At 59.9% G+C, this 57,671-nt stretch carries 44 protein-coding genes and 9 pseudogenes (1 of these 53 cut by a window edge); 18 read left to right on the top strand and 35 right to left on the bottom strand.

Annotation, left to right across the window (positions count from 1 at the left end; genetic code table 11):
• From BB934_RS16265 to BB934_RS16240, 6 genes are all read right to left on the bottom strand, one after another.
• Positions 1-206: the 5' end (the start) of a ribonuclease activity regulator RraA gene (locus tag BB934_RS16265; protein ID WP_173909460.1), read on the bottom strand. 514 nt of this gene lie to the left of the window's left edge; the window shows 206 of its 720 coding nt (coding positions 1-206); it begins with the start codon at positions 204-206; the stop codon falls past the left edge of the window.
• A gap of 154 nt (positions 207-360) precedes the next feature.
• The gene (locus BB934_RS16260) at positions 361-1,023 is read right to left on the bottom strand and encodes a LuxR C-terminal-related transcriptional regulator (RefSeq protein ID WP_157934203.1); all 663 of its coding nucleotides are present in this window, start codon (positions 1,021-1,023) and stop codon (positions 361-363) included.
• Positions 1,024-1,114: 91 nt separating this feature from the next.
• Positions 1,115-1,450, bottom strand: coding sequence for a DUF1236 domain-containing protein (locus tag BB934_RS16255; protein WP_157934202.1), 336 nt, complete (start codon positions 1,448-1,450; stop codon positions 1,115-1,117).
• Positions 1,451-1,571: 121 nt separating this feature from the next.
• Complete coding sequence (locus BB934_RS16250; RefSeq protein ID WP_099510569.1) at positions 1,572-2,318, bottom strand: anti-sigma factor; 747 nt, start codon at positions 2,316-2,318, stop codon at positions 1,572-1,574.
• A 23-nt stretch (positions 2,319-2,341) separates the two neighbouring features.
• Positions 2,342-2,833, bottom strand: coding sequence for an RNA polymerase sigma factor (locus BB934_RS16245; RefSeq protein ID WP_099510568.1), 492 nt, complete (start codon positions 2,831-2,833; stop codon positions 2,342-2,344).
• Positions 2,834-3,011: 178 nt separating this feature from the next.
• Entirely contained in the window at positions 3,012-3,419 is a 408-nt protein-coding gene (locus BB934_RS16240; protein WP_099510567.1) for a DUF1236 domain-containing protein, read from the bottom strand.
• 367 nt (positions 3,420-3,786) lie between these two features.
• Between BB934_RS16240 and BB934_RS16235 the strand changes: the two genes are divergently transcribed.
• Complete coding sequence (locus BB934_RS16235; RefSeq protein ID WP_099510566.1) at positions 3,787-5,721, top strand: S8 family serine peptidase; 1,935 nt, start codon at positions 3,787-3,789, stop codon at positions 5,719-5,721.
• A gap of 20 nt (positions 5,722-5,741) precedes the next feature.
• Here BB934_RS16235 and lpdA read toward each other — a convergent pair whose 3' ends face one another.
• The 11 genes and pseudogenes from lpdA to BB934_RS16180 all read right to left on the bottom strand — a co-directional run bounded on the left by lpdA (position 5,742) and on the right by BB934_RS16180 (position 16,071).
• The gene (gene lpdA, locus BB934_RS16230) at positions 5,742-7,139 is read right to left on the bottom strand and encodes a dihydrolipoyl dehydrogenase (RefSeq protein WP_099510565.1); all 1,398 of its coding nucleotides are present in this window, start codon (positions 7,137-7,139) and stop codon (positions 5,742-5,744) included.
• A 3-nt stretch (positions 7,140-7,142) separates the two neighbouring features.
• Positions 7,143-8,468: a dihydrolipoamide acetyltransferase family protein gene (locus BB934_RS16225; RefSeq protein ID WP_099510564.1), complete on the bottom strand. Its 1,326-nt coding sequence runs from the start codon at positions 8,466-8,468 to the stop codon at positions 7,143-7,145.
• Between the two features lies 1 nt (position 8,469).
• Positions 8,470-9,483, bottom strand: a complete 1,014-nt coding sequence (locus BB934_RS16220) for an alpha-ketoacid dehydrogenase subunit beta (protein WP_099510563.1) — start codon at positions 9,481-9,483, stop codon at positions 8,470-8,472.
• A gap of 3 nt (positions 9,484-9,486) precedes the next feature.
• The gene (locus tag BB934_RS16215; protein ID WP_099510562.1) at positions 9,487-10,719 is read right to left on the bottom strand and encodes a 3-methyl-2-oxobutanoate dehydrogenase (2-methylpropanoyl-transferring) subunit alpha; all 1,233 of its coding nucleotides are present in this window, start codon (positions 10,717-10,719) and stop codon (positions 9,487-9,489) included.
• A gap of 129 nt (positions 10,720-10,848) precedes the next feature.
• Positions 10,849-11,139 (bottom strand): hypothetical protein, encoded by a 291-nt coding sequence (locus tag BB934_RS16210; RefSeq protein WP_099510561.1) that lies wholly within the window; start codon positions 11,137-11,139, stop codon positions 10,849-10,851.
• A gap of 81 nt (positions 11,140-11,220) precedes the next feature.
• Positions 11,221-11,604, bottom strand: coding sequence for an SPW repeat protein (locus tag BB934_RS16205; RefSeq protein WP_162299168.1), 384 nt, complete (start codon positions 11,602-11,604; stop codon positions 11,221-11,223).
• A 63-nt stretch (positions 11,605-11,667) separates the two neighbouring features.
• Complete coding sequence (locus BB934_RS16200) at positions 11,668-12,501, bottom strand: universal stress protein (RefSeq protein ID WP_099510559.1); 834 nt, start codon at positions 12,499-12,501, stop codon at positions 11,668-11,670.
• A 140-nt stretch (positions 12,502-12,641) separates the two neighbouring features.
• A complete protein-coding gene (locus tag BB934_RS16195) occupies positions 12,642-13,367 on the bottom strand; it encodes a DUF2270 domain-containing protein (RefSeq protein ID WP_099510558.1) in 726 nt (241 codons plus the stop codon).
• A gap of 186 nt (positions 13,368-13,553) precedes the next feature.
• Positions 13,554-14,426: pseudogene (locus BB934_RS16190) on the bottom strand (MBL fold metallo-hydrolase); the annotation flags it as partial.
• A 121-nt stretch (positions 14,427-14,547) separates the two neighbouring features.
• A complete protein-coding gene (locus tag BB934_RS16185) occupies positions 14,548-15,210 on the bottom strand; it encodes a peroxiredoxin (RefSeq protein ID WP_099510556.1) in 663 nt (220 codons plus the stop codon).
• Positions 15,211-15,354: 144 nt separating this feature from the next.
• Complete coding sequence (locus tag BB934_RS16180) at positions 15,355-16,071, bottom strand: GntR family transcriptional regulator (RefSeq protein ID WP_099510555.1); 717 nt, start codon at positions 16,069-16,071, stop codon at positions 15,355-15,357.
• A gap of 284 nt (positions 16,072-16,355) precedes the next feature.
• On the opposite strand from BB934_RS16180, the pseudogene BB934_RS48700 reads away from it, so the two are divergent.
• The 3 genes and pseudogenes from BB934_RS48700 to BB934_RS16165 all read left to right on the top strand — a co-directional run.
• Positions 16,356-16,547, top strand: a pseudogene (locus tag BB934_RS48700) (TRAP transporter large permease subunit); the annotation flags it as partial.
• Between the two features lie 43 nt (positions 16,548-16,590).
• A complete protein-coding gene (locus BB934_RS16170) occupies positions 16,591-18,108 on the top strand; it encodes a UxaA family hydrolase (RefSeq protein ID WP_099510553.1) in 1,518 nt (505 codons plus the stop codon).
• 722 nt (positions 18,109-18,830) lie between these two features.
• On the top strand, positions 18,831-19,070 hold the full coding sequence (locus BB934_RS16165; protein WP_099510552.1) for a hypothetical protein: 240 nt from the start codon (positions 18,831-18,833) through the stop codon (positions 19,068-19,070).
• A 138-nt stretch (positions 19,071-19,208) separates the two neighbouring features.
• Here BB934_RS16165 and BB934_RS16160 read toward each other — a convergent pair whose 3' ends face one another.
• The 7 genes from BB934_RS16160 to BB934_RS16130 all read right to left on the bottom strand — a co-directional run bounded on the left by BB934_RS16160 (position 19,209) and on the right by BB934_RS16130 (position 27,880).
• A complete protein-coding gene (locus tag BB934_RS16160; protein WP_157934200.1) occupies positions 19,209-20,633 on the bottom strand; it encodes a M10 family metallopeptidase in 1,425 nt (474 codons plus the stop codon).
• Between the two features lie 343 nt (positions 20,634-20,976).
• Positions 20,977-21,858, bottom strand: a complete 882-nt coding sequence (gene rfbA, locus BB934_RS16155; protein ID WP_099510550.1) for a glucose-1-phosphate thymidylyltransferase RfbA — start codon at positions 21,856-21,858, stop codon at positions 20,977-20,979.
• Between the two features lie 27 nt (positions 21,859-21,885).
• Positions 21,886-22,773, bottom strand: a complete 888-nt coding sequence (gene rfbD / locus BB934_RS16150; protein ID WP_099510549.1) for a dTDP-4-dehydrorhamnose reductase — start codon at positions 22,771-22,773, stop codon at positions 21,886-21,888.
• Positions 22,770-23,846: a dTDP-glucose 4,6-dehydratase gene (gene rfbB / locus BB934_RS16145; RefSeq protein ID WP_099510548.1), complete on the bottom strand. Its 1,077-nt coding sequence runs from the start codon at positions 23,844-23,846 to the stop codon at positions 22,770-22,772. The genes rfbD and rfbB overlap by 4 nt, the downstream gene beginning before the upstream one ends.
• A gap of 34 nt (positions 23,847-23,880) precedes the next feature.
• A complete protein-coding gene (gene rfbC, locus BB934_RS16140; RefSeq protein WP_099510547.1) occupies positions 23,881-24,468 on the bottom strand; it encodes a dTDP-4-dehydrorhamnose 3,5-epimerase in 588 nt (195 codons plus the stop codon).
• Between the two features lie 261 nt (positions 24,469-24,729).
• On the bottom strand, positions 24,730-26,130 hold the full coding sequence (locus BB934_RS16135; protein ID WP_157934199.1) for a glycosyltransferase family 4 protein: 1,401 nt from the start codon (positions 26,128-26,130) through the stop codon (positions 24,730-24,732).
• Entirely contained in the window at positions 26,075-27,880 is a 1,806-nt protein-coding gene (locus BB934_RS16130) for a glycosyltransferase (protein WP_099510545.1), read from the bottom strand. Before BB934_RS16130 ends, BB934_RS16135 begins: the two co-directional genes overlap by 56 nt.
• 425 nt (positions 27,881-28,305) lie before the next feature.
• Here BB934_RS16130 and BB934_RS16125 point away from each other — a divergent pair, with 425 nt between their 5' ends.
• A complete protein-coding gene (locus BB934_RS16125) occupies positions 28,306-29,520 on the top strand; it encodes a glycosyltransferase (RefSeq protein WP_099510544.1) in 1,215 nt (404 codons plus the stop codon).
• Positions 29,521-29,579: 59 nt separating this feature from the next.
• Here BB934_RS16125 and BB934_RS16120 read toward each other — a convergent pair whose 3' ends face one another.
• The 4 genes from BB934_RS16120 to BB934_RS16105 form a co-directional block, all read right to left on the bottom strand.
• Complete coding sequence (locus BB934_RS16120) at positions 29,580-30,908, bottom strand: HlyD family type I secretion periplasmic adaptor subunit (protein ID WP_099510543.1); 1,329 nt, start codon at positions 30,906-30,908, stop codon at positions 29,580-29,582.
• The gene (locus tag BB934_RS16115; RefSeq protein WP_099510542.1) at positions 30,905-32,629 is read right to left on the bottom strand and encodes a type I secretion system permease/ATPase; all 1,725 of its coding nucleotides are present in this window, start codon (positions 32,627-32,629) and stop codon (positions 30,905-30,907) included. Before BB934_RS16115 ends, BB934_RS16120 begins: the two co-directional genes overlap by 4 nt.
• 86 nt (positions 32,630-32,715) lie before the next feature.
• Positions 32,716-34,680, bottom strand: coding sequence for a hypothetical protein (locus BB934_RS16110; RefSeq protein WP_157934198.1), 1,965 nt, complete (start codon positions 34,678-34,680; stop codon positions 32,716-32,718).
• A gap of 29 nt (positions 34,681-34,709) precedes the next feature.
• Positions 34,710-35,678, bottom strand: a complete 969-nt coding sequence (locus BB934_RS16105; protein ID WP_099510540.1) for a calcium-binding protein — start codon at positions 35,676-35,678, stop codon at positions 34,710-34,712.
• A 1,024-nt stretch (positions 35,679-36,702) separates the two neighbouring features.
• On the opposite strand from BB934_RS16105, the gene BB934_RS16100 reads away from it, so the two are divergent.
• The 5 genes and pseudogenes from BB934_RS16100 (at position 36,703) to BB934_RS16080 (ending at position 45,431) form a co-directional block, all read left to right on the top strand.
• Positions 36,703-37,167: a hypothetical protein gene (locus tag BB934_RS16100; RefSeq protein WP_099510539.1), complete on the top strand. Its 465-nt coding sequence runs from the start codon at positions 36,703-36,705 to the stop codon at positions 37,165-37,167.
• A gap of 477 nt (positions 37,168-37,644) precedes the next feature.
• The gene (locus BB934_RS16095) at positions 37,645-39,399 is read left to right on the top strand and encodes a glycosyltransferase family 2 protein (RefSeq protein WP_099510538.1); all 1,755 of its coding nucleotides are present in this window, start codon (positions 37,645-37,647) and stop codon (positions 39,397-39,399) included.
• A gap of 1 nt (position 39,400) precedes the next feature.
• Positions 39,401-40,747, top strand: a complete 1,347-nt coding sequence (locus BB934_RS16090; protein ID WP_099510537.1) for a glycosyltransferase — start codon at positions 39,401-39,403, stop codon at positions 40,745-40,747.
• Positions 40,748-40,986: 239 nt separating this feature from the next.
• A complete protein-coding gene (galE, locus tag BB934_RS16085; protein ID WP_099510536.1) occupies positions 40,987-41,982 on the top strand; it encodes a UDP-glucose 4-epimerase GalE in 996 nt (331 codons plus the stop codon).
• A 2,103-nt stretch (positions 41,983-44,085) separates the two neighbouring features.
• Positions 44,086-45,431, top strand: a pseudogene (locus BB934_RS16080) (IS5 family transposase).
• 340 nt (positions 45,432-45,771) lie between these two features.
• Here BB934_RS16080 and BB934_RS16075 read toward each other — a convergent pair.
• Together BB934_RS16075 and BB934_RS16070 are read right to left on the bottom strand one after the other, a co-directional pair.
• Complete coding sequence (locus BB934_RS16075; protein WP_099510535.1) at positions 45,772-46,992, bottom strand: glycosyltransferase family 61 protein; 1,221 nt, start codon at positions 46,990-46,992, stop codon at positions 45,772-45,774.
• Between the two features lie 368 nt (positions 46,993-47,360).
• Positions 47,361-47,603, bottom strand: a pseudogene (locus BB934_RS16070) (transposase); the annotation flags it as partial.
• Positions 47,604-47,822: 219 nt separating this feature from the next.
• On the opposite strand from BB934_RS16070, the gene BB934_RS16065 reads away from it, so the two are divergent.
• Positions 47,823-48,662 carry a polysaccharide pyruvyl transferase family protein gene (locus tag BB934_RS16065; RefSeq protein ID WP_099510533.1) on the top strand — a complete coding sequence of 280 codons (840 nt, stop codon included), beginning with the start codon at positions 47,823-47,825 and terminating at the stop codon, positions 48,660-48,662.
• Positions 48,663-48,698: 36 nt separating this feature from the next.
• Complete coding sequence (locus tag BB934_RS16060) at positions 48,699-49,571, top strand: beta-1,6-N-acetylglucosaminyltransferase (RefSeq protein WP_099510532.1); 873 nt, start codon at positions 48,699-48,701, stop codon at positions 49,569-49,571.
• 49 nt (positions 49,572-49,620) lie between these two features.
• Here BB934_RS16060 and BB934_RS16055 read toward each other — a convergent pair.
• Positions 49,621-50,030, bottom strand: a pseudogene (locus BB934_RS16055) (IS66 family transposase); the annotation flags it as partial.
• 214 nt (positions 50,031-50,244) lie between these two features.
• On the opposite strand from BB934_RS16055, the pseudogene BB934_RS16050 reads away from it, so the two are divergent.
• A pseudogene (locus BB934_RS16050) lies at positions 50,245-50,496 on the top strand (transposase); the annotation flags it as partial.
• Between the two features lie 35 nt (positions 50,497-50,531).
• On the opposite strand, the pseudogene BB934_RS16045 reads toward BB934_RS16050, so the two are convergent.
• A pseudogene (locus BB934_RS16045) lies at positions 50,532-51,745 on the bottom strand (IS256 family transposase).
• Between the two features lie 110 nt (positions 51,746-51,855).
• Positions 51,856-53,250, bottom strand: coding sequence for a flagellin (locus BB934_RS16040; RefSeq protein ID WP_099510531.1), 1,395 nt, complete (start codon positions 53,248-53,250; stop codon positions 51,856-51,858).
• A gap of 826 nt (positions 53,251-54,076) precedes the next feature.
• Here BB934_RS16040 and BB934_RS16035 point away from each other — a divergent pair.
• On the top strand, positions 54,077-54,430 hold the full coding sequence (locus tag BB934_RS16035; protein ID WP_157934196.1) for a hypothetical protein: 354 nt from the start codon (positions 54,077-54,079) through the stop codon (positions 54,428-54,430).
• Here the strand turns inward: BB934_RS16035 and BB934_RS49115 are convergent.
• Both BB934_RS49115 and BB934_RS49110 read right to left on the bottom strand, forming a co-directional pair.
• Complete coding sequence (locus tag BB934_RS49115; RefSeq protein ID WP_237050391.1) at positions 54,427-54,639, bottom strand: hypothetical protein; 213 nt, start codon at positions 54,637-54,639, stop codon at positions 54,427-54,429. The two genes, BB934_RS16035 and BB934_RS49115, sit on opposite strands and share 4 nt — an antisense overlap.
• Positions 54,635-54,775, bottom strand: a pseudogene (locus BB934_RS49110) (hypothetical protein); the annotation flags it as partial. The gene BB934_RS49115 and the pseudogene BB934_RS49110, both read right to left, overlap by 5 nt.
• Between BB934_RS49110 and BB934_RS48405 the strand changes: the two are divergent.
• The 4 genes and pseudogenes from BB934_RS48405 (at position 54,721) to BB934_RS16005 (ending at position 57,451) form a co-directional block, all read left to right on the top strand.
• Positions 54,721-55,266: a DUF6894 family protein gene (locus BB934_RS48405; RefSeq protein WP_162299123.1), complete on the top strand. Its 546-nt coding sequence runs from the start codon at positions 54,721-54,723 to the stop codon at positions 55,264-55,266. The pseudogene BB934_RS49110 and the gene BB934_RS48405 overlap by 55 nt on opposite strands.
• Positions 55,267-56,054: 788 nt before the next feature.
• Positions 56,055-56,426 (top strand): annotated as a pseudogene (locus BB934_RS47125) (PAS domain-containing protein); the annotation flags it as partial.
• A 384-nt stretch (positions 56,427-56,810) separates the two neighbouring features.
• The gene (locus BB934_RS16010) at positions 56,811-57,050 is read left to right on the top strand and encodes a type II toxin-antitoxin system VapB family antitoxin (RefSeq protein ID WP_099510526.1); all 240 of its coding nucleotides are present in this window, start codon (positions 56,811-56,813) and stop codon (positions 57,048-57,050) included.
• Entirely contained in the window at positions 57,047-57,451 is a 405-nt protein-coding gene (locus BB934_RS16005; protein ID WP_099510525.1) for a type II toxin-antitoxin system VapC family toxin, read from the top strand. The genes BB934_RS16010 and BB934_RS16005 overlap by 4 nt, the downstream gene beginning before the upstream one ends.
• The last annotated feature ends 220 nt before the right edge of the window (positions 57,452-57,671 follow it).

Here is a 57,671-nt window from a genome sequence, read left to right as displayed (position 1 = left end):
AACACGGTGATCGGATTGAGATCCTCGCGGGCGGGAATGTAGCGAAGGGTGAATGCCTCGCCCACCATGGTGCTGAGATCGGGATTGAGCGGGCGCACATCCTGAATGAACTGATTGCGCAGACCGCGCTTGTAGAGCGCCGTGCAGAGCGTCGCGGTGCTGACGCTCTTGAGCTTCTCGCGGGTTTCTGGCTTCAGCGTGGTCATCGTTCTCTCCCTGTCCCGGCATGCCCGGCTCAAGGGAGGATCACCATATGATGGCGGCGCTGTCCAGATTGTCGGCCCCGGGTCCGGCGAAATGCGGACGAGGTATCGCTCCCTCTGGACCGGGGTCCGAGGACAGGAAGCCTGACCGCCTGGATCAGGATGCTTCCAGATTCACCGCTGCATATCTCCGTGCCCAGAGCGCCGCCTGCGTGCGGTTGCGGACGCCTGCCTTCTTCAGTATGGCCTTGATATGGACCTTGACGGTGGCCTCGGAGAGATTGAGGTTGCGCGCAATGACCTTGTTGGGCGCTCCTTCTTTCAGGAAGCCGAGGATTTCCGCTTCCCTGTTGGACAATTTCCCTCTTTGCAAATCCAGCATTTCCTCCCGCCCGGTCGCGATCGTAAGAACGATGTCCGAAGGAAGAATGGCTTCGCCCAGCATCACCAGTTCGAACGACGTGACGAGGACATCGTGTGGATACGTGGATAGACAGAAGCCGTCTGCTCCCGCCTTCCAAGCGACGGAGACGAGGGCGGAATCGAAATGGTCAGCGAGCAGAACGATTTTCGCCTTGGGAATGTGCGCCTTCGCCTTCCTGATCAGATCGACCACTCCCTCGGCAAAGCTGTTGCCGTCGATGATGAAAAGGACGGGCGCTCCAGCGGGAACCTCTGGCAGGCCTGTATGATCGTCGATCATCTCGCGATGGACGGCAAAGCCGACATCCGCAAGGATCTTCTCCAGCCCCAGGCGAAGCAGCGGACTTGTGCAGATCGGGAACACGACGACCGGGGCCACTCCCTCATCGTCGGACATCGGCCAGGTTCTGTTCAAGCTGTGCAATGACATGAGTTCCTCTCACTTCCTCCAGTGGAGATCCGGTCTCGACCGGCTGAGCGGGCGGCCCTTATCGAATGACGTAGACGACTTTGCGGGACATCGCGTCGACGACGAAGCGATGGTCGGCTACGACGGCATAGCGGTAAGTCTCATGGTTCGGAATCCGATGCAGTTCGACCGTTTCAGGCAGGCTTTCTCCAACCGACAGACCTCTGCCGACGCGGGCTTCGGATGAGACCTCTCTGTGGTTCAGCCTCGCGGAGAAGTCGGCAGCGATATTTCGAACGGCATCGGGTATGTCGGCCAGAGATGTCGCTGTGTTGGTCGCGTTTGGCGCCGTGGTGGGCATCGCGACGGCGCCGAGAGAGAATACGGCAAAAGCCAGATGACATGCGGCTCTCATTCTCATCCTCTATCACTCGCCAAGTTGAATAGAGAACGGAACGATAGGTCGGTTTATTCCCGCTACCTTAGAAAAATTCTCAAAATTGTAAGGGACCGGAAAGTCCGTCTTTTCTCGGACCCTAGCGGGCCGCTTCGGCCAATGCTTTGGCCTCCGCTTCGTCAACGAGCGGCGTGCCTGCACCGACCGCCTGCAGATAGGCTTCCATCGGATCCTCACCCCCGCTAGGCACATATCCGGCATCAGCGGCAGCGTCGCCTACCAATGCGAAGGTCACGTTCCATCCATTCCGGCGGCAGGCGACGGCTTCGGCTGCTTGGGAGGCAAGAGTGAGCCTGAATTCGCGGCACAGGGCGCCATTCCCGAGACGATAGGACGAGATCACGCGCAGTTGGCCGAATGGCAGGTCCACTTCGTCCCCGGATGCCATTCGGCTCAGTTCGCGATGAGTGGTAGGATCCTCGAGCCGCGCCATGAGATTGTCGGTTCTCTGGCTGCCTTGCCCGCCCGCCCAATAGCCGATACCGGTTGCGACAACGGCGACGGAGGCCGCCAGGGCCATGGGCAGGAACGGGAGCCCGCGGCTGCGAACCCGCCGGGGAACCTCTTGTGCGGCTCGCCGCTCCTTCGCCTCATAGGCCTCGATCTGGGCCGATACGGCGGCCTGCAAGGCCGGTGGCACTTCCGACATCAGCGCTTCGGAAAAAGCCGAGCGCATGAGTCGCCGGCTTTTCTGGAAATCGACGATCCGCCTCGCGGTGCCTGGATCTTCCGCCATCGCCTTTGCAACGGCCGCCGCGATGGGTTCGTCCAATTCACCATCTGCGAAAGCCATCAGGATCTCATCGCTGAGATACAGCTCTGACATGATCACCGCTCCATGCTCAGGCACTAGGCCGCCGCCGTCAGTTCCATCAGCCGCCTGCGGGCGCGCGCAAGGCGGCTCATCACTGTGCCGATGGGAACGTTCAGAATCTCTGCCGCTTCCCGATAGGTGAGGTCTTCACCGCAGACGAGGGCTAGAACCTCCCGCTGATCCTGAGGCAGGCCGTCGATGGCACGCTGGACCTCCAACAGGACCAGCCTGCTGAGGATCGGCCCTTCGCCGGGGTCGCCGATCAGTTGCGTCTGGGTCGTGACATCTTCCGCCATGCCTTCGGCTCTCGCTCGTCTGAGGTGGTCGATCCAGTGGTTGCGGAGGATACGGAACATCCAGGCGTCGAACCGGGTGCCCGGCATCCAACGGTCCGCATTGGCAAGCGCGCGCTCGCACGCCCCCTGAACAAGATCGTCGGCAAGGTGTTGAGAGCGGCAGAGCACCAATGCAAATCGCCTCAGCCGCGGCAGAAGTGCCACCAGTTCCTGTCCTATGGCTGTCGGCATTCCTTCTCCGCATGGCCTGTTGGTAGCATAACGGAAAAGCCGGCCGTTTTATTCCATGCTCGAGAGAATTGCTTTGTGAAGCCTTTATGGGCGCAGCTTCCGCTGCGCCTTCCGATGGCCCAAAAAGATATGGGCGGCCTGGAGGCCGCCCATAAACTCAACCCGGGATCTTTAATCGTTAGCGGATGATCTGCACGATCTTGCGGCTGCCCGGCTCGACCAGAACGGGGGTGTCGTTAACCACCGTATAGCGATAGCCCTTCACCTTGTATTGGGCGGGAACCTCGTGATAGGTCACGCCGGCCTCAGGAAGGGTCGCGCCCACCCGCACCTCTTCACGATAGGTGTAAGACGGCACCTTCTGGGTGGTGACGTACTGGCGGAATTCCGGCTGCTGCTGGTCGGCAATGCCGCCCACGATCGCGCCCGTCACGCCGCCGACGGCGGCCCCGACCGGACCACCGACGATGGCACCTCCCACTGCGCCTGTGGCAGCACCAGCGGCGGCACCACCGGACTGAGCGAAGGCAGCAGCAGGCGCAAGCGCAGCAATGACAACACCGGCAAGAAGGATCTTCTTCGACATAAGCTTACTCCTGAATGAACTGTGGGCTTGTCGCCCCGCAGCAAACAACGCGCAATCACCCGAGTAGTTTCAAAGCAAGTCGCGATATAAAAACGGGGCAATGACAGCCGACTGCGACATGAACGGCAGATGAATATTCATCTTATCGAACGTTCATCTTCACGTTCACAAATTGCTGCTTTGCAACAGGGTGCACTGCCCTGCGACAAGCCCCATCATTGAGAGCGCGTTTCTTGCCTGGGCTTTCCGAGCGCTTATCGAACAAACCCGCCTCTCAATGATTGTATTTTACCGAAGCATTTCCGGTCCTCGGCTGCCAAATCTCATTGCAGGGCCGGCGAGCGACCGGCGAAAGACGAGCACCACGATGACGGCGAGACGACGGCCCCTCCTGATTGCGGTTTCCTGTCTCGCGCTCGCCTGTCCCGTCAGGGTTCAGATCGATGTCGACCAGAACCTCAGCATTGCGCTCACGGATTCCCCCGCCACGGCCAAGGAGGGCAACAACGGCAACGGGAATGGCGGCAACGGGAATGGCAACGGCAACTCCGGCAATAGTGGAAATTCCGGGAAATCCGGAGACAATGGTAACGCCAACGGGAATGGCAACGCGGGAGGTTCAAAGGGCAACGGGAACGGCAATGGCAACGGGGAAAGCAAGAGCAACCCGGGCGGCAACGGGAATGGCGCCAATAACGGCAACGGCGGCAGCAAGGGAAATGGCAACGCCAACGGCAACAGCGGTCAAGGCAATAGCTCGAATGCCGGACAATCGAACGGACAAGGGCCATCGTCGGAACAGAAGGGCTCATCTGCCGGCGGGCAGTCCTCTGGCCAGAAAGCATCCAACTCTCAGGGAACCGCACGCTCGTCACAATCGCCCTTAACAGGCGGATTGTCGGCGCTCTTCGGAGCCATCGCCGCAAGCCTGCGCGCCCCTCCCCCTGAGCCGCTCGTGTATAAGCGGGCCACCACCCACAAACCGGCAAAGGCCAAGCCCGCTCCGGCCAGGCCCAGCTCCAGTCAGGCGTCAGTCCGCCGCGAGATCAAAGAGGATCGAACGAAAGCCAGGAATGTCGATCGGTCAGGCATGATGGTCCGTGACGCGAGCTCCGCATCCCTGCCACGAGGATCGGTGGCCAACGCACCGGCCGGTTCGCCCCTGCCGAAGCCTGCCCGGGCGAAGGACTCGATCGTTGCTGTCGGTCTTTCGCCGCTGGGTCTGAATCGTCTCAAGGCTCAGGGCTTCCAGGCTGAGCTGCAAACGCGGGGAACCCTTGTCAGCGTGGCCCGACTCGTTCCTCCCCGCGGCATGTCGCTTGGTGAAGCAAGGCGCCAGGTGCGTGTGACCGACGCTGGAGCTGTCACGGATTTCGATCATTTCTACTACACGGACGAAGGCCAGGCCTGCACCGGACCCGGATGCGAGGCGGTGTCCCTCGTCGGCTGGAACATGTCTCCGTCTCGGCAATGCGGGCCCGTTCCGACCATCGGCCTTATCGACACGGGGATCGACCGGGACCATGAGGCGCTGCAAGGCCAATCCATTGATGTCCTGCCGATGCCGCAGAGCCGCGGTGCCCCATCGCAGCGCGATCACGGCACCGCTGTTGCAGCACTTCTTGTCGGTCGAAGCGACAGCAACGCTCCCGGTCTCCTTCCGCAGGCCAATCTCGTCGCTGTCGATGCCTTCTATCGCGATGGCGGAACGGCGGATCGTACCGATGTGACGACACTTGTCGTGGCCCTGGAAGCCCTGGCCGAGCGCAGTGTGCGGATCGTTAACCTGAGCCTGTCCGGTCCTCCGAACGAGGTGCTGAAACGCGCGATCGCTTCGGCCCAGGAAAAGGGAATGCTGATCGTGGCCGCTGCCGGCAACAACGGCCCGGGCGCTGCGCCATCCTATCCGGCAGCCTATCCTGGCGTCATTGCCGTGACGGCCGTCGACCACAACCTCGCCATCTATAGCCGGGCAACGCAGGGCGAGTATATCGACCTCGCTGCGCCGGGCGTGAACCTGTGGGTTGCTGCACCGGGCGGGGGCGGCACCGCGAAAAGCGGCACCTCCTATGCGGTGCCCTTCATTTCCGCTGCCGCCGCTATCCTGCGCGCCTCCGATGCCCTGCCGGATGTGGCAAGCGTTCAGACGACGCTCGAGGGCAAGACCCTGGACCTCGGCAAACCGGGACGCGACAGAACCTTTGGGTTCGGCCTCCTTCAGGCAGCGAACCTGTGTCAGCCCCACCAGGACGAGACGCCGGTAGCGCGATCGGCAACGGAAACGGGCTTCGGAGTTCCCTGACCCGCCGCCGCTTGCACCGGTCAGATGTGGAGTTCCTGCCCCAGCGCCTTGAGCGCGGCCTCCTGAAACGCCTCGCCTTCCGTAGGATGCGCGTGGATGGTCCCGGCGATGTCTTCGAGACGCGCCCCCATTTCGAGCGCCAGCCCGAACGCCGCCGCGAGTTCCGAGACGCCCTGCCCCACGGCCTGGATGCCAAGTACCAGATGATTGTCCGCCCGGGCGACCACGCGGACGAAGCCATCCTCGCCCTGCTTGGTCATCGCCCGGCCGTTCGCGGCGAATGGAAAGAGGCCCAGCTTGACCTCGCCACCGGCCTTTTTCGCGTCATCTGGTGATGCGCCGACGGCGACGATCTCGGGATCGGTGAAGCAAACGGCGGGAATGGCCCGCTTGTCCCAAGCCCGTTTGTGGCCCGCGACGATCTCGGCCACCATCTCACCCTGGGCCATGGCGCGGTGCGCCAGCATTGGCTCGCCGGTCACGTCGCCGATGGCATAGATTCCGCGCATGGACGTCTGGCATTTCTCATCGATACGAATGAAAGGTCCTTCCATATCGAGCACCAGCTCTTCCAGTCCCCAGTCCTGCGTGACCGGCCTGCGGCCGACCGTGACGAGGACCTTGTCGGCCGGCAGGGAAGTTTCCGAACCATCCTCCGCCTCGACTGACAATGCACCGCCCGCCTTCGCCAGGCCGCGCGCCTTGGCGCCGGTTATCACGTCGATACCGAGGGCTTTCAATCTCTTGGCGACGGGCCGGGTCAGTTCAGCATCGTATTGCGGCAGGATACGCTCTTGAGCCTCGACGACGCTGACCTTCGCGCCCATCTTGGCGAAGGCGGTCCCGAGCTCGAGGCCGATATAACCGCCTCCGACGACGACGAGGCGGTCAGGCACGGCGGCCAGCGACAGCGCCTCCGTTGAGGAAATGACGGGACCCCCGAACGGCAGGAACGGCAGCTCGACCGGTGCCGAGCCGGTCGCGATCACCACGTTCTCGGCCCAGATGACCTGGCGGCCGGTTTCCGTCTCCACCTCGACCGTTTTCCCGTCGCGGAAACGTGCCCGGCCTTGCACCACCTTGACCTTCGCGCGCTTGAGCAGGCTCGACACGCCGCCGGTGAGACGGCCGACGATGCCGTCCTTCCAGGCGATTGTCTGGGAGAGATCGATTTCGGGCGCTGTCGTTGTGATCCCGAGCGCATTTCGCCCATTGGCGAGGTGAGCGATCCTGTCGAATTCCTCCGCCGCATGAATGAGCGCCTTGGAGGGGATGCAGCCGATATTGAGGCAGGTGCCGCCGGGCTTGGCCATCTCGACGATCACCGTATCGATGCCGAGCTGCCCGGCACGGATGGCACAGACATAGCCTCCGGGACCGGCGCCGATGACGAGGAGCTTGCAGGAAATGTCCTTCATCGGTCAGGCCTCTACGAAGATCATGGCAGGTGTCTCAAGGAGCGTCTTGATGCGCTGCACGAAGACCGCCGCATCCCAGCCGTCGATGATCCGGTGATCGAAGCTGGAGGACAGGTTCATCATCTTGCGCGGAACGAAGGTCGATCCATCCCAGACCGGCCGGATCATCATCTTGTTGACGCCGACGATGGCGACCTCAGGATAATTGATCACCGGCGTCGTCACGATGCCGCCCATGGCACCGAGCGAGGTGATGGTGATTGTCGATCCGCTCAGCTCCTCACGGGAGGCCAATCCGGCTTTGGCAGCTTCCGCAAGTCGGTTCAGCTCGGCGGCGCAATCCCAGAGATCGCGTGCCTCCGCATGCTTCACCACGGGCACCATGAGGCCCGACCCTGTCTGCGTCGCAATGCCGATATGCACGCCGCCGTGCTGATGCACGATTCCGGCGTCATCATCGTAGATGGAATTCAGGTGCGGCTGCTCCGCGATAGCCTTCACCATGGCGCGCATGAGGAACGGCAGCAGCGTCAGCTTCGGCCGGTCGGACCGCCTGTTCGCATTGAGCGCGGCACGCAGGTCCTCGAGCGCGGTGACGTCGACCTCCTCGACATAGGTGATGTGCGGGATGCGCGATTTCGCCAGCGCCATCTTCTCCGCGATCTTGCGGCGCAGCCCGATAACCTTGACGTGCTCCACGGACGTGTTCTGAGCGAGGCCCGGCGCCTTGGCGACCTGCCGCCCGTGGGTGAAGAAAGCGTCCAAGTCCTCATGGGTGATCCGCCCCGAAGGACCGGAGCCCGGAACCTGCCGCAGATCGACTCCAGCCTCGCGCGCTCTCAGCCGGACGGCTGGCGAGGCGATCGGTCTCTCACCTTCTGCGCGCGCAACCGGCGGCCGGTGCAGTCTGACGGGAGGGCTCTGCGGCACCTCGGGCGGACGCGACGGCGGAGCGCTTTTTCCCTGCCGCTCGACGATGGCTTCCGAGGTCTTCACAGCACCATCCGCCTGAGCCTCGATGTCCTTAGGCCGGGCGGGGGGCTCGGCCGCCTTCTCGTCCCGCCCGTCGGGAGCGATGCTGTCCTCTCCCTCCACTTTCAGGCGGATCAGGGGCGAGCCGATCGCCACCACGTCACCGATTTCCGCGCCGAGCCACACGACCTCCCCGTCGACGGGCGAGGGAATTTCGACGGTCGCCTTGTCGGTCATGACGGCTGCCAGGATCGCGTCTTCCCGGACGAGGTCGCCGACCTTCACATGCCATTCGACGAGTTCCGCCTCGGCAATGCCTTCACCGACATCGGGCATCTTGATCATGTGCTCGCCCATGTCAGGTCTCCATCGTCTCAACCAGAGCGCGTCCGACGCGGGCCGGCCCCGGGAAGTAGTCCCATTCCTGGGCATGAGGATAAGGCGTGTCCCAGCCCGTCACGCGGACGACCGGCGCTTCCAGATGGAAGAAGCAGGCTTCCTGGACGAGGGCAGACAGTTCGGCGCCGAAGCCGGATGTGAGCGTCGCCTCGTGAACGACGACGCAGCGCCCGGTCTTGCGGACCGATGAGGCAATCGTCTCCATGTCGAGCGGCAGCAGGGTGCGCAGGTCGATGATCTCTGCATCGACGCCGGTCTCGGCGACCGCCGCCTGCGCGACATAGACCATCGTTCCGTAGGCCAGCACGGTCACGGCCGATCCCTCGCGCACGATCGAGGCCTTGCCGAGCGGCAGGCTGAAATGCCCGCTCGGCACTTCGCTCAGCTCATGCTTGGACCAAGGGGTGATCGGACGGTCGTGATGACCGTCGAAGGGGCCGTTGTAGAGCCGCTTGGGTTCCAGGAAGATCACCGGATCCGGATCCTCGATTGCGGCGATCAGTAGCCCCTTGGCGTCGTAAGGATTGGAAGGAACCACCGTTTTCAGCCCCGACACGTGGGTGAAAAGCGCTTCCGGGCTCTGGCTGTGCGTCTGCCCGCCGAAGATGCCGCCGCCGGTGGGCATGCGCACCACCATCGGACAGGTGAATTCCCCGTTCGACCGGTATCGAAGCCGGGCCGCCTCGGACACGATCTGGTCGTAGGCGGGATACATGTAATCGGCGAACTGGATCTCGACGCAGGGTCGCAGACCGTAGGTCGCCATGCCGATGGCGGTTCCGACAATGCCGGCCTCGTTGATCGGCGCGTCGAAGCAGCGGGTTCTGCCGTATTTCTGCTGAAGGCCCGCCGTGCAGCGGAAGACGCCGCCGAAATAGCCGACATCCTCGCCGAAGACCACGACCTTCGCGTCGCGTGCCATCATCACGTCCATCGCGTCGCGGATGGCCTCGATCATCGTCATGCGCGCCATGGATCAGACCCCCGCCTGCTGACGCTGCCGCCGCAGATGCGGCGGCATCTCGGCATAGACGCCGTCGAACATTTCGCGCGCAGACGGCTTGGCGCCCGCGTGAAGCGTGCCGTAGCTCTCCGCCTCCTTCTGAGCGGCGATCACCGTGTCGAGGATTTCAGCCTCGGCCTGCTTGTGCCGCTCGTCCGACCAGGCTCCGCGCAGGATCAGATGATTCTTCAGCCGCATGATCGGATCGCCGAGCGGCCAGGCGTCGGATTCCGTCTTCGGACGATAGGCCGATGGATCGTCGGACGTGGAATGCGCACCGACCCGATAGGTGACGTATTCGATCAGCGTCGGGCCGAGATTGCGCCGGGCGCGCTCCGCTGCCCATTTCGCAACCGCATAGACAGCAAGATAATCGTTGCCGTCGACCCGAAGCGAGGGAATGCCGAAGCCGAGCCCACGGGCAGCAAACGTCCCTGCCCCGCCCCGGGCGATGCCCTGGAAGGTGGAGATCGCCCATTGGTTGTTGACGATGTTGAGAATGACCGGCGCCTTGTAGGTCGAGGCGAAGACGAGAGCGGCGTGAAAGTCCGATTCCGCCGTCGAGCCGTCGCCGATCCAGGCGGCTGCGATCTTGGTGTCGTTGCAGATCGCCGAGGCCATGGCCCAGCCGACGGCCTGCACATATTGCGTCGCGAGATTGCCGGAGATCGTGAAGAAGCCGTGCTCCTTCGAGGAATACATGACCGGCAGCTGGCGGCCCTTCAGCGGATCGCGGGAATTGGAATAGATCTGGCACATCATGTCGACCATCGGGTATCCGCCTGCGATCAGCAGGCCCGCCTGCCGATAGGTCGGAAAATTCATGTCCCCCGGCGACAGGGCCATGCGGAAGGCGCAGCTGACGGCCTCCTCGCCCAGATGCTGCATGTAGAAGGACGTCTTGCCCTGGCGCTGGGCGATCAGCATCCTGGCATCGAAGGTGCGCAGCGTCATCATGTGGCGCATACCCGCGATCAGTTCCTCGTCGCTCAACAGCCCGGCCCATGGGCCGACCGCCTCCCCGTTGCGGTTGAGGACCCGGATGATGGAGAAGGCGAGATCGCGCACGGTTTCCGGATCGACGTCGATCTCCGGCCTGGGCACGGCGCCGGCCTTCGGAATCTTCACATTCGAGAAATCGGGCGTTCCTCCCGGCCGAACGGCCGGTTCCGGCACATGAAGGGTCAGCTTTCCGTCAGTGGTCATGGTCTTTCGCACTCCTGCCCTAAGAACTAGGAACGAAACACCATCCGGCCATAGGCTCGGCCGTTCTTATCCGCAAGCAATCTTTCTGCGCCTTCATGCGCCGTGCAATCGAGACCCGGCAGGGTATGGCTACGGCTTCACACTGGCCAGGATCTCTCCGACCGTGATCTCGGGCTCGCCCTGGATCAGGTCGGCCAGGCTGGCACGGATCCAGGCCATGGCCTTCTCGTTGGAGGCAAGGGCGGCCTCCCGGCTATCGAACAGGGTGATCGATCCGCCGACGCCGTTGCCGCTATCGAAGACATGGTAGCTCACGAAACCCGGAGATTTCCGCAGGATCTCGCCGATCCCGCTTTCGGCCCGACGCGCAGCCTCCGTCACGGATCGCATGTGGTCGAATTTCCGAATGACGACATACATCGATGCCTCCCTTCGCAGCCGACGATCGCAACCCTAAAAGTTCCCATAAGGACGCCTGAATCTTGAAGCAGGCGGATCCCGCTATCGTGTCCGGCGTCTCTCTGCATTTGTCCCGTCGGGCGCGTGGTAGAGTCGATACAGCTCGAAAGCTGCAATCGCGACGATGCAGAAGCCGACGATGACGTGAATCCATCGCGCAGCGGGCACGTCGTCGAACCAAAGCATCCAAGGGGCGCCGATGATCCAAAGGCCGGCAATCACATTGAGCCATTCCTCCCAGTCGTGCGTGTGGAGCACGGCCAGGAGCGCGAGCAGGATCACGATGCCGCCGCTGAGCCGTGCGTTCAGGCTTGCCCAGGCCTCGTGACCGAAACCGAACAGCCACGGCGCTGCAAACAGGATGGCTCCGAGCGCCACATTGACCGAGTTGATGGCCATGTCGGAACGGTTGTTGACGATATTCACCGACGCCTCCTCTCGACGAACCATGTCACACGAGCGGAACCGGATGCTTGCTGTCATCCGCACCTAATGTGCCATCAGGACCGGCAGTTCGGCATGGGCAAGGATATAGCTCGTGGCTCCGCCGAAGATCATCTGCCTCAGGCGGCTCTGGGTATAGGCACCCTTGACGAGCAGATCCGCGCGGAAGCCTGCCGCCTCCTCCAGAATCGCCTCGCCCGGGTTGCGTGTGTTCAGCCTGCGTGTCACGGCCTCGGCCCTGACGCCGCCTCGGGAGAGGCGCAACGCCAGTTCCGCGCCGCTCGGGCCGTCCATATTCCAGCCGTCCAGGGTCAGCACGATGACGCGCTCGGCCCTTTCCAGGATGGGCATCCCGAGCGCGACCGACCGGGCCGTCTCCGTGCTCGCGTTCCAGGCGATCACGACCGTCTCGCCGATGGTCGCCGGTAATCGGGGCGGCACGATCAGGACCGGCCGCCCGCCCTCGAACAAAGCAGCCTCGAGAGCGCTCTGGCGCGGCGGCTCATCCTGCGATCCGGGTCGTCCGAGAACGATAAGATCGAAGACCCTGCCAAAGCTTCCGATGGAACTGTCCCCGAACAGCCGAGGACCGACCCAGCTGCACGAAGGGTCGTTCGGCCCCTTGCCTTCCCGGGGCACGGCACAGGAGGCCATGAACTCCTCGAACAATTGCCGGGAGCGCTCGATAAGCTCGCGCTGCTCCTTCTCGCTCAGAAGCGTCCACCCGACCGGAACGTCGAAGGCGACGATGTCCGGGATGTCTGGGCCGAGCGCAAGGCCTTCGATATGGCTCCCGAACCGACCGGCCATCAGCAAGGCGGCGTCGAGGACCGAGCGCATGAAACCGTATTGCTCGACCGGAACCAGAATGGCTTTCATGGCAACCACCTCGGCAGCCGTCTAGCGGCATCGTACGGAAAAGGTGCCCCGGTTTTCCGCTTCCAACAATGCGCCAGCCAAGAAGCGCGCATTATACTCCTGAAATACGGATCCGGCATGTAATTCTTCGCCGATCGTTTTCAGACATGAACGTTACCGAAGGCCAGTTCGCCCTCACCGACCGGCTTGTGCAAGCTGGCGTAGAGAATCCAGCCGTAGAAAACCGCCACGGTGGCGATCACGAACCACCCGGGAAGCGGACCGATGGCCGCGTTTCGAACCCATTCCCCCACCGACGTGACGAGATGAGCATCGACAGCACTCTCCTGCATCCGGATGAAGGTCGTCTTGACCAGCCAAGCGAAGAGGAGAATCAGAAACAACCAGCAATAGTTGCGCCTGAGGCGGCGCGACAGAGCTTGGCGGGTCGACGTCAGAAACAGGGGCTGCCTGAGATCTTCGCCGAGCTTCAGGATCCAGTCGTCCGTCGTGCCGTCCTGCGGCGCGAAAATCTGCGCGTAATAGTTGCGCTCCATCCGGCGCACGCGATTGCGGTACACATCGAAGAAGCGATAGCGCCGCGCCTCGATCACGAGGAGGAGCAGGACCAGGACCATGGCGAAGATCAGCACGCCATGGTGCGCAGTCGGCGTTGACAGCGAAACTGACAGCATGGCCGCGACCACCGTGATCGCCCAGTTGGTCGTCCTGTCAATCCGGTCGCGCCAGCCCGCCATGCGGGCGATCTCGGCGCGGTGATAATGCGCCATGACATTGATGAATTCGGTCGAGGTGCTGGGAAAGACCGGGGCCTTGAGGGGCGGGCGAAGATTCTGAACAACGATCTGGTCGTTCTTCGGCGGCATGGCGTTACTCCCTGCCCCCAGCGACGGTCCGACATGATCTTCGGACTGTTCGGGCGCGTCCTGTTTTCAGGATCTCGCCGCTGCGGATGGATTATAGCACCATCCGGCAGCGTTCGCAGATCCCGGTATCGGAACGCCGGCCGAAGATCCGAATGCTCAAGTCAGGGTGCAGAGCGACCTGCGAGGTTAATCCCAGACGGCATAGGGAAGTGCGTCGAGGGGGATCTTGAGATAGCGCGTGCCGTTCGCCTCCGGCGCCGGCAGGTGCCCGCCGGTGATGTTGACCTGGAGGGCGTGCAGGATCAGCTTCGGCATCGGCAGCCTCGCATCCCGCGTCTGACGCAGCGCAGCAAACTCATCCTCGCCGTGCGCCTGCGCGAGATGGACGTTTTGGGCCTTTTGGCCGGCAACCGTGCTTTCCCAGGCAGGTGGACGGCCTCCCGGCATGTAGTCATGACCCGAGAACAGGCGGGTCTCGTCCGGCAGGCTGAGAATGCGCTGGATCGTGCGCCACAGGGCTCTCGCATCCCCGCCGGGAAAGTCGCATCGAGCGGTTCCGAAATCCGGCATGAAGAGCGTGTCGTGAATGAACGCCGCATCGCCGACCACATAGGTGATGGAGGCCAGCGTATGGCCAGGAGAGAAGATGACGCGCACATCCATCCCGCCGATATGGAACGTGTCGCCATCGGCGAACAGATGGTCCCATTGAGAGCCATCCGCCTTCAGGGAATCGAGGTTGTAGATTTCCTTCCAGAGTTTCTGGACATCGACGATCCGCTCGCCGATGCCCGTCTTCGCGCCCGTTCTCTCCTTCAGATAGGCCGCGGCCGAAAGATGGTCCGCGTGCGGATGCGTGTCGAGGATCCATTCGACGGTCAGGCCCTTGTTCCGCACGACGGCCAAAAGTGCATCGGCCGACGCCGTCGCGGTGGACCCCGACTTCTCGTCGTAATCGAGGACCGGATCGATCAGCGCGCACTTTCCCGTCGCAGGATCGGAGACGACATATTGGACGCTGCAGGTCCGCTTGTCGAAGAAAGCCTCGACCTGCGGCCTGCCTCTCGGACGCTCGGCTGTCGATTGCGGGAAAGCCGCGGTACTCATCGCTCCTGCTCCCTGGAGACACAACTATGCGATTGCATCGGCTCTGAGCCGTTCTTTTCGGAGAGATGTCCCATCAACCCTGAGGATGGGGCACGATCCGGATATACGGCTTCGGCGCTTTCCAGCCCTGCGGATAAATCTTCTTCGCCTCGTCGTCCGACACCGAGCCTGCGATGATCACATCCTCGCCCTGCTTCCAGTTCGCGGGCGTCGCGACCCTGTGCTTGGCGGTCAGCTGGAGCGAGTCGATGACGCGGAGCACTTCATCGAAATTGCGGCCAGTCGTCATGGGATAGACGAGGACGAGCTTGATCTTCTTGTCGGGCCCGACGACGAAGACGTTGCGCACGGTCTGGTTGTCCGCCGGCGTCCTTCCCTCGGAGGTTCCGCCCGTGCTCGCCGGGAGCATGCCGTAGAGCTTGGAAATAGTGAGATCGGAATCGCCGATCATCGGGTAGTTGGGTGCGGTTCCTTGCGTTTCCCTGATATCGTCGGCCCACCGCGCATGGTTGGAAACGGGATCGACGCTGAGGCCGATGACCTTCACATTGCGCTGGTCGAACTCGGGCTTGATCCTTGCCATGTATCCCAGCTCCGTCGTGCAGACGGGGGTGAAGTCCTTGGGATGAGAGAAGAGCACGCACCAGGAATCGCCCATCCAGTCATGGAAGCGAATGCGCCCTTCCGTCGTCTCTGCTTCGAAATCCGGTGCAACTTCGCCGATCTGGAGTGTCATCGCATAATCTCCTGCAAGCGAAGCCCCTTCGCCGGTCGATAGGTATATACCCGAAGAAATCTGCGGTGAAGTGTCGCTTCCGAGGGAGAATGCGCCAGAATCGACCGACCGAATCCGTGTCCTCGTCGCACTCCGCCCTTCCCCTCAGGCGTGGACGAAGACCTCGGCGTGCTCGACCGAAAAGCGCCCGAGTTCTTCCATGACGGCCTCGAGATGAGTGTGGACGGCGCGGCGCGCCGCTTGGGCATCACGAGCCTCGAGCGCGCGGAAAATCTCCCGATGCTCGGCCAGCGTCACCGCGTGGCGGCGGGGCGAGGACAACAGGCGGCGGACACGGTCGATGTTGGCGCGCGAGGCGTCGATCGCGGCGGCGACGCGGGGCAGTTGCAGCCCTTGAACGAGGATCATGTGAAATTCGAGGTCCAGCCCGTAGAAGCCGGGGCGGTCGCCGCGTGAGACCGCCTCCTGCTGCGCCTCGAGGTTGGAGCGAAGGACCTGAAGGGTCTCGGGCGGCAGGCTCGTGGCGGCGATCTCGGCGACCATGCCTTCGAGAGCCTGGCGGATCAGCATGGATTCCTTGATTTCCGACAGGCGGATACGCGCGGCGCGGGAACCGCGCTGCGGCAGGATCTCGACAAGTCCCTCCGCGGCCAAGCGGGTCAGTGCCTCCGAAACGGGAAAGCGGGACACCCCGAGGGCAGCGCAGACCGCCCCCTTATCGATGAACTCGCCGGGTGCGAAATCGAGATCCACGATGGCAGCGCGCAGCGAGCGCTCCACCTGCTCGGTCGTGTTCCCACGCGGGCCCCGCTCCAGGGAAGCGAGGAAGGCGTACTTTTTTCTCTTGTCGAGCGCGTCCATTGGCCTAACATGTTAGTTGAACCGATGGGCAAGCGCCACCAGCTCGTCGGATCTCTTATGCGAGCGGAGCTGCCCGGGAACGCGCAATCCGGACCCAGAGCCGGAGCTTCGGGAGGCTTTTGGATATGATACACCATACGCGACGCTATCTGCTGGGATTGTCCGCCGCTGCCGTGCTCGCCCTGCCCACGCCTCCCGCCCATGCGCAAACGAAGCTCAGATGGGCCCATGTCTACGAGACCTCCGAGCCGTTCCATACCCAATCCATGTGGGCCGTGCAGGTGATAATCGGCCTTCTCCACCCGCCGCCGGGAGTGGTGCTCTTCGTGCTGGCACGCGTCGCTAAGCTTTCCGTCGAGCGCACCACGATCGCGATCCTTCCCTGGCTCGTCCCCTTGATGCTGGCCCTCATTGCGATCACCTACATTCCGGAATTGACACTCTGGCTGCCGCAGAAGATGGGTCTGGGACGGTGATGACGAAATCGATCAACCCATTCAATTGAAACATGTGATATTCATGAGCACTCCGCGTACGATCCGCCTTTCCCCCGATGACAACATCGTCATCGCCATCGACCTCGTGGACCAGGGCGCCGACGTCGCCGGACCGACCGCCCGCGAGCGCATCCTGCGCGGTCACAAGATGGCTGCGGTGCCGATCCGCGAGGGCGAGCCGATCCGCAAGTTCGGCCAGATCATCGGCTTCGCCGAGACGCATATCGCACCGGGCGAATGGGTGCATGAGCACAATGTCGGCCTGCACGATTTCGAGCGTGACTATGCCTTCTGCGTCGAGGCGAAGGAGGACGATCTGCTCGCGCCCGAGATGCGCGCCACCTTCCAGGGCTACCGGCGCGCCTCCGGCCGCACCGGCACCCGCAACTATATCGGCATCCTCACCTCCGTGAACTGCTCCGCATCCGTGGCGCGTTTCGCAGCGGCGGAGGTCGAGCGCTCCGGGATCCTGCGCGACTATCCCGGCATCGACGGAATCGTGGCCATCGTCCACGGCACGGGTTGCGGGCATGCGGCCTATGGCGAGGGCTTCGACATCCTGCGCCGCACCCAGTGGGGCTATGCGAGCCATCCCAATTTCGCCGGCGTGATCATGGTCGGCCTCGGCTGCGAGGTGTTCCAGATCGGACGGATGAAGCAGGAATACGGCCTGACGGAAACGGATACCTTCCGCACGCTGACCATTCAGGAGACGGGCGGCACAAGGCGCACGGTGCAGGCGATCGTCGATGCCGTGAAGAACATGCTTCCGATCGCGGCGAAGACCCAGCGCGAAACCCGTCCCGCTTCGGAACTTGTGCTGGCCCTCCAGTGCGGCGGCTCCGACGGCTATTCGGCCCTCACCGCCAACCCGGCTCTCGGCGTCGCCTCCGACCTGCTGGTGCGCCATGGCGGAACGTCCATTCTCTCCGAGACGCCGGAGATCTATGGGGCGGAACACCTGCTCACCCGGCGCGCTGCGACCCGGGAGATCGGGGAGAAGCTCGTTTCCCGGATCAAGTGGTGGGAGGACTACACCGCCCGCAACGGCGGCGAGATGAACAACAACCCGTCGCCCGGCAACAAGGCCGGCGGGCTCACCACGATCCTCGAAAAATCTCTGGGAGCGTCGGCCAAGGGCGGACGCTCGACGCTTCGTGCCGTTTATGAATATGCCGAACAGGTCAGGGATCGCGGCTTCGTCTACATGGATACGCCCGGCTACGATCCCGTGGCCGCGACCGGCCAGGTCGCAGGCGGCGCGAACCTGATCGCGTTCACCACTGGCCGCGGATCGGCCTTCGGCTGCAAGCCCGTGCCCTCCCTGAAGCTCGCCACGAATTCCGACATCTACCGCCGCATGACCGACGACATGGATATCAATTGCGGCGACATCCTCGATGGCGTCTCTCTTGAACGGAAGGGCGAGGAAATCTTCGAGATCCTGCTTCGCGTCGCATCCGGGGAACACACCAAGTCGGAGATCCTCGGCTATGGCGATCTCGAATTCGTTCCCTGGCAGGTCGGCGCGGTGATGTGATCGCGCCGGCGTCGATGCCGGCCCGCTCCTTCATGTCGTTATAATAGATCGACAGGAAAGCAGGCTATACGGCGGTCTGCGCCACATATTCCCTAAAGGAAGATTTTGTTAACGGGTTGTTAACCCTGGCAAGCCGATCATCCTGGGACCGATCCGGCAAGGGGATTGGGGACTCTCCCAAATGCGAGCGAGGCGCGGATGTACCGCCTCGTTTCGCTTTGGGATGCAGGTAATACCTTATCTTTGCGCAACAGAATATCGCAAGCCGATACTAGCGGCTCCTGACCTCGCCGGAAGTCGAATTATAGGAATTTACGCTTAGAGACGACGTCGGCTAGGCTTTCCCTTTAGTGCTGCGGCAACGACTGCAGCTAAAAGGACCGGTACTTCACCGTGAGCGGCTGAGAAAATGCAGCCATCCAGAGGTCTCACTGGATAGGTCAGTTTCAGTTAGATCCCGACATCCATACGACTGAACAGCACGTATGAGATGGCTGGGCCGAAGTCGAGATCTTCTACGCACATAGATACAGCCGCGCAACATGCCCAGATCGCGGAGCAGAATCAGCCTGAACGTGCCATGCCGGGGAAGAACTGTCGTCGGTCTGGATGCGCAGAACCACCGGCCGGTGGTAGCATGCTCCGTGGTCGCGAGGGTCACTGATCAACACGCTCATTCAGTGGCGGGCGGCCAATGAGGCGACACTTGAAAGGCTGGAACAATGGCGACACGAAAGAATCGGCTCAATGATTTCATCACGGATCGGGATCCGCCCTCTGATTATCCGGTGCAGGTGTTGTGCGAGGATCATGTCGGAACCTACCTGATCCGGTTTCCCTGCCAGCACACGGACGGGACGTGGCGAAACCAAGCAACCGGCGAGGTCATCGCAGGAACGGTCATTGGCTGGCGCGAGTTCAGCCACGACCGCCGTCGCAAGATGCTCACGCTCGGCTCCTGAACCACAGCCGCCACACCCAGCGATACGCACCGTCGCTGGGACCGGCGGATGGACAGACCCCAACGCCCGCAAGTCTCCTGAGATGTTTGTTCTATGCGGCCCCGGCTAGTCGCAGAGGACTTGCCTCACCCTCTGCGTTCAGACAACGAAGAAGTCGGCTGCCGTGAGTTTAAGGCCCTTCGATAGGGTGGCGAAAAGAACGGCCTGGCCAGCGTCGGACCCATCAGCATCGTAAAATAGAAGACCCTTGCGTGCGTCGAAGATGACAAAGTCATTGGCGTCCTTGGCATGATCACCGATAGCGAAGAAAGCTTTCTTCAGGGCCACGGGTTTCGTGGGGGAGCCTTTGCCGAGGACCTTGAAAATTGCGTTATCAAGGCAAATGTGGTCTGCCCTGATATCAAAATCTGTGATTTTGTCGGTGTTGGTGGCGCGATTGGCCTTCGTGTCAAACCAGAACCTGTCGGCCCCTAGGCCTCCACGCAGAATGTCGTTCCCATATCCGCCGATGAGAGTGTCGTCCCCCAGCAATCCCGTGAGTCGATCGGTCCCCTTACCACCGCGAAGCATATTGGCCGCGTCGTTGCCAACCAGGCGGTCGTTGCCGGATCCGCCTGTCGCGTTCTCGATCAGGGAGCGAGGATCTCCCTGGTAAAGGAGTGCATTGTTGATACTGCCACGGGCAAAATTGAAGAAGCCGCCGAGATAAGCCAGCTGGCGGTCGGATAGTGTCGACCACGCGCCTGGCCGCAAATCGATGCTCAGATTAGTGGCGTAGTTGGACAAATCGTACGTATCAAGTCCGCCGCCATCCCAGATGGTCATGAAAACCCGGTTGTCGCCCGCGTGCGGCTGCCCGACTCCATCGATAAACATCTGACCGGTTTTGGAGCCCCACCGGTAAACCGTGTCGCCGCTCCGAGTGGCGTAGTTGGCGCCGTACAGGTGCTGCAGCGCCGCGAGATCCTCCATCATCAGGGTCTGAGCATAGCCATAGGTTTCATTTTCGAGAACATTGCCCGCCCCAACATAAGACCGGTACGTTGTGACTGTGAATTCCATGGAGTCCTGTGCGAACGGCAGGGCTCCGAATCCGCCTTCTTCATGCCCATGCTTCAGGCCAAGGGCGTGGCCAATCTCATGAAGGAAACCCCAGAAAGCGTACGTACCGGGCGTTGGGCTGTCATACCAGCCGTTGGAATTGCCGAACCAGATATCGCCCCCCTCCGCCCCGTCATCGATTGTGTAGGTCCACGCGGGTTTTGGGACATCCGACATGGCAAGGCGAAGATCGGCATGAACGGAGGCCGTTTCAGTAATCTCCCGGAAGGATAAGCGGGTGGCCGCGGAGATTGCGTTGAAGACGACGCGTGCTGCCTCGATCTGAGGACCGTTCAGGGGTTCGAAATTGTTGTCCGGCTCTCCCAGACCATAACCCCGCCCGTAAAGGGACGCCTGCTGTGGGAAGCTGTACGTCAGTTCCAGGCTGTTCCATCGCATGCCGAACAGCAGACCATCGACACTCGGATTACCGGCTCTCTCCGCAAACTCAGCATAAGCCATCGCAATCCCTCGCATGTGAATGCGTGGGTAGGATCGCCTATGCCGGAGCGTCCATTATCGGCCATGACGGGGTAAGGGGCTATCCCTCCCGAGCCAGAACGTCACTTTAGGAGCACCGATTGTGTGATAGCTGTGTTGGTCGAATGACGACGCTGGATATAATTGATTATGCCGTTTGGAGAGGGTGGATCGGCCCTCGCCGCTCGGTCACGGATGCCTTTCCCGTGTAAAGGGCCCTGCGGCGAACAGTGATCGTCGGAGGACCGTCCTCAGCCGTTGGGGGTGGCGATCTCCCTGGCTTCTTCCGTCGCTGCTTTGAGACGGAAGCCTCTCGCTTCGCGCCCTAAAGCTCGTGCGCCTGAAGCTGACTCAGCAGCATTTGGCCGTATTTCGTCTTAGCGAGCTTGGTCGCCACCTCCTCGAAGCTCCAGCGATCGATCCAGCCCTGACGGTAGGCAATCTCCTCCGGCGAGGCGATCAACTGGCCCTGCCGGGACTGCAGCACGCGCACGAATTCCCCGGCTTCCAGCAGCGACTCGTGCGTGCCGGCATCGAGCCAGGTGTAGCCCCGTCCCAGCCGCTCGACATAGAGATTGCCCTGATTGAGGTAGACGTTGTTGAGGTCGGTGATCTCCAACTCGCCCCGCGGCGAGGGCTTGATGCTTTTGGCGATTTCGACCGCTTGCTCGTCGTAGAAGTACAGGCCAATCACCGCCCAGTGCGACTTCGGGGCTGCTGGCTTCTCCTCGATGGAGGTGGCACGCCCGTCCGCGTCAAAGGCGACAATCCCGTAACGCTCTGGATCCTCGACCCGGTACCCGAAGACAGTGGCACCCTCAGGCCGCTGATGGGCCTGCTGCAGCACCTCCGTCAGACCATGGCCGTAGATGAGGTTGTCACCCAGAACCAGGCAGGACGGATGCCCGCGCAGGAAGTCTTCGCCGATGATGAAGGCTTGCGCCAGACCATCAGGGCTCGGCTGCACCGCATACTCGAGGCGAATGCCCCATTGGCTCCCGGTGCCCAGCAGCCGCTTAAAGGCCGCCTGGTCCTCAGGGGTCGTGATGATCAGAATATCCTTGATTCCCGCCAGCATCAGCGACGTGAGGGGATAGTAGATCATCGGCTTGTCGTAGATCGCCAGCAGTTGCTTCGAGGTCGACAGCGTCAGCGGATGCAGGCGTGTGCCCGAGCCACCTGCGAGAATAATGCCTTTTCGGTCCATGGTGAGTCCCTCGATTTCTGTTCTGAATTACGATGTCGTTTGGCCGCGCGACAGCAGCCGCGCCACGGTTCCGTCGACGGCTGTTTCCCACGGCCGTGCCGCAAAGCCGAAGGTGCGGCCGAACATGCTGGAGTCGAGTTCCGAATTCACTGGCCGCGTAGCTGGCGTTGGATACTCCTCCGTTCGGATCGGCACGACGGACGGTGATCGGCCGGTGAAAGGCGTCTGAGCCGCCACGATCCGCGAGGCAAAACCGTGCCAGGTCGTCACTCCGGTCCCGGCCAAATGATAGGTGCCAGGCACCGCCCAGCCCTCGCCCAGAGCCTGAGCCACGGCCAGCAGCGCCCGGCCGAGATCCATTGTTGACGTGGGGCAGCCGCGTTGATCGCCGACAATGCGCAACTCATCGCGCTCGCTGGCCAGGCGAAGGATGGTCTTCAGGAAGTTCGCTCCGTGGATGCCATAGACCCACGAGGTGCGCACAATCACATGCTGCGGCAGTTGGCGACGGATCGCCTCCTCGCCGGCCAACTTGCTGCGGCCATACACACCAAGTGGCGCAACGGGGTCACTCTCACGGTAAGCGCCGCTCTGGGTGCCGTCGAAGACATAATCGGTCGAAACATGGATCAGGGGGAGGTTGGCGGCCGCGCATGCCCTAGCCAGAATCTCAGGGCCCATCGCATTGGCTTGAAAAGCCTCCTCCTCCTCGGTTTCCGCACGATCCACCTTGGTGTAGGCGCTGGCGTTGAGGACGATGCTCGGGCGGATCTCGGCCAAGGCCTGCTCCACCTGGGCCAGATCGCTGATGTCGGCCTGCGCCCGCGTCAGGGCGGCTAAGGGCACGCCTGACACGCGCGCAAGCCCGACGAGTTCCTGCCCCAGTTGCCCGCCGCTACCAAAGACCAGGATCATGCCACCTGCCCCAGGCGCTCGCCGCGGTAAACGCCTGACCGGATGCGCTCCCACCAGGGGCGGTTGTCGAGATACCAGCGCACCGTCTTGGCCAGGCCGGTCTCGAAGGTATCCTGCGGTACCCAGCCCAGTTCCCGGCCGATCTTGGTCGGGTCGATGGCATAGCGCTGGTCGTGACCAGGACGATCGCGCACGAAGGTGATCAGGTTCTGGCGCGGACCGATCCGCCCATCCGGCGTGATCTCGTCCAGGATCGCGCAGATCGCCTGGACAACCTCTAGGTTGGTCTTCTCGTTGTGCCCGCCGACATTGTAGCCCTCGCCGACTTGGCCCTCGAGGGCGATCAGAGCGAGCGCGCGGGCATGATCCTCCACGTACAGCCAATCCCGTACGTTCGAGCCGTCGCCGTAGACCGGCAGGGGCTTGCCTTCGAGCGCATTGAGAATGACCAGTGGGATCAGCTTCTCCGGGAAGTGGTACGGCCCATAGTTATTCGAGCAGTTGCTGACGACTGTTGGCAGACCGAAGGTGTGGTGCCAGGCCCGCACCAGATGGTCGGAGGCCGCCTTCGAGGCGGAGTAAGGCGAGCGCGGATCGTAGGCTGTGCTTTCGGTGAAATAGCCCTCAGCGCCGAGGGAGCCGAACACTTCATCAGTGGAGATGTGGTGGAAGCGGAAGGCGTCCTTCTCCAGGCCGGATAGGGTCTGCCAGTAGCCTAAAGCCGCCTGCAGCAGCGTGTAAGTGCCGACCACGTTAGTCTGGATGAACTCGCCCGGCCCGTCGATGGAGCGATCGACGTGGCTCTCGGCCGCCAGGTGCATGATGATGTCCGGGCGATAGGAGGTGATCACCTCCCGCATCCTGGAAGCATCCAGAATGTCGGCCCGCACAAAGCTGTAGCGTGGGTTGTTCGCGACCGGCTGGAGCGAGTCCAGGTTGCCTGCATAGGTCAGCTTGTCGAGGACGAGGACCTGATGATCGGTGTCGGCGATCAGATGACGCGCCACCGCGGAGCCAATGAAGCCGGCGCCGCCCGTGACCAGAATCCGCTGGGAGGATGTGCTTGTGGACATAGGGAGTATCAAGTCTCGTAAGTGATGGACTCGTTCAGGCAGCCGCACTCGTCGGGTCATACCGGAATGGCGAAACGAAATCTTTGAAGGCTGGCAGAATCTCGTCCTTGTCCGAGAGGATGGCTTCATCCGCGGCAAGCGGCCAGACGACGCCGAGGGTCGGATCGTTCCAGGCTAAGCCGGCATCGCAGGCCGGTGCATAGAAGCCGTCTGCCTTGTAAGCGACCTCGGTGTTCGGCTCCAGGGTGCAGTAGCCATGGGCGAAGCCGCGCGGCACAAAGATCTGCTCGCCGCCCTCGGCCGTGAGGGTCGCGCCGACCCAGCGCCCGTAGGTCGGAGAGCCCACGCGCAGATCGACGGCGACGTCGAAGATGCTTCCGCGCAGAACCCGAACAAGTTTGGCCTGCGGCTCGGGCGGTCGCTGGAAGTGCAAACCCCGCAGGGTGCCTCTTTGGGCTGAGAATGCCTGATTATCCTGAACAAACGTGATGGTGCCCAGAGGTGCTGAGAAAGCCCGCGTGTTGTAAGTTTCCGCGAACCAGCCTCTGGCATCGCCGAAGCGACGCGGCGTGATAAGCACGACATCAGGAATGTCTGTTTGCTGTACCGTTAAGTTCGACACCTGGATTGCCCCATCCGTTCGGTCAGTGAAAAGTGTTTACCCCTCGTAAACTCTGGAGTCTGTTGAAACAAGACTAACAAAGCAGCATCAAAGTGCCACATCTGATAGCAACAGGCCTCAAGTGAGAGAGCAAAACCTCATGAAGAGAGACCTCCTGTGACGAATCTGTGATTCATCGACAGATTTGATATCGCCCCAACCACTTCACGCTCGCGCGAAAACACAAGGCCGCTTGACGCCCTGAAGGAGGAACCAAGAAGCCTAACTTGCAAGCTGCCCAAGCCTTTCAATTGTGGAGGCATCACGCGCGTAGAGCGCCACATGGTGGTCGAAATTCTCCGTATCGAATGCCAGTCGTGACTTGGCGTGAGCGGACAGCGCTCCCATGTCGGCTTGGAATGCGCCCTCCACCAGCAACCTGATGACATCCGCGAGGGCACCGGGGCTGCCTGCGGAAAAAGGAAGATCAAGTTCTGGATCGACTTTCTCGGCTATGCCGCCGATATCCGCGTAGATCATCGGGCGCCCGGCGATGCGGGCCTCCTGGATGACAATCGGCGAGTTCTCCCACCAAATCGAGGGAATGACGACCCAATCGCTCTCCTGCATCAGACCGACAACGTCCTGGTTGCGATAGCCCCCCATCAGGCGCACGACATCACGCGTCTCTTCGAGCAGGCGATCGATCTTCTGCGCGAACTCGGTATCCTGGAAGTGCTTGTTTTCGCCGTGGATCCGCACGGCAAGCCTCTTGCGGATCTTCTTCGGCAACGACGCGCAGGCTTCGAGCAGCACATCGACCCCCTTGTAGGGATTAATCTGGCCGAAGAACGCAAGCGTGAGAGGACGGCTGGTCTCCACAGACACGAGCTTGCGACCCGTGGGAGCGTGGCTGCGGTGCAGAACTCCCTGATCCATGATGTTCTCGATCACGGCGATGCGCTCGGCCGGCAGACCCCAGGCGACAAACCGGTCTTTCAGGAAGCTGCTCGGAGCGACGAACGCATCGACATTGTCGAAGAACATCTTCGCAATTGACTCCCGGACGAAGAACTTGCCTGCGCTCATCCTTGGAAAACACTGGCTGCACTCGGCCGGCGAGGCTGCGTAGCAGAGCCGGCCGTTGGTCTTGATCATCTGGCCGAAATGCGCGCAGATCGCCGCGTATTCGTGGAAAGTGAAGACAACGCGCACGCCCGCCTGCTGAAACAGCTCAAAAATATCGAGGCCCCAGTAGATGAAGTGATGGACATGCACCACGTCCGGCCGCACGTGGCGGATGAGTTCCATGATCAACTGCTTCAGCAGGTCGTAGTTCTGGCTCTGGAACGTGAAGCCATCGACAGGCGGCGGGGCTACCAGAATCTCGTCGGGGCGCCCCCGGAAGCTGCCAAAGAAGGCACTGTGTCCAATAGCCTGATGTTCCGCCCGAGCGACGAAGACAGCCTTTTCAACTGTCGGGTCGGCCTTGAGCTTTTGAAACAGCGAGTAGGCTGCACGCTCTGCACCACCCGCGCCGAGATCCGGGTGTCCATGCGAAAGGACCATTACGCGCATTGTTGGTCTGCCCCTACCATTCGGTCTGCATGCTGAGTGCGAACCATCATTACACCTGGGTATCTGATGGCCCGGGAGGATGCGGCTTGGAAACTTTGAAGACACGCTTGGGCTTTGAGAGCTCCGCCTCCCAGCGCCGGTTGAACTCCGCGCAGTTCATGTAGGTCACCATAGCCCGGATGTCGTGGTCTCCGATTGCCGGGATGGACTGGCGCTCCAGGTGATACAAGCCCGGGTGCACATGAACCTGAATCTCGGCGCCCTTTTGGCGTGCCCTCAAGCACAAATCCGCATCCTCGAAATCGCCGCGCTCGAAGCGCAGGTCGAAGCCGTCGAGGTTCTGGAAGAGATCCTTCGACATTGCCATGAGCGCTGCCGTGACTGCGTGAGCAGGTCGAATTGTATCGCCCTCATAAAGCTCGAACGGCAAGCCTTTCATGGGATGATCGGCGACCAGCAGATTGCCCATGGAGGAAGATCGCGGGAACGTCATCCCGATGTGCTGGATGGTGTTGTCCTCGTAAAGAAGAGAAAAGCCGACGACGAGTTCCCGCCCTGAGCCACGCTTGCGATCTCGGATCGCTTCCGCCGCCCTGTGGAGGCCGGTGGCATCCTTCACCAGGATGTCAGAGTTCATCAGGAACAGCACGTCACCACGGGACAAGCGAACCGCAATGTTGTTGGCGCCGCCATAGCCGTAATTTGCAACATTGCGCAACAGGCGGATCGGAACCTTGAAGCCGGTACTGCGCAGGGCCACCCCATTGTAGACTTCCGACCAGATGCGGGGATCGTCGACGACCACCACCAGCTCGAAGTTATCGTCCAGGATGCGTTGCAGATAATGCACGCAGTTTAGGAAGAAGCCGTCGCCATAAAATGGAATGATCACGGAGGCGACTGGCTTATCGTTGCGTAGCGGCGGGCCGAAATCGAAGATTTGGGCCCGCATTTCGGCCTTGTCGATCGAGAGCAGATGCCGGTAGCTCCGGTCGATGTCCTCTGCCCTCAACGAGCGGATGTCGCCGAACGCCTCTCCGACGACCTTTCGTGCGAGGGCGTCATCTCTCTCGGGGGCGACCGGCACCGGACCGTGGAATGTGACCGCTGCACCGTCTGGCGCGACTTCAACGAAGTAGAGATCCTGATCCTGCACGGCGGCCGCGGGGATCACGAAGGTGAAGCCGTGCTCTTCCGAAGCCCCCGTCAACGCATGTCGGCTGTGCAGGTGTGCGTGCACGTCCGCCCGCGCGCTTCGCTTGATCGATGCGTGGTCGAGCCATGTCTCCAGATCCGCGCTGACCACATGGATGATCCGGCTGCCGAGATTGGCCATCCAGCCGCTCGCTACGAGCCCGGTGCCGGAGATAACAAGATGCTCGATCGCGAACAGATCCGGAGTTTCAAGAGGCTTGAGCGCGAGCGACGCTCCCAGGATCGCAGCGAACTCGTCCTGGCCGGATGCTTTCAGCATTGGGGCGAAGGCTGCACGGAGGTCTCCCACAAGATCGGCGGGACCAATGGAGCTCGCAGACACCATGATCGCCCGGCCTGGCCGAGACGCGTCGATTGAAACCGCGATTGAAAGTTTAGGGTTGAAGCGCTTGGCAGCCTCCTGCGGGACGGCGACAGCGAACCGCTGTGTGTGCGGCAGGTTCGGCTCGGCCGTTAGAGCCGCCGCCATTTTGCGCTGGGTCTTCACACGCTTCTCACCGCCCGTCCCTCCGCCGCCGGCGGGTCCGATTGCGATCCACTCGCCCCGCGCTACTGTGGAGATGACATCCCCTTGAACCAGTTTGAGGCGCACAGTGTCATCGAGTGTGGCCCCGGCGGGAACGTGCACGATAACAGCCAAGCTCCCTCGCAATGAGATCAGCCGTTCGACGCTAACGCGCAAGCCACCTGCGGCTGAGAGTGTTGCGGTTTTCACGAAAAGCTGCCCCAGAGTTCGCTTGCTGTACTGATAGAATTTTGTAGTGTTTTGAAGAACAGACTGACATTCGTCAAGGAGATCGACTGTCACAGGAGTGTGCTGTGGCCGACCGGCTCTTGGTTCATCTGATTATCAACGATGCTCTCCTATGCCCGATCGCCGACAGACTTCTATGCTATACCGTTGACAGGGACGGCCCCTGGATGAGAACTCCGACAGACATAAGGTCGCAAGAAAAGGCCACACCCGGGCAGTCAGCCGTCTGATCAAGGGAAACAAAGATTGACGACGCGTGAGAGTCAGTCTCGTTCTGTTGCTCCGATCACCGATCTGCTACACCCTGCCCCATGAATCTCCTTCTCATTCACCCCAACTTCCCCGGTCAGTTCAAGCTGCTCGCCAAGGAGCTTGCGGCGCGGGACGATTGGCGGGTTGTCGGGATTGGCAACGGGGAGCGCAGCCAGGCTGAGGCGAGCCGGCTGAGCTATCGCGCCTACGAGCATTCGACAGGTCCGGTCGAGCCGGTCTTCCCGCTGGCTCAGGACTTCGGCGAGCACGCGCGCCGCGGCCGGACCGTCGCGGATCTCGCTGCGTCATTGCGGGACAAAGGCTTCAGGCCCGATGTCATTCTGGCTCATCCGGGTTGGGGCGATGCCCTGTTCGTGCCCGAAATTTTCCCCGAGGCTCGAGTCATCGCCTATCTGGAATATTTTTATCGCGCTCGGAACAGCGACCTTGACTTCGATCAGGAACTTGCCGTCAAGAGCCTCGATCTCCGGCACGTGCCCCTGCGCAACACCACCAACCTCATGGCCTTCGCGGCCGCGTCGCGGTGCATCACTCCGACCCAATGGCAGGCCAGTCTGTTTCCACCACCAATTCGATCGCAGCTCGAGATCATCCATGAGGGGATCGACACCACACTCCTGGCGCCGAACCCCGCGGCGTCATTTCAGCTGTCGACCGGTGTGACACTCACCAAGACCGACGAGGTGGTCACCTACGTGTCACGCTCGCTCGAGCCCTATCGCGGCTTTCACGTCTTCATGCGGGCCCTGCCCGAACTTCTCCGACAGCGGCCTGAAGCACAGGTCCTGCTCGTCGGCCGGGAAGAGGTCAGCTATGGCCAGAAGCACCCCAGTGGCCAATCCTGGAAGGCGGCAATGATGAACGAGGTCGGGGACGATCTTGATCTCAGCCGCGTGCATTTTCTCGGCAAGCTGGCCTATGCCGATTACCTCACCCTGCTGCAGATTTCGTCCGTTCACGTCTACCTGACCTACCCCTTTGTCCTGTCATGGTCGTTCCTAGAGGCCATGGCATGCGGTTGCACGATACTAGGCTCCGCCACAGGCCCGGTGCTTGAGGTTTTGGACGATGGCAAGAATGGCCGCACCGTCGACTTTTTCGACCAGGCCGCGCTCGTGAGGACGGTGTGCGAGCTGCTGGATGACCCGGGCCAGCGACAGCGGCTGTCGCTGGCGGCACGGGAGACCGTGGTGGAGCGCTACGACTTCAGGACACGAGCCCTCCCGCGTTACCTCGACCTGCTGGCCTCCTGATCGCATGAAAAAGGCGGGCCTTAGGTTCGGCCCGCCTTGCGCTTGCAGGTTTGGAGCCCTTACCGCTCCCGGAACGCGAAGTCGGCAACCTTGAAGATGGGATCCAACAGGTAGGCCAGGATGGTGCGTTCACCGGTCTCGATCACCACGTTCACCGGCATGCCGGGAACGAGCTCCACATTTGCCCGTTGCAGCTCACCCGGAGTGATGCTGACGGTGCCGCGGTAATAGCTGGTCTGGCTTTGACGGTCGTCAAACCGGTCCGCCGACACCTTGTCCAGCTGTCCTTTGATCACCGACTGGTAGCGTTGTGAGTAAGCCAGCAGATGCACGGTCACGTGCTGACCGGACCTCACGCGCTCGACATCCTTGGGATTGATTTCGACACTCAGGACGAGGGCCTCCGCTGCGGGCACAATTTCGAGCACCGTCTGGCCGGGCGTGATGACCGCGCCGGTGTTGAACACGCTGAGGCCATAGACGTAGCCGGCCTCCGGCGCCACCAGCGTCGTCCGTTCAAGCCTCTCACGAGCCGAGGTTAATCGAGGAGCCACGTCTGCCAGGCGCGCCTCCGACTCGGCGAGCTCCTTGGCCCCAGCCTCGCGCCGGTCCTTCTCCAGCTGATCAATCTGGGTCTCAGCCTGCTGGATGCTGCTGCGCTCCGCATCCATCTGTGATTTGATCGTCTGGATCTCGCCTGAAAGGGAAGCGGAGGAACGCTCCAGCGCCAGCACGCGGGGCCTGGCGATCAGGCCCTTCTCGACCAGCGGCAGCAAGGAGCTGCGTTCCTGATCAACGGATGTTAGCTGGAGCTGCGTCGCGGCAAGCCGCGCCTTAAGCCCTTCAATCTGCTGCTTCCGGCCTTCGATCTGCTGCTGGAGCAGATTGATGTTGCCGCGGTACGCGGTCAGGCGGGCGTCGAAAACAGCCGCTTCCTGGTCGATGATGGACCGGGCCTGGAGATCGGCACGCAGCGCTGCCACGTCCGCGGGCCAGGTGACCTGAGTGTCGTTCCTGGCCTCCGCACGGAGGCGGGCCAAGCGCACGATCGTTGCCGTGCGCGTGCTCTCAAGGATGGCAACCTCGGCCTGCAGAGCGGTGCGGTTGAGCTCGAGCAGCGGCTGTCCCTTCTCGACGCGCTGTCCCTCCCGCACAAGAATGCCGCCGACGGTACCGCCCTCCTGGTGCTGGAGCGATTTCCGGCTCCCTTCGATGGTCACCTTGCCGTTGGCCACGGCACCACCGGACACAGACATCAGCGAGGTCCAGACACCGAAGACCAAAACCATCACAAGCGCGGCAAAGCCTCCGATGAGAAGCGGAGCCCGCGGCGAGTCCGCCGTGTTGCTGGGTGTGCTACCAGCCGGCAGTGAAAATGCCATGCTCATTGTGCCACTCCCTGTTCACTATTGGAGGCATTCTTGATGACAACCGGACGGCCGAGTCGCTTGAACACATTCTCTGTTGCGCCAGCGCTCACCACCTGGCCCTCCTTGAGAATGACCGCATGGTCGAGGTCACGCACCAAGGTCGGTCGGTGGGTGATCAGAACGCAACTGATGCCGCGCTCCTTCAAGCCCGCAATGCACGCGACCAGCGCCTCTTCCGCTTGTCCATCGAGGTTGGAGTTCGGCTCATCCAGAACAACGAGCGAGGGCGATCCGGCAATCGCCCGCGCCAGCGCAATCAGCTGCCGCTGCCCGCCCGAGAGCGGATGTCCGCTGTCGCCGATATCCGTGTCGTACCCCTTCGGCAGCCGAAGGATCACGTCGTGAACACCAGCGGCCTTGGCCGCGTCGACGATTGCCTCATCGTTGAGCATGCCATAACGCCCAATGTTTTCGGCAACGGTTCCGCTCAGAATAGAGATGTTCTGGGGCAGGTAGCCGATGTGGCGCCCGATGTCGTCTCGACTGCTGGCCCACAGATCTGCACCGTCCAAGCGGATGTTGCCGCGGGTCGGTTTCAGATTGCCCACCAGGAGACGCGCCAGGGTGGTCTTGCCGGAGCCGTTGAGGCCGATAAGCCCGAGCGATTCCCCGGGCCGGATCGCCAGATTGACGTTGGACAGGATCGGCTGCTCGCGGCCGGGGGGAACGTAGAACAGGTTGAAGCACGTCAGATGGCCCTGCGGTTTCGGCAGAGCCGTACCATTGTGCGATCGCGCGTCGTCGGAGAGGAGCGTCTCGATGCGCTTCAGGGCCTGCCGCGCCGGGACGTAGTCATCCCACGCCGCCACCAGCTGATCGATCGGTCGCATGGCAAAACCCGAGACGATGATGGCAGCAAACAGCATGCCGGTGGGGGCGTCGCTGTAGAGGACTTCGATCACGCCGGCGATCATGATGACCGCCTGGATGAGCATGCGGGCCGAACTCAAAACCGCGTTGAAGAGGACACCCGTTTGACTCGTCTTGACCTGGACGTCGAGGGCGGGATTTCTCATGCCACGCCACTTGTTGATCACCGCCCCGACCATGCCCATCGCTACAATCGCCTCGGACGCCCGCAGATTCGCGTCGGCAAAGCCATACGATTGCGTGGTGAATTGCGATGTCTCGGCAAGGGCCCTCTTGGTGACAATGGAATTCGCAATCGTGGCTGCCCCCATCAGTGCGGTGCAGAAGAGCGCCACCAGGCCGACTTGAAGATCTAGCAGGAGCAGAACGCCAGAAAAGAGGACCGCCCACGGAGCGTCGATGGCCGCCAGAGCCCCCTTTCCGGTAGCGAACTGCCGGAAGTTGTCGAGATCCCGGAGCGCCTGACTTCCCGTCGCGGAGGTTCCCCCGGCCCCACGTTCGATGAGAGCCATCAGAACTCGGTCAGCCAGCAGCCGGTCCATGCGGATCGCCGCTTGAACGAAGAGAGCGCCGCGGGCCCACTGAAAGACGGCTTTGAAGACCAGAGCGATGATCAGACCGATCGTGAGGGCAATCAGCGTTTCGATGCTTCGCGATGTCAGGACCCGGTCATAGACCTGGATCATGAACAGCGGGAAGGCGAGAAGCAGGATGTTGATGAAAGCGTTGAAGCCAATTGCGTAGATAAAGTGAGCCCGGCATTGACGGAGGGCTTCTGCGACGATGGTCTCGCCAGTTTTCTTGCTCATGCTCAATCCAGTGCTTCCAGCCTCCGTGCATAACAGAGGCGATTCGTTTCCTAGGCGTTTATCACACCGTGCGGGTCTTCAGGCGTTCAGCGCTCTTCTGCCGCGGCCAGCGTCTGCAACAGGCTAATTTCATCAATCCTCGGACCAAACTCGTCACGGCTTGCGGCTGGCTCCATCTCCCAAAAGGCAAGACCAGGGACAGCGGCGATGCGGATCCCCTGACGACGACCCTCTGCCAGCCATTCGACCCAACGCCCTTCAGCGGTGTGACAGACCGGGCGATCGAGGACAATGCGTCGGTGTGCGTCCGCGGAGCCGGCAACAGCCACGATGGCATCGTGCGCCAGCAGATCGAGCAGCGTCTCGAGGGAGACCTCATCCGATGACCAGGGACCCGGCCTCCGGTTGGGCGCCACACCGATGAACAGCGATTCGGGCAATTGCGTGATCTGTTGTGCGATTTCGCCCAGCCATCCGGCTTGGGGTGGAACGAAACCGGCCCGCACCGCAACAAAGGCTTGCGACGATCCGGGAGACCGGGGGTGCGCGGTCATCGCCGCCGGCGCACCTGCCGGAATCACTTCGATCTGTGCTTTGAACCCATACTGGGTTGCCCAGCCGCTCACTTTGGAGCAAGCCTTCTCATCATGATGGCTTGCCGACAGCGTCACCCGCACGGGATGACTCAACGGGATCGACGACCTCACAGCGATGAGCGTGCCATGGAGCAAATCAAGCTGAGGCGCGGCGATGATTTGCAGATCGATCGCCTCAGCGTTGCGTGACGGACGCGGCACGCTGATGACCTTCGCGGGCTCGTGCGAGGGCCGCTGCACCCAGGCCTGGGCCAGGGGCGCCGCGACTTGGGTCAGATAGTGCTCGTCCCTGTCCGCGAACGGCCAAAACGTGTGGGCGAAGGCAAGGCTCGATTGTGTATCGCCTGCCTGGAGATGAATCCATTGCGCAATATGCTGGCCGTCAACGACAGCGATGATTTTGCAGGCGTGTGGCGGTGGGTGATCAAGGGCGCCTTTTGCCACGAGGCAAACTCTCGGCGCGTCGCCGTTCGCGCCCGGAGTGATCAGAAGTTCCGGCGTGAGGAATTGATCGGCAGCCGTGCCGAATGCTTGGATCTGCAGGCTCTCGAGAGAGGCCGTGCCCGTGATCTCCAAGAATGCGAACAGCGTTCCGGAAGTCTGGAAGCAGCTTTTGATGGTCAATGCCGCCCCTGGCTCCCCGAGGGGGATCGCGGCTGATGCGAGGGAGCGCGTGACATATCCGGGGATCTGATCGACACCGGCAGGCGACGCCGCAGACAGATGATCAATAAGATTGTTTCTCGCCGATGCTCCAAGGCCTTTCAGCCAGGCCACGGTGTCTTGATCCGCGACAGGATCGTTGGAAAAGTCGAGTTCCACCAAGTCGCCGCCGAGATCCGCATAGGCGCGTTCCAGACAGGATTTTGCCGTCAGAAAGACGGTGCCATCACGGTGACCAAAGCTGTCGACGGTTTCGCGGGTGAGCTTTCCAGCTCTCGTGAAAAAACACGTTTGTCGGCTGGCAAAACAACGAGCCACCACATCAAGCTCGTATAGGGCATGCGGGCCAATCTCTGCCGACAGACGGCACGAGGCTCTCCACGAACTCACGAGGGACAGGAAGCGCTCGAGCGTCTCATGATCGCCGTGGGCATCATGTTTGGGCAAAATGCGCGAGATGATGAAGGACACGATCTGGGGCACACCCTCGATCTGCCAATGCGCCAACTTGAGATCAAGCGCCCGTTCAATCTCCCCGCCATTTGGATCGCGCAGGAACGCGCGCAGGCGCCGCCCATCCTGAAGACCATGGCTGGCGATGGTGTAGAAGTTCTTGGCGAAGGTTGGAGAAAAGATGCGGTGCCGTTCGAGCGGCACCAACAAGCCAGCCTCCCCCTCGAGCCCAACCAACTCAAGCTCAAGGGGGAGGCTGTGCCAGACAGCGATGATGCCGGCCGCAACCGGCACACACCACAGCGGGCCAGACGTCAGTGCAGCGTCGTGCGGACGCACCGCAGTCTCCTGGCCCGCCTGGTCACTCATCAGAAGTTGAAGAAGGATCCATCAATATCGTCGGGATCGTAGCCGACGAGCTTGATCGTTACGCCACCCTTGACCGTCACGATCGTGCCGTCCTCGTCGGCAGTGAACTTCAGATCCTTCAGGCTGTTGGCGCTGGTATCCGACAAATCGATGATATCGTCGCCGGCACGGAAATCACGGATGGTGTCGATTTCACCCGTCTGTCCCGCGATCTGGAACGTGTCGTCACCCGAACCACCGATGAAGGTGTTGGAGCCCTTGTCACCCACCAGCGTGTCGTTGCCGCTGCCGCCGGACAGGATGTCGTCACCGGTGCCGCCGAAGAGCTTGTCGTTGCCGGACTCGCCATAGAGCCTGTCGTTGTCGGCACCACCGTAGACACGGTCGTTGCCCGAACCGCCGTAGACAGTGTCCGCGCCTTCATCGCCGTAGACCTTGTCGTTGCCGGTGCCGCCGTAGACCTTGTCGTTGCCGGTGCCGCCTTTGACAACATCGTTGCCAGTGTCGCCGTAGACCTTGTCGTTGCCGGAACCGCCGAGGACGGTATCGTTGCCGGTGCCGCCATAAACCCTGTCGTTACCAGCGCCGCCTGCGACAACATCTGTGCCAGATCCGCCTTTGAGGAGGTTGTTGCCGTCGTTGCCGAACAGGTTGTTGTCGTACTTGTCGCCCATCACCTTGGCATTGGTAGTACCCGTCAGAATGACGGTCTCAATCTTGGTACCGCCGATATTGAAGCTCTGATCGGTCTTAACCGCATCATAGCCGCCGGCATCGCGCGTGATCTTGTCGCCCGCACCCAGAACGAAGATGTCGTTCCCCTTTGTTCCGACGAAACGGTCAGCACCCGCCGTTCCTTCGAAGGTGTTCGTGAACCCCTTAAAGCCATTCGGGAGGTTCTTAAGAGCATAAGATACTCCCTCGACTGCCCCTACATCCTGAAAAAATCCACCAGGCGTTGTCGCCATCGCTGTGCCCCTTATGAAATTGATTACGGAAGGTTGCCCCCGCCTCAGGGCTTACCCTAACCAGAGTTGAATGTCTCTAGCGAAGTAGCCCTTCCGGGGTATTTTGCTATGTTTTTTCTGCACTGCAGCAAAGCAACAACACTATTTTAAAGTGATATGAAGAATATGTGACACGCCTGTAAGCAATCGGTGACGAATCCGTGACTGATCGCGCGGGCTCCCCGTTTCGCGGCGCACCAATGCGGACCGCTGTATACAAACAATACCCCATAAGCAAGGCTAAGCTTGTAGAAGCTTTATTACCGGCGCTTCAAGTGATTCGGTCTATATAGAATGAATTTATCCTCGCGGAGCCTGGGTGGGCGCCCCCTTCTACAGCCTTGCCAGCCTCCTGCAGGTGCGTAAGACAGACGCGGCCGCGACGTTTTCACCTTCTAACCCCGCGCCCCGGTTGATGAATACTCCGTATCCAGAACAAGCCGTGGCCGAATCAGAAAAAACTTCCCAATCGCCGGCATCTGTGACGAATCCGTGAGCTGTTTGTGCATTGCCGTCTACTATATAAGGACTAACTCGATGGAGTAAGGCACCCGCTCGACGGACTGTTCGGGGCAGCTCAGAGCCCGTCACCTGTTTAGTTAAGCTAAGCGGGGGGCAACAAGAGGCTCGCGCCCGGTCGGATTCCCACGCCAGTCAGAACCAGGAAGGTGCCGGTCGGCCGTCGCTAGAGTGTGGGCCATAGAATGGATTACGAGAGCAATAGGAGCCCTGGGCCGACCAGGAGCACACGATCAGGCAACGCCCGGAACGACGCGAGAATGCTGAACACCTCCTCACAAGCCGAGCGGGTGCATGCGACACCGCGGCATCGTCCGGACCGCCTTGATTGATCGAGAAATCCTTTCTAGAGAGGCGTGCATTACGGAACAATCATTACAAGAGCAGACTGCTACGGCTCGTCTGCCAAACCTCTCAACTTATTGAGCAATAAAATCTTTCAACTCACATACGGGGCCTAATATCAATGTCAGCATGGAACTTCGATAAACTGCAACGCGAGATCGTGAGCCGCGGCATCAAGACCGAGTCTGGGACCTTTTATCCGCAGGAGATTGTGGATCGTCTTTTCGAGATTATCGCGCGATCCATCCCGGTGGACGAAGAGTTCTACCGGGCGAACAACCCTGATATCGACGAGGCTCTGAAGGCAGGCGACATTTCCAGCGCAGCGCAACACTTCGTTGAGCATGGTTTTTATGAGGACCGCCTCCCGTGCAGTGTGCTGATCAACGAAGAGGACTATTTGGCGCGGTACCCGGATGTCGCCGCTGGAATCGACGACGGGAGCATCGCTAGTGCCACTGATCACTGGCTCCAGTACGGCCGGTATGAAGGACGATCCGCCTATTTGCTGCAGCGGAAGCAGTCGCGCCCGGATAATCGCCGGTTGGCCAACACAAGAGCCAACGCCGATGCGGCGATGGCCTGACGGACCCGGCGGCGCATCGGTTGGTGCGCCTCGTCAGCAACGATGACGTTCCCCAACCGATGCAACGGTCTGCGTCGTGGGAATCCGCGTGAGTTCCGGTGCGGTGGCGTGCGACAAATTAGCTTTGGCCCGGAGACTTGACGGAAAACCTTGGTAAAGAAGAAAACCCTGGTAAAGAACAAGTTACCGGACGGGTCAGCTCAAGAAAAACTTGGCAGCACGTTTGCATTGATCTCTGGGGCCAAACAATTATGAACTCTGATCTTATCGGGGAAATCGGGCCGCGTTTTCGGTCTACCGGCTTTCTACGCCGCTGCTGACCGCCACCAGGGTGCGCCTGGATGAACCGTTGTGCAGCCCGATGATTTCAGCACTCTGTTGATGTGGCAGTTGGTGCTTCAGCCGTTGATCCCCGGCGTTCGATGGCGCTCGGCATAACCTGGCCTTTATTTCCGATCCCGACAACTGGGGCATTTTATGTTCACGTGCGAAGCACAAATCATCCTCAACCGCCTTGTGATCAAGATGAGTGTCCCGCGTAGCTCGACGGTGTCGGCGGTGAAAATCCGTGGCTCCAATGGCGAGCCCCAGTTTGCATACCCTACGCCGGCTGAGTCTGACCCTCCGCCGATCATTCTGCACAATGCCGGGCGAGCCTTCAACAAGCAGAACGCTGTCTTTGGCTTTGTGTCGGACCCAGCCCTGAGCCTCCTCGGTTCGTTTGGCAATGGAAGCTTTGTCGCCGAATGTACGATTGATGGCGAGATTCATCATTTCACGGGGACGCCGGTTCAGGCCACCCTGGCCGATATTGCTCTTCTCGGTCCGCAGCTTCTCAAACGCTTTGCATCCTTTGACGATGTTGGCCCTCTCGCTCAGGCCCTGGCGGCCAACAGCATCGGCCAAATCACGAATGCTCCTCTCTATCTCGACTTCGCTTACGCCGAAAACGGGTGTCTTCTGCTCAACGGCTGGATGGCGAATTTCGGCTATCTCGATGTCTATGTGCTCGTGAATGGTTGCGCGAGCGTTGCGCGTTCCCGTGACGCGATTATTTCTAACCGCCCGGACGTCACCGATCATATCCGCGGTCAGGGTTTCCCGGAGATCCGCGGCGACGGGCACGGTTTCACCCTCGCGGCCGACTGCCTGGACCCATCTCAACCGGTGACCATCGGCATCCTCCAGGATGGTGTGTTCTACATCGTGGAGCAGCCGACACCCCCGATGTCGCAAGACAAGGGACGGGTGTTTCAGCTGCTGCTTGGAGCTCGGCAGGGCACAAGCTTCACGCCGCTTGAAAAAATCACCCGCATGCTGACGCCGTTCCTGCGGTCCAATCACCGTTCCCTCGATTATGATGTTGTCTCCACCTCGCAGTGGAGCGATGGCTCAGCGCCCCGTTTGTCGATCATTGTCCCCTTCTACAAGGAATGGCGCTTCCTGTATTCGCTCCTGGCGATGATCAAGGACGCCCCGCTGGATTACGAATGGGTGATCGTCTGCGACGACGCAACGATCTTCCCCCAGATGAACCTCCAGATCGCCAATCAACCGGACAGCGTGCGGCAGCGTATTACCTTTGTGCTGCCTCGCCAGAATGTCGGCTATGGCCACGCCAACAACATCGGCGTGAAGGTGGCCAAGGGTCAGCGCGTTCTGCTGATGAACTCCGACATCTGGCTCAAGAGCTTCGACGTGCTCGAGGTCGGCATCCGGGCGTTGGACGACGGCTCCTTCAGCCTGCTCGGGTTTACGCTGCTGTTTGAGGATCAGACCATCCAGCATGACGGCCTCGCCTTCAAGCGTTCGGTCGAGGTCGGCAACCGCTACCTGGCCCTGCACCCGGGCAAAGGCCTTCCGGCCGAGTCCACCACGGCGCGCTACCAGTTGGCTGAGGCGCAGGCGGTTACCGGCGCTCTGATGTTGATCGAGCGCGACCTCTTTAACGAGATTGGCGGCTTTGCCGATCGCTACATCGGCGGCGACTTCGAGGATGCTGATCTGTGTCTTACGCTGCGCCAGCGCGGGCAGAAGGTCGGCCTGGTGCGGTCGACCGAGATTTTTCATTTGGAGCGTCAGTCGATCCGCCTGGACGCGGTCAACAGCGTTGGCTTTGCCCGAACGCTCGTCAACTGTGAGCGCTTCAACCGCCGCTGGGAAGATACCCTTGAAGCGGCAGCGCGCGCGAGCAGCCCCAACACCGACACACGCTTGAAGGTAGTGAACTGACATGCCCCGCCTGATGATTCTGTCCCATGGCCATCCCGCTTTGAGCCATGGGGGCGCCGAGATGGCAGCCTTCGCGATCCACTCGCTCGTCAAGCAAGGGAAGATGCCCGGCTGGAACAGCATTTTCGTGGCCCGCGCCGACCGGCAACACATCGGCCATGACGGCGACTTCGGCGCGTTCCGGCGCAATCCGGATGAGATCCTGGTGGCGCCGCCGGCTGTTGAGCCGTTCTTTTTTCACTCATTCGACCCCAGCCGCCTGTTCGCGCTGCTCGATGAACTTGTTGACCGTTTCAAGCCTGACGTCGTCCACGCCCACCATTTCTCGTTCTGGGGCACCGATATTTTCGAGTACTTCAAGGCGCGCAACATCCCTCTCGTCTTCACGCTGCACGAGTATATCAGCATCTGCCATCGCTTCGGTCAGATGCTGAAGGTCAATGGCAGGCTGTGCCATCGGTCCTCCCCGGTGGAGTGCAACCAGTGCTTCCCCGACATCAGCTCAGGCTTTTTCTTCCTGCGCGACGAACTGTTTCTGAAACCTCTGCGGCTCGCCTCGGCCGTCGTCTCCCCGAGCCAATTCTTGGCCCAACGCGTGGAAACATGGTCGGGCGGCAGCATTCCTGTGCGGGTCATTGAAAATCCGCGGGATGTGAGCGTCTATGAACCGCCTCATAACGCTTCCACCCATGACAGCGCCGGGCGTGGGATCCCTCAGATCGGCTACTTCGGACAGATCAACCACTTCAAGGGAACTGAGGTCCTCCTCGATGCCGCGGCAATCCTGAAAAGCCGAGGTGCGCCGTTCCGGGTACGATTGTTTGGAGCCAACCTCAACATTCAGGAATCCGCTTTCCGGGAACGGATGACGGCGAAACTGGAGGCGCTCGGTGACTGCGTTGAGTTTTTTGGGCCTTACCAGAATGAGACCGTGATCCGTCTGATGTCGGGTTGTGATGCGATCGTCATTCCCTCGATCTGGTGGGAAAACTCGCCCGTGGTCATCCAAGAGGCCATCCAGGCGGGCGTGTCCGTGTTCGGATCCCGCCTGGGCGGTATTGAGGAAAAACTCCAGTCTTATCCGCACGCTGAGTTCTTTGAGCCGGGTAGTGCGATTGATTTGGCCGAGAAACTTCAGGCCTTCTGCTTGAATGAAAGATCGCAAGCTTCCGGCCAAATAGCACCGGATGTAAGTCAGGGCGAGATGGCCCACCTGTCGGCCTTGGCTCACCTGTATGAGTCGACCCTCGCCGTGCCGGAGAACCGCGCGTCACTTGACGAGTCGCAAATCGTTGCGCGTCCACGTCGGCCAGCCGCTGCATCGCGCCGCAACGCCCTTCAAAAGTAGGTAGGCAGCGAGAGCGGCCTCGGCGCCACGGACGCCGATTTGGGTCGCGGTGAGATCGATAAGCGGCTTGCCCATGGTGGCTCATCGACTTTCTTGCGGGTGCATCAACCGGTTTGCGTCGGTACTTGCCCGGAAGCTCACTGGGTGGTGCCACGCTATAGGTGTCAAGAAGACTGCAAAGTCACTTCAACATCCATTTCTGTAGACTAAGAGCGAACACCAGATTTCAGGAGACGGATATGGCGGTATTGGTGACGGGCGGCGCAGGCTATATCGGCAGCCACATGGTGCTCGAACTTTTGGATGCGGGCGAGCAGGTGGTGGTTCTCGATAATCTGTCGACGGGTTTCCGCTGGGCCGTGCCGCAGGAAGCCACACTTGTTATCGGCGATGTGGGCGACTCCGCCCTGGTCTCAAAGGTCATCGACGAGTACGGCATCGACAGCATCCTGCACTTTGCCGCCAAGATTGTCGTGCCGGAATCCGTCGCCGATCCGCTGGCCTATTATCTCAACAACACCGTGAGGACCCGGGCGCTCATCGAGACGGCCGTGGCGAAAGGCGTTAAGAACTTCGTCTTCTCCTCCACGGCGGCGGTCTACGGCAATGCCGAGGCGCCTCTGCTCACGGAGGACATGCCGCTGGCGCCGATCAATCCTTACGGCCGCAGCAAGCTTATGAGCGAGTGGATGCTGCAGGATGCGAACACGGCCCATGGCCTGCGCTATGCGATCCTGCGCTACTTCAACGTAGCGGGTGCCGATCCCAAGGGCCGCTCCGGTCAGTCGACCCCGCAGGCCACCCATCTGATCAAGGTCGCGTCCCAGGCTGCGCTCGGCCAACGGCCCCATCTTGACGTGTTCGGCACGGATTACGAGACGCCCGACGGCACCTGCGTGCGCGACTACATCCAGGTCAACGATCTTGCCCGTGCTCACCTCGTTGCTCTCGAGCATATGCGCGATGGAGGCGACGGCACGATCATGAACTGCGGCTACGGCCATGGAGCGTCGGTTCTGGAGGTCGTCGACGTGGTCAAGAGGATGTCAGGCGTCGACTTCGAGGTTCGCCTGAGCCCCCGGCGCCTAGGCGATCCGGCGCAGCTCGTAGCCAAAGTGGACCGGATCCGTCAGCTCGGTTGGGAGCCGCAGTACGACAATCTCGAGGAGATTGTGCGGCAGGCCCTGCGCTGGGAGCAGGTTCTCGCAGAGCGCAAGGCGGCTCCGCTTGGCTAGATGCAATGGTTTTTTAATCCCGAGGTGGAAATCGTTAGTAAAAACCAGAAATCAGCGGGGCTGACATCCCGTCATTGACAATACAATGATCCCAGATTTCACATTGGTCCGAGTATCCTTCGAAGGCAGACGTTTTCGATGCGTCCAGTGACTGCTGCACAAGCTCTGCAACTAGATTTCGGCTGGATGTAATCACCCTCCAGTCCGAACGAAATAATATGCTCGTCTGTTACGGGCGCTTCAGCTGTTTCGCAGTAGATACGACGGCCAAACGACGAGTATCGGTGGCCATTCGAGAAACCGTCCTTAGGGTCATTGGAACAGCTTCGGAATACTCTCGGTAACATCGCGAGCGGTACTAAGGAGCCCGGCTGACCCCAAGCCTTTAAGTCGTCAGGGGAAGGAAGTGGTGCCCAGGGCGGAACGAACCACCGACACTGCGATTTCCGGTCAGGTTGTCCATTGATAAGACAGGCTTCTGTTACCAAGAGCCCCGGCGAAACGACACAAAAAGCTTCACTAGCCCGAAGGCGATCACGGGTTTCTACACCTCAAAACACATATAAATATGGAGTTAGTAGGATTGTTCCTAATGCCGCGACTTGACGTACTTGCAACAGCTCTGGGGACTGTAGCGTTTGCCTTTGTGTGGGTAACGGAGCCTTGCTTTGCTATGGACATTCGTCTCCAGGTCGACGGTCAAGAGGAAACTGTGTTTAATTGGGGCGAGCAACGGTGCTTCGATTGGCATATCCCGGATGCTCCTTTGAGAGCATTCCGGAACAAAGAGGACCAAGTCGTAGCGTTTGCGAGCAGCGATCTTAACATTCCTCTGATCGGTGATGACCTTCTTTCAATTAAGACAATCTGCTCGTCAGCTTACAAAGGAAAGAAGAGCGCAAACCCAGCGGATCACAGTGACCATAGCTGGATAGGCGCTACGTGGACCGATGACGGTGAGACAGTCTACGGACTCGTTCACAACGAATACCACGCCAACGAACATGAAGGGGCCTGCCGATTCAGAGACTCCCATAGCTGCTGGTACAACGTTATTACTGCAGTTTCGTCTCATAATGGAGGAATGACATTCGAGGCCCCAAGAGAACCAGTCTTGTTAGCGGGTCCTTCTAATACCCAGGACATTGATCAGGGGCGGCACCGAGGCTTCTTCCATCCATCAAATATTCTCTTCCATGATAATTATTGGTACGTCCTATTAGGAACGACTGGAGGCAATGAGCAGCAAGCTGGCACTTGCCTATTTCGAACACCAAACATCACAGACCCTACTGCATGGCGAGGATGGGATGGATCAGACTTCACAGTTCAACCATACGATGCATATCGACCTCGTGGCATATCCCCGCGCTCATGTAAGCCAGTAGGGAAGTTTGGAGGTCCACCTGGAACGATTGTGCGACATCAAGCGACAGGAACTTTCATCACCGTTATGGTTGCAACACCTACTGGAGCTAGCCCGAAGGGCTTTGTCGCATATGCCACGTCAAAGGATCTCATTCATTGGTCCCAGGCCACCAGCCTTCTTGAGAAATCTGCGGTGGGAGGCGGTTCATGTAACGACGATGCGCGATACGCCTATGCTGCGTTGCTGGATCCGGCATCGACCAGCAGAAACTTCGATACTATCGGTGACACTGCATATCTTTTTATGACACGATTCACGATCAAGAATTGCAAAGGGGGAGACGAAAGAGATCTCGTGCGAATTCCGATCCGTGTTATCAGTTAGTCACGGCTTGCGCAGTTCATACCAGATCTTCAGCCCGAATTGGAACAGCAGCCACGCTACGCCAAGATTGCGGCGATGGTCGCGCAGATCTGGGAAATGTCAGCCAGTGACAGCAGCTACAACGGCGATGCCGCAGCGCCCCCCGGCGCTGGCTGTGGTGATCTTATCGTTCATTGATGCCCCCGTGAGCGAGCTACCTCGGACAGGCGGCTCTGCTCGGTTGTGGTGTCGTTACTTCGTCGGGCCTGAATAACTCACAACTTATTGAAGCTGAAGGATTCTTTGTCGCCGCGAAGCATCGTAAAATGCCAGCTCCTGGGTGCTGACCCGCTCAAATCTGGTGTATTTCCATGGGATCCAAGCCGACGCTGACGAGCTCCGGCGATCTCTATCGCAGTCGTCTCGATCAGATCTTGGATCAGCGCCACACGTTGTTCCGGCTGGCTGCCCTCATCGACTGGAAGAGCTTCGATCAGGAGTTCGGCCGCTTCTATCGCCCACTCGGACGCCCCGCGAAGCCGACGCGCCTGATGGTGGGCCTGTCCTATCTCCAGCATACCTTCAACCTGTCCGATGAAGCCGTGGTGCAGCGCTGGATCGAGAACCCGTATTACCAGTGGTTCTGTGGCTGCGAATACTTCCAGCATGAGTTGCCCTGCGATCCGAGCTCGCTGACGCGCTGGCGCAAGCGGCTCGGACCAGAAGGACTGGAGACGCTGCTTTCCGCCACCATCCAGGCCGGGCTGGAGAGCGGCGCGGTGCGATCGTCGAGCCTGGAGCGGATCAGCGTCGACACCACCGTGCAGCCCAAGGCCATCACCCATCCCACCGACGCGAAACTGTATCTGAAGGCGTTGCAGGCGCTGGTGCGGCAGGCCAAACGGCACGGCCTCGAGCTGCGGCAGGCCCACACCCGTCTGGCTAAACGCGCCGCCGTGCAGGTCGGCCGCTATGCCCATGCCCGCCAGATGCGGCGCATGCGCCGCGAACTGAAGCGGCTGAAGACCTATCTCGGACGCGTGTACCGCGATGTGGCCCGCAAAGTCGCCGGGGATGAGAGCCTTGCCCTTCGCTTTGCACGTCTGCTTGGCCTGACCGAGCGCCTTCTGGTTCAGGAGCGCACGAGCAAGAATAAGCTGTACAGCCTGCATGCGCCCGAGGTGGTGTGCATTGCCAAAGGCAAGGCGCATCGGCCGTACGAGTTTGGCAGCAAGGTCGCGCTGGCGGTGACCAACCGCGAAGGCCTCGTGCTCGCCTCAAATCGCTCGAGGGCAACCCGTATGACGGCCATACGTTGGACGCTACCATAGACCAGGTCATCGCCATGACGGGCATGGAGCCCGCGCGCATTTACGTTGAACTGGGCTATCGTGGGCACGACTACGACAAGAACGATCGGGTGTTCATCACCCGGCAGCGACGGGGTCTGACGCCGACAATCAAGCGGGAGCTGAGACGACGCTCAGCCATCGAGCCGATGATCGGGCACATAAAGGCCGACGGGCGGCTGGGACGCAATCACCTGCTCGGAGCAGCCGGCGATGCGATCAATGCGCTGCTGGTGGCCGCCGGACATAACCTGCGGCTGATCCTGAACTGGCTCAGACTTTTTGTCGCCTGGCTCCTGGCAGCCCTGATGAGTTCATCCGCGCCACCGGATACTGCCCACGAGCCCTGGAATGCAATTGCCGCCTGATCAAACGGCATTGTTCAGGGCCAACTACATAGCCCATGCCCGGGAACTTGGCTCCATCGCCGGCTTGCGTGGTGCCAAGAGCCTTAAGCTGTATCAGCCCACAGGCTGAACCCAATTCGTACCATCGATGTGGCCCACTCCCGTGGTTGTGCGGAGCCGGTACGGATGCGTCTGCTTGTAAAGGTCGGCATTGCCGACAAAGTGCTCGCGCATGTAAACACCATGCGCGGGCATTTCGTATCCCGATAGGGCTCAAATCTTATAAATCTAGAGGCCTAAGTATGATCCAAATAAAAGCCCGCTTAACGGCGAGCTTTGGCCAAATCGAAGGCTCGTCTCGTCAGGAACGAAGCCACTCAATTGCCTCCGATAGAGTCGTCAATGGAACACTCCAAGGTCGAGTGTGGAGCGGGTCCTTAGCATCCGTAGCGACATCTCCGAACAGGAATGCGTATCGCTTATTAGTGGATGCGTACGCTCTTGCGTGTTGCCGTACAGTGTAGTGGAACGACTCGAAGTCGAGAACGCGGACCTGCGATCGTGAAAAAATAGCATTCAGCATGGCCGAGCCGGACGGTCCTGCAACTTCTTTTGCGCCTGCGAAGGTTCTTATTTGCTCCTGAAACGACATAGTCTCGGGATTGACGATCTCAAAACCTTGATCGCGCAGGTAATTAGTAATCTGCCCCTCATTTGTCATGTTTCGATACCAAGGGCGATATATTGAGCTAAGTTCGCGCGATACGTAAATGCTTGCGGCTGCGGTGTTTACAGAGCCGGCTTGTTCTTTCACGAAAATAGCCAGCCGATCGGCGGTGTTCGGATCAAAGTAACCTTCTGAAACGAAATCATTAACAGTTACAATTTCTGAGAATATATCGCCAGTGACCTCTCTAACTGAATAGATTGGCCTAGCTGGGAAACCTAGGAGAGGCAACGCCTCGCACAGCCACCTCGTGCGATCCGCCACAACGTAACAGTCAAACTGTGGGCATCTATCCCTTAAGAACAGTAACTTGCCTAGCGCCCTGACAAGGAATGACCCGTAGTTGCCAGGCTCATAGAACGAAATAAATAGCGCTCGCTTGTTCAACCTTTGGGGGGTCTCCCGCCCCGCGAAGGTGGCGATCCGCCGGCCGTCCTTGTCGTCCAAAACAAACCCATCGAAGCCTTGTTTATTTCGCTCCACGGCGTCTTTCCACGTCTCCGCTGTGCTGAGCCGCCCCCCAAGATAAAGTTGTCCCAAATTCGACCTTAGCGCCGACCACCCAATGATCTGGGCATCCTTAAATCGCATTATTGATTTGCTGGGCAGCTCAATGGTGGACGGTTTTGTCACCCCTTGCAGGCAAGAGGGATCTGCCGGCTCCCCGAAAACCTTTTCCGGAGGGACGTAGTCAACCCGAATACTAGGCTCGCTGTATGCAACATCGTAATCAACCTCAGCCGTGACCGCACAAGCCTCTACACAATGCACAGGCCATCGATCGAGCTTAGTTACAACTTCTGTGCTGTTTCGTATCTCTGTGCGGAGGCGGGTAATATCTGCAGGATTAAGCATCTCGGGCCTCTAAAGGATCTTTGCTCATCTGCCATAAGTCGCCCCTTCAGCACAACCTGTATGAGGATTTTGGCCGCATCGGCCCGCATTGGGACCTAATCCGTACCGTTCCATCGACCTGGCTGCTTCCTGTTGTCATACGGAGCCAGCCGGTGCGAATTCGCTTTCTGATGAGTGATGGCGTCGCATTGCGCACGATGTGCCCGTGTACATAAAAGCCCGGTTGAGGCATCTGCGTCCCGACAGATCGGGGGATGGTCGTGAGCTTGCCACAGGTTGGGCTCGTCAGGTCTGCGTCATAGACAATGAACACAAAGCCCTGCTCAGGTGCGATTACCCGAACGGATTTGTTAAGCGCGTTATCCCCTTCGTTTGACAGCGGGCATAATCTTTTTTGACGCGAGATCCTTCAGGACGGCATTGTCCGGCATCTGCTCGGCCAGGAGCCGCTTCAGCTTCGCATTCTCGCCTTCTAGAGCATTCAGTCGCCGGGCATCGGAGACCTCCAAGCAACCGTACTTGGCTTTGTCGTTATAGAAATTCGTTTCCGAGATGCCGAGCTTGAGGCAGATCTCCGCCGTCTTCATTCCAACCTCATGCTCCTTGAGCATGCCGATGATCTGCTCTTCCAAAAACTGTGAACGCTACATTTGCCCGTCTCTAGGCCGGACGGACACAACCTCATCCCGAGGAGTTCGCGGAGCTCATGTCACAACATAACCTCAAGCACAACAAGGGAACATTGGCGACATTGACCACGAAGAACAGAATGATTAAGCGGGGGGAAGGATAGCAAACATTGCTGTGGCAACTCAATCAGGACCAATTCAATGAGACTGGAACTTCAATTGATGGACACCTTTTTAAGGGAGTACTCCGGTGTCCCGGTTGCCTATTTCCCAAACCCTGGAAACGCAGGCGACAGTCTGATTGCAAGCGGTACTTACCAAGCCTTTCGTCGCGCAAATGTGCCATTCACATGCATAAACGAGACGGCTGATGTGACAGGAAAAGTCGTCTTTCTGGGCGGAGGTGGAAACTTTGTGCCCTTGTATCGGGAGATACGATCCATACTAGAACGTATACACGAAACCGCAGACAAGATTATCATATTGCCTCATACCATCCGTGGGAATGAAGATCTCTTAAGTCGCCTCAGTAAGAATGCGGTGATATTTTGTCGAGAACCTGAGTCGTATATCCATGTCATGAGGCACAGTGAAGCGACTGCTTATCTCACCCATGATATGGCTTTTCATTTAAATGTGAGTGAGTTTCTAAGACAGTGTGAAGCCTACGACGACTTACCTCACCTATATAAAGTCAAGACAACCGGCACCTTTCTTCAAGATGCTGAAAGACGAGATATGTCTTACTTCATGAGACAAGATGGTGAGGCAAAATCGAAGAACGCAGAGATCGATACGATCGACATCTCGACCCTCTTTGAGTTTGGCGTCTGGCCAAATAACGCCGAGAAGTCAGCTTTGTGTCTGATGCAGGCCATTCGACAGTCTCGTAAAGTTGTGACGGATCGTCTCCACGTGGGAATTGCTTGCTCATTGCTTGACCACGAATGTGACTTATTTGACAACAATTATGGCAAAAATAGCACTATTTTCTATCACTCAATCAGGAAGAAGAGCCAACAAGTTAAATTGTGCAAATGATAATTTGCACAACTATTGGCACGTAGGAAAATATCTATGAGCGTTGCAATTTTAGTGCTTGCCTATCGCGAGCCAGAGGTTCTTGCGCGAGCTGTAAAGATCTACAAGCACGCTGGATTTGACGTTTTCGTCCATTTAGACGCTAAGTCTGACTTGGATCAGTATAAATCTAAGATGGGATCCACAGCTGATTTCTGCACTTTTCTGGCAGAGAGGAGCAACATCTCGTGGGCAGGCTTCGAGATGATCACGGCCACCATGAGGCTTTTGAGATCGGCTCTGAAAGGCAATTATACCAATTTTGCGCTAGCATCAGACGATACGTTTCCCATCCGCGATGTTCCGAGGCTTTCTGCCATTCTGTCATCTCCAGCGAACCGTATTTCTGTTCGCCCTCTACGCTCTGATGAGAACTTCGCAAAGAGGTATCATAGATTCTTTTACTTCGATCATCCTGCGATGTCTCTGCTCGGGCGCGAGATAGAAAGCTCACATATCGACATAAGACTGCTTGATGCTATGGATAGATTAAAGAAACGTATGGACATAGGGAAGGATCAGCTTCAGCTATATTATGGGTCTCAATGGTGGAGTCTTCCTCGACTATCCGCAGAATACGCTCTCGAGACATACGAGAACAACACCTCCCTCAAGGAGTCTTTCGAGTTTTCAGCTGTTCCCGACGAAATGTACATCCAGTCAGTATTAGGAAATAGTCCGCATCTCCGCAGTATCACGCCCAGCCCCGTGATTGTTGATTGGAGTCGAAACCCGAAGCCCTATGTCTTCAAGCACGCAAGTGAATTCACTAATAATATTGATCGCCATCATGCCTTCGTCCGAAAAGTTCCATCAAGCAGCCAAGAACTCCTCGCAGAATTAGAGAGGATTTGTTTGGCTGAAACCTAATTCTGATGCTCATTGGGTGTAATTACCCACGTCGTTGATAGCGTTGGTTTCAGGCGCTGACGGTGGCGAGCATCGTACCAAAGATGGTGCGATCTGGCGTGAGCCGAGCCGTGTCGATGACGATGCGCACGGCGGCCTCGCCTTCAGCTGCCCAAATCGCACGGTAGCCGTTGGTGAGCTTTCGCCGCACCACGGCCGGCCGAGGCGCCCGCTCACAGGCGTTGTTGGTCGCCGCGACCTGCCCGGGATGGTCGAGGAAGGTCAGGAGTTGCTCGCGAGCCCGGCCGATCTTGGCCTGGAGGGCCTGGGTCAGATCACAGGAACTCGAGGCAGCGAGGATGCTGGCCAGTTGCCGCTCCAGTGGCAGCCGCTTGGCCAACAAAAGGTCGATGGCGCCAGCGTGGCGACCTGTTCCGAGAGGGCGAAGACCGCGTTGACCCAAAGCTGCAGCCGCCAGGGCGTTAGGTGCGGGATCTGAAATGGTTGTTCAATCCGTTGTAGTCGTCCGTGAAGAATCCCGATCTCATTGAGACGATTGGGATATCGGGCGCGTGATCGCCTTCGATTTCGCAGGATTGCGCCCCAACAGCAGTGGATTTCCTGCGTTTTCCGGTGCCGGTCCAGCCCAGGATCTGATTCAATCAGGAGCACTCCACCCGGCCAGAGTTGCGCCATGTCGACGCCGAAAGACGAGCGCCAGAAGGATCTGTTCCGCCCCGCCCTGGACAGCATCATCGACCTGCGCCATCCCCTGGTGTTGCTGGCCCAGCGCATCGACTGGGCCTTCCTCGAGCGCCGCTTGGGCCGCGTCTACAGGCCGGGACCGGGCCAGCCTCCCTTGCCGGTGCGGCTGATTGCCGGACTGATGATCTTCAAGCACATGGAGAGCCTCTCTGACGAGGTGCTGTGCGCCCGCTTCCTCGAGGGACTGCCAGAATTTCCGTGTATGGGCCGGGTTCATCATCCCAGCCGGAAACGGCCTTCGAAGAGAATGGCGAACTGGGCTTTCGCCATACCCCATTCCCGTGCGGCATCTTCCACTCTTTCTGCGCCTGCCTCAAGACCAGGAACAACAGCTTGAACGCACTCTCATCGGTGGGAAAGTGCCCTCGAGCCCGTACCACCCGACGCAGTTTGGCATTCAGCGCCTCAATGGCGTTGGTGGTGTAGATGATCCGGCGCACCTCCTCGGGAAAGGCAAAGAACGGGATCACTGCCGTCCAGTTGCGCCGCCAGGAAGCTGCGATCGCCTCGTACTTGCGGCCTCAGACAGAGGTCGCAAACGCCTCCAGGGCCGCCTGGCCGGCGTCTGCATCCTTGGCCCGGTAGACCTCCTTCAAGGCTGCTGCCACGACTTTGCGGTCCTTGTACGACACGAAGGCCAGCGACGAGCGGATCAGATGCACGATGCAGGTCTGAACCTGGGTCTCAGGGAACACCGCCGTGATCGCCTCGGGAAAGCCCTTGAGACCATCGACCACGGCAATCAACACATCGTCGACACCGCGGGTCTTGAGCTCGTTCATCACCCGCAGCCAGAACTTGGCACCCTCGCTCTGCTCGATCCACAGCCCCAGGATCTCCTTGGCCCCGTCCGGCCTGACCCCGAGTGCCAGGTAGACGGCCTTGTTGCGCACCGTGCCCTCGTCGCGCACCTTGATCCGAATGGCGTCGAGGAAGACCAAGGCATAGAGCGCTTCGAGAGGCCGGCTCTGCCACTCCGAGATCTCCTCGAGCACCGCATCGGTGACGGCACTGACCAGATCCGGCGAGACCTCGATGCCATACAGATCACGCAGATGCCCTTGGATCTCGCGCACGCTCATGCCACGCGCATACATGGAGATGAGCTTGTCATCGAAGTCGGGAAAGCGTCGCTGGTATCTGGCGATCAGTTGCGGATCGAAGGTCGCCAGGCGATCGCGCGGGATCTCCAGGTCGATCTTGCCGGTGTCGGTGAGCACGCTCTTGCGGCCATAGCCGTTGCGGGTGTTGCCGCCCTTGCTCTCCTGGTCGAGATGGTGGTCCATCTCGGCATTCAATGCCCGCTCGGCGAGAGCCTTCTTCAGCTCGTCAAGCAATCCATTCTTGGCGAACGCAGATTGGGCGTCGGCGCCTCCCAGAAGCTGATCAAGCAGGTGGTCGGGTATCCGGGGTTCCTTGCGACGTGCCAAGCGATGTCTCCTTCCAGATCATCGTAATGGCCCCACACGAAATTCCCGACAGTCCCTCATCTAACAGGCTGGGTCAGCGGCACCGGTAGCTATAGAAGCCATGGATACTCTTACTCCAAGAGCTTCAGGATCATTTGAGTGTTCTGATTCGCGATCGCCAGCGCCTGAATACCAAGCTGTTGCTGCGTCTGCAGAGCCTCTAACCGAACCGAAGCCAGCGGCATGTCAGCATCAACGTAGGCACTCACCCCTGCCGTTAAGGCGTCGGACATTACACTGATAAACTCCTCCTGGGTTTCCAAGAATGCTTTGGTCGCGCCCATCCGAGCTGAACCTCTGATCACGCTCTCGATGGCTGTATCGATCGCCTTCAACCCTTCTGCATAGAAATCAGCGAAAGTGTTCTCGGCAATCAGGTTATGGATGCCAGTCATGCCGATCTTGAAGTCGGCTTGGCCATCGCCAGTCACGTCACCCACTATGAAGGTGTTGCCACTGTCGTGAAAGTACTTGACCTGGCCAGCACCGACTGCGTCGCTCACCGAGCCCTTACCTACAAACACTAAGTTCTGATGGCCCGCTTGACTAATGCTGGCGTCTATCGCGCTCAGATCAAGCCGATCCACGCTTTCCCAATCGATAATCCAATCGCGCTCGGCTACACTCGGGCCAGATTCAGCCGCGCTAGTGAAAATGAAGGTATCAGCCCCCGTTTCACCCGCAAAGAGATCCTTCCCAGGCCCACCATTGATTGTGTCATTCCCAGCGCCACCGATTAGAGTGTCATTGCCCGAGCCACCCAGGAGGATGTCGCTCCCGGCATCACCGGTCAGGACGTCAGCACCTGCGGTGCCGCTCCGGACCACCGGTGTGCCCGAACCAGCGCCACTGCCGACCGAACCAGTGGACCGTGAGCCCGTCAGACGCAGCGGGGGAATCGAATGTGCAATATCAAAGGCTGCAAGATCGCCAAGAATACCTCCGATCCCAGCAGAGGCATCCGCAAACAATATGGTCTGGCTCGTATCGAAGGCCAAGGTGTTCACTTTGTTGCTGGACCCGTCATAGGACACCACCAAATTGACCGTTCCCCCGCTGCCGGAGAGCCAATTCTGGCCGTTGATCGTTGCCGATCGCGCAATACTCTTGAGGCCTTTGATCTGTGCGTTAATCTCGGTTTGGATGGCCGCCACATTGGACCCAGGCTGAAGCGCCGAGACGAGCCCTTGCTTGATCTTGTTGAGAGAGACCAAGGTCTTGTCGAGAGCCGACGTAAAGGTGTCAAGCATCGCCTTGCTTTGCTTGATCGAGTCTTTCACGGCACTGAGCGCGCCGATGTCGGACCTCATCTTGACGCTGATCGACCAGTAGGATGCGTTGTGCGACGCCTCGCCGACCCGCAGGCCCGTCGAGATCTGCCCCTGAGTTTTGGTGAGAGAATTCTGGGTGGATCTGAGCGACTGAAGCGCTGTGAGAGCGGAGAGGTTCGACCTGATCGACAACATGTTTTTACTTTTCGGTCGTCAGGCTTAGCCTTGCTAACCCCGCATGGAACTCAACTGCCTGGTAGAAATGCACCAAGGTCTTCGGTCAGAATGAGGCCTTACATCTGCGCCGTCTGCTCTGGTGGAGAGCACCAACTGAGGAACCCGTTAGGAAGCTATGCGCACGATGGCAAACTGTCGTTAATAAAGAGCTAACAGCCTCAGACAGTTCTACGACATGGCCCTGGTTTTGCCGTCTTTATAAGCGCTCAGGTCTTCACCGTATTGTTGAAATCCAGGCCAAGCGGTCGGTGCCGGATTCCGGCACGACGGTTTTGGCAGCAAAGTGCGGCATGCTGCCGATCCCACGCTCTTCAGTGACCGTCGAGACCAGGGCAGCTGACGAAGATGCAATGCTCAATCCCATCGGCGCGGGCCTCATGGCGAGCTGCGTTCTTTTCGAGACGGCGAAATATCCTCAGGCCTCCTGAAGCTCGACCCGGCGGCAATCTCCGCTCCCTTCTCTGCCAGTCGCTCGGATCGAATCGGGTCTGGAGCAGCTGAACGAGCGATCCTGAGTCCAACCACTGCCTCAGGATCGTAACCCGCCCTTTACAGGGACCTGGCCACGGCCACGCAACCTCCGCACTAGTCCCCTTTCCTTGTGCAATCCTCCATTGCGTCTCTTGTTACCGCTTCTGATGCCGAACCCAAGGGCTATTGTGAGTTGCCTGCACCCGAGCACCGGTGGGAACAAAAGGAGATCCGATCGCCCGATCCGTTGAGGCGATCTCCCTCCGCCCAACCTTCTCCCGCGAAGGTTCGAGCCTTTGATAGGTTCGTCACGATGGCCAAACGCCCCCAACCTCCCGCGTCCGCACAGGGCCAGCGCTCCCCTGCAGTGGAGCCCACCGACGTCCATGTGCTTCCCCGCGATTTAGGCCCCCTCTTCGCGGAACGACCACTCATCCAGGGCGAGTCGAAGGCCGATTACGACCTGCTGCTGTCGAAGGTCACCGCCGCGGTGGCTCCGACCGACGCCATCGACGACGTGTGGGTCAAAGATATCGCTGATCTGACTTGGGAGGTGGAGCGCGGGAAACGTCTGAAGGCCAGCCTTCTCATGGCCGCCCGCAAGAAAGCGCTGGACCGGCTAATTGCAGAAACCAACGGCCCCTCTCTGCAATCTGCGGACCCCTAAAGTCCGCGTACACCAATGCCTGGCTTCAGGGAGATCCGGCGGCGGACGAGAAATTCAACCGTCTTTTGGTCGAGCGCGGCCTCGACCTGAATTCTGTTATGGCGCTCGCCCTCTCGGAACGCCTGAGTGACATTGAGCGCATCGATCGCATGATCGCCAGCGCCGAGGGCCGGCGCAGATGACGCAGAGATCCCAGTCACTGTCGTCATCGTTGTCGCCGCGAGCCCTGCTGCCGAAGAGAACGATGGTCTCGGCGTCCGTTGCAGATCGGTCGTAGCAGGATCCTTTATATGGCGAAGCTTCTACCAGATTGGCCTGAGTTGATCGCGGATTATGTAAGAGCATTTCACGCTCAGAGCCAAAATTCTCCAATGCATCATCTCGAATTTGTCGCAAAGCATCACGAACATTTGCTGAAACAAACTCCTGGGTTGCCGCTTACACCTCATCGTCCGAATGGACGGACGGCCCCTCCATTACCTTTGAGGGCGAGCATGCGCTTCTATTTCCATCTCGTTGGACCATCCGGCGCAATTTATGATGATACGGGCCTCGAAGCCCTCAGCCTCGAAGTGGCCGAAGTAGAGTCTCAGCAAGCCATTCAAGAGATCTTAAATGAAGGCATGATTGCTGCTAAGGATTGGGAAAATTGGCAATTGGAAATCACCGACGCATCTCAGCATGTTCTCCTCACAATCCCCCTTGATCAAAGCCAGGAGGCTCAAGGAATAGAGAGGCTATGGCTTGCTACGAAAAATCGCACATCAACGTTAAACAGCATGCTTCTCGCTGCGGGGTGCGGAATCGACTGGCAGAGCCTGTTGGCAATGCTCTGACCAATGCAACAACACGAACGCCTTCCACTCACTCTTCGTATCCGACCGTAAAATTTCAGCAGCCGCCCCTAGCACTGCACAACGCAGCGCCCGGCACCCCAGACAATCCGGCGTCCGCCGGAGCGGCACCTCTGCGCGACACAAGGGGCGAGCACAGCCGCCTGTTCATCACGCCAGAGTGCTGTCCTATGAGGAACCTTAGGGCAGATTAACGCCCTTCAGGACGAGATCCGTGAGAGAGCCCATCGAGTTCCAAGCCGCCTAGTGCGCAAATCCCTTGGGTACAGAACAGAATGGGGCTAGGATCCTACGAAGCAAGAATCATAAGAATGCCAGCCGCGGGAGGGGACATCATGCGGTCCTTTCATCACTTGGCTCCAACCACGCCAGAGACGAGCGATTGCGCCTACAACCTTTTTAGAAACAAGGAGCGGGCCGAGATCCTTTGTGCCGTACCAGAAGACCACCCGATCCCGAGGTTTATCAGTGCCGAGCAGTGGATATACGAAGTTTCTCTCCGCCCCCGGGACGCTAGGCCGCCAGGCTTCGACAATCGAGCGGCCGCGACCGGTGTGCGGTTTAATGGGTTCTACCTATTCCAAGTCACGGCCGCGCATGGGAAAGCCAGGACCAGAGGACAGAGCCATGTGTCCAAGGCAGTTCCGTTGCCAGACCTCGAGGTGAGCCTGAGCGTTCGACAGCATGTCCGGAAGGCCCTGCTACAGCTCTTGGCCAGACACAGCAGCCCTGACCAAGTGATCGAGTACGTCAGTCGGGCCACGGCAGACCGGAAGTCGTCTGAGACACGGTATGCGGACCTGCTCGCGGCTCTCCCCTATGCCATCTACACAACCGACGCGACGGGACGCATCACCTTCTACAATGAGGCTGCCGTGGCCCTGTGGGGACGGCGTCCGGTGCTGGGACGGGACCGCTGGTGCGGCTCCTGGCACATTTATTCGCTCACTGGCGCTCCGCTACCGCATGACCGCTGCCCGATGGCTGTGGCGATCCTTGAGGACAGGAAGGTTCGGGACGTGACGGCAATTGCAGAGCGGCCCGACGGCACCCGGGTTCATTTCCGGCCGCTGCCTACGCCCTTGCACGATGCCAATGACAACCTTGTTGGGGCAGTCAATGTGCTCCTCGACCTTGGAGATGCGTAAGTTGGTGACACTGCCATTCCCTGAAGGGAATGGCAGTGTCACCCACCTGCACCTGAGGAGTTGAAGGTACCCGCAGTCGCTTAGGGCCGTCCTGGTGGTCTCCAGCCGCCAACTGCACTCCGGTCATCCTGATCCATCGCGGAGAAGTGCGTTCCGTCCGCGCGCTGATCGATCTCACGAAGTATTCCCACGCCTGCGGTTGCTCGGAGACTTTGGCCCTGACGTTCCGAAGCTCGTACCACTGGGCCTTCATCGTGCGTAGGCTTTCTCAAGGTCCCTTGAGCGTCGGCTCGGGAATCGAGCAGGAAATCTGCTTGCTGCCGCCTAAATATTCGAATATCCTTTTTTAGATATCCAAGTATTCCGCGAGAGATCAGAATGCCACTTTATATCAAGGATGATGTGACTGCGGATCTGGTCGCCCAACTTGCCAAGCTTCGGGGTCTGACCAAACAGGATGCTGTTCGCCTCGCCGTTCAGGCTGAACTGGACAGAGATCAAGCGGCCATCCCGCTTCGAGTAAGGGTACAAACGCTTCGGGCGGCCCATCCTCTCCCGCCTCCAACGGATCAACCCGCCGACAAAGCCTTCTTCGACGACTTATCGGGGGGGCTATGACGACCTTTGTGGATGCGTCCGCTCTCATCGCGATCATCGCTGGAGAACCAGACGCAGACGCCCTCATTAATGCGCTTGAGGCCAATCCGCAGCGGCTGGGCTCTCCTATCTCCGTCTGGGAGACCGTCGCCGGGCTCTGTCACAGTCACACCTTTTCTGTTCCCGCCGCCCGCGACCACGTTCAGCGCTTCCTCGATCTGCTCGTCTTCGAGAGGATTTCCATTGGAGAGCCAGAATACCTCCTCGCGTTGGACGCCTATGCCCACTATGGCAAGGGACGTCATCCGGCAAAGCTCAACATGGGGGACTGCTTCGCCTACGCTTGCGCGAAAAGCCGCCGAGCGAAGCTCCTGTTCATCGGCGATGATTTCACCAAAACCGATATCGCCCGGGCTGTCTAAAGGCCGGCAACCTGCGGCGCCTGTCCCCCTCACAAGTGACGCACAGTTGATTGAGTCAGTTCTGCCATAATCTAATTCTTGCTGTTGCAACGGATCGCAGCGATGGCACGTGCGCTCTGATCATCTCCGCCAGCAGTCAGTGCTCGTGTGAAAGCGCAAACACCCTTCGCCTCCTACTCTCGCGGGATGATTTTGCCCGACACGGTCCGCTTCCACGGAC

It is taken from the genome of Microvirga ossetica, from assembly GCF_002741015.1.
In the GTDB taxonomy this organism is placed as follows: domain Bacteria; phylum Pseudomonadota; class Alphaproteobacteria; order Rhizobiales; family Beijerinckiaceae; genus Microvirga; species Microvirga ossetica.
Note: the sequence above shows the minus strand (reverse complement) of the source record. Positions and strands in the feature narration are given on the sequence as shown.

Coding starts and splice junctions, on each gene's coding strand:
- BB934_RS16100 (WP_099510539.1), top strand. CDS start 36,703: ATGTCAGCATGGAACTTCGATAAACTGCAACGCGAGATCGTGAGCCGC.
- BB934_RS16165 (WP_099510552.1), top strand. CDS start 18,831: ATGGCGACACGAAAGAATCGGCTCAATGATTTCATCACGGATCGGGAT.
- BB934_RS16170 (WP_099510553.1), top strand. CDS start 16,591: ATGAGCACTCCGCGTACGATCCGCCTTTCCCCCGATGACAACATCGTC.
- rfbD (WP_099510549.1), bottom strand. CDS start 22,773: ATGATCCTGGTCTTTGGTAGCGGCGGGCAACTGGGGCAGGAACTCGTC.
- BB934_RS16035 (WP_157934196.1), top strand. CDS start 54,077: ATGGCCAAACGCCCCCAACCTCCCGCGTCCGCACAGGGCCAGCGCTCC.
- BB934_RS16090 (WP_099510537.1), top strand. CDS start 39,401: ATGCCCCGCCTGATGATTCTGTCCCATGGCCATCCCGCTTTGAGCCAT.
- BB934_RS16255 (WP_157934202.1), bottom strand. CDS start 1,450: ATGAGAGCCGCATGTCATCTGGCTTTTGCCGTATTCTCTCTCGGCGCC.
- BB934_RS16075 (WP_099510535.1), bottom strand. CDS start 46,992: ATGCTTAATCCTGCAGATATTACCCGCCTCCGCACAGAGATACGAAAC.
- BB934_RS16105 (WP_099510540.1), bottom strand. CDS start 35,678: ATGGCGACAACGCCTGGTGGATTTTTTCAGGATGTAGGGGCAGTCGAG.
- BB934_RS48405 (WP_162299123.1), top strand. CDS start 54,721: ATGGCGAAGCTTCTACCAGATTGGCCTGAGTTGATCGCGGATTATGTA.
- BB934_RS16160 (WP_157934200.1), bottom strand. CDS start 20,633: ATGGCTTATGCTGAGTTTGCGGAGAGAGCCGGTAATCCGAGTGTCGAT.
- BB934_RS16250 (WP_099510569.1), bottom strand. CDS start 2,318: ATGTCAGAGCTGTATCTCAGCGATGAGATCCTGATGGCTTTCGCAGAT.
- BB934_RS16010 (WP_099510526.1), top strand. CDS start 56,811: ATGCCACTTTATATCAAGGATGATGTGACTGCGGATCTGGTCGCCCAA.
- BB934_RS16125 (WP_099510544.1), top strand. CDS start 28,306: ATGAATCTCCTTCTCATTCACCCCAACTTCCCCGGTCAGTTCAAGCTG.
- rfbA (WP_099510550.1), bottom strand. CDS start 21,858: ATGGACCGAAAAGGCATTATTCTCGCAGGTGGCTCGGGCACACGCCTG.
- BB934_RS16210 (WP_099510561.1), bottom strand. CDS start 11,139: ATGTATGTCGTCATTCGGAAATTCGACCACATGCGATCCGTGACGGAG.
- BB934_RS16215 (WP_099510562.1), bottom strand. CDS start 10,719: ATGACCACTGACGGAAAGCTGACCCTTCATGTGCCGGAACCGGCCGTT.
- BB934_RS49115 (WP_237050391.1), bottom strand. CDS start 54,639: ATGACGACAGTGACTGGGATCTCTGCGTCATCTGCGCCGGCCCTCGGC.
- BB934_RS16245 (WP_099510568.1), bottom strand. CDS start 2,833: ATGCCGACAGCCATAGGACAGGAACTGGTGGCACTTCTGCCGCGGCTG.
- BB934_RS16095 (WP_099510538.1), top strand. CDS start 37,645: ATGTTCACGTGCGAAGCACAAATCATCCTCAACCGCCTTGTGATCAAG.
- BB934_RS16115 (WP_099510542.1), bottom strand. CDS start 32,629: ATGAGCAAGAAAACTGGCGAGACCATCGTCGCAGAAGCCCTCCGTCAA.
- BB934_RS16240 (WP_099510567.1), bottom strand. CDS start 3,419: ATGTCGAAGAAGATCCTTCTTGCCGGTGTTGTCATTGCTGCGCTTGCG.
- BB934_RS16180 (WP_099510555.1), bottom strand. CDS start 16,071: ATGGACGCGCTCGACAAGAGAAAAAAGTACGCCTTCCTCGCTTCCCTG.
- BB934_RS16060 (WP_099510532.1), top strand. CDS start 48,699: ATGAGCGTTGCAATTTTAGTGCTTGCCTATCGCGAGCCAGAGGTTCTT.
- BB934_RS16005 (WP_099510525.1), top strand. CDS start 57,047: ATGACGACCTTTGTGGATGCGTCCGCTCTCATCGCGATCATCGCTGGA.
- galE (WP_099510536.1), top strand. CDS start 40,987: ATGGCGGTATTGGTGACGGGCGGCGCAGGCTATATCGGCAGCCACATG.
- BB934_RS16225 (WP_099510564.1), bottom strand. CDS start 8,468: ATGGGCGAGCACATGATCAAGATGCCCGATGTCGGTGAAGGCATTGCC.
- BB934_RS16260 (WP_157934203.1), bottom strand. CDS start 1,023: ATGTCCGACGATGAGGGAGTGGCCCCGGTCGTCGTGTTCCCGATCTGC.
- BB934_RS16120 (WP_099510543.1), bottom strand. CDS start 30,908: ATGAGCATGGCATTTTCACTGCCGGCTGGTAGCACACCCAGCAACACG.
- rfbB (WP_099510548.1), bottom strand. CDS start 23,846: ATGTCCACAAGCACATCCTCCCAGCGGATTCTGGTCACGGGCGGCGCC.
- BB934_RS16200 (WP_099510559.1), bottom strand. CDS start 12,501: ATGAAAGCCATTCTGGTTCCGGTCGAGCAATACGGTTTCATGCGCTCG.
- BB934_RS16185 (WP_099510556.1), bottom strand. CDS start 15,210: ATGACACTCCAGATCGGCGAAGTTGCACCGGATTTCGAAGCAGAGACG.
- BB934_RS16235 (WP_099510566.1), top strand. CDS start 3,787: ATGACGGCGAGACGACGGCCCCTCCTGATTGCGGTTTCCTGTCTCGCG.
- BB934_RS16220 (WP_099510563.1), bottom strand. CDS start 9,483: ATGGCGCGCATGACGATGATCGAGGCCATCCGCGACGCGATGGACGTG.
- BB934_RS16195 (WP_099510558.1), bottom strand. CDS start 13,367: ATGCCGCCGAAGAACGACCAGATCGTTGTTCAGAATCTTCGCCCGCCC.
- lpdA (WP_099510565.1), bottom strand. CDS start 7,139: ATGAAGGACATTTCCTGCAAGCTCCTCGTCATCGGCGCCGGTCCCGGA.
- BB934_RS16040 (WP_099510531.1), bottom strand. CDS start 53,250: ATGTTGTCGATCAGGTCGAACCTCTCCGCTCTCACAGCGCTTCAGTCG.
- BB934_RS16065 (WP_099510533.1), top strand. CDS start 47,823: ATGAGACTGGAACTTCAATTGATGGACACCTTTTTAAGGGAGTACTCC.